The sequence below is a fragment of the Flavobacterium sp. F52 genome (genome assembly GCF_000278705.1).
GTDB lineage: Bacteria > Bacteroidota > Bacteroidia > Flavobacteriales > Flavobacteriaceae > Flavobacterium > Flavobacterium anhuiense.
Map to the genome: position 1 here is coordinate 1 of NZ_AKZQ01000007.1, position 57,671 is coordinate 57,671.

At 34.3% G+C, this 57,671-nt stretch carries 50 protein-coding genes (1 of these 50 running past the window's edge); 32 read left to right on the forward strand and 18 right to left on the reverse strand.

The window, feature by feature from the left end:
• Positions 1-20: 20 nt before the first annotated feature.
• From tpiA to FF52_RS03565, 4 genes are all read right to left on the reverse strand, one after another.
• Positions 21-773, reverse strand: a complete 753-nt coding sequence (gene tpiA / locus FF52_RS03550; RefSeq protein WP_008462994.1) for a triose-phosphate isomerase — start codon at positions 771-773, stop codon at positions 21-23.
• A 95-nt stretch (positions 774-868) separates the two neighbouring features.
• Positions 869-1,366, reverse strand: a complete 498-nt coding sequence (locus FF52_RS03555; protein WP_008462995.1) for a TlpA family protein disulfide reductase — start codon at positions 1,364-1,366, stop codon at positions 869-871.
• Between the two features lie 330 nt (positions 1,367-1,696).
• Positions 1,697-2,797, reverse strand: a complete 1,101-nt coding sequence (locus tag FF52_RS03560) for a BT_3928 family protein (protein WP_008462997.1) — start codon at positions 2,795-2,797, stop codon at positions 1,697-1,699.
• Positions 2,798-2,888: 91 nt separating this feature from the next.
• A complete protein-coding gene (locus tag FF52_RS03565; RefSeq protein ID WP_008462999.1) occupies positions 2,889-3,428 on the reverse strand; it encodes a DUF1599 domain-containing protein in 540 nt (179 codons plus the stop codon).
• 223 nt (positions 3,429-3,651) lie between these two features.
• On the opposite strand from FF52_RS03565, the gene folP reads away from it, so the two are divergent.
• Positions 3,652-4,479, forward strand: a complete 828-nt coding sequence (folP, locus tag FF52_RS03570; protein WP_008463001.1) for a dihydropteroate synthase — start codon at positions 3,652-3,654, stop codon at positions 4,477-4,479.
• 180 nt (positions 4,480-4,659) lie between these two features.
• The gene (locus FF52_RS03575; RefSeq protein ID WP_008463003.1) at positions 4,660-5,292 is read left to right on the forward strand and encodes a hypothetical protein; all 633 of its coding nucleotides are present in this window, start codon (positions 4,660-4,662) and stop codon (positions 5,290-5,292) included.
• A 64-nt stretch (positions 5,293-5,356) separates the two neighbouring features.
• On the opposite strand, the gene FF52_RS23090 is transcribed toward FF52_RS03575, so the two are convergent.
• From FF52_RS23090 to FF52_RS03615, 8 genes are all read right to left on the reverse strand, one after another.
• Positions 5,357-5,824, reverse strand: a complete 468-nt coding sequence (locus FF52_RS23090; protein WP_008463005.1) for a CHRD domain-containing protein — start codon at positions 5,822-5,824, stop codon at positions 5,357-5,359.
• A 173-nt stretch (positions 5,825-5,997) separates the two neighbouring features.
• Positions 5,998-6,471, reverse strand: coding sequence for a 23S rRNA (pseudouridine(1915)-N(3))-methyltransferase RlmH (gene rlmH, locus FF52_RS03585; RefSeq protein ID WP_008463006.1), 474 nt, complete (start codon positions 6,469-6,471; stop codon positions 5,998-6,000).
• Between the two features lie 206 nt (positions 6,472-6,677).
• Positions 6,678-6,983 carry an antibiotic biosynthesis monooxygenase family protein gene (locus FF52_RS03590; protein WP_008463008.1) on the reverse strand — a complete coding sequence of 102 codons (306 nt, stop codon included), beginning with the start codon at positions 6,981-6,983 and terminating at the stop codon, positions 6,678-6,680.
• A 94-nt stretch (positions 6,984-7,077) separates the two neighbouring features.
• Entirely contained in the window at positions 7,078-8,493 is a 1,416-nt protein-coding gene (locus FF52_RS03595; protein ID WP_008463010.1) for an adenosine deaminase, read from the reverse strand.
• A gap of 244 nt (positions 8,494-8,737) precedes the next feature.
• On the reverse strand, positions 8,738-9,022 hold the full coding sequence (locus tag FF52_RS03600; protein ID WP_008463011.1) for a GNAT family N-acetyltransferase: 285 nt from the start codon (positions 9,020-9,022) through the stop codon (positions 8,738-8,740).
• 5 nt (positions 9,023-9,027) lie between these two features.
• Complete coding sequence (locus tag FF52_RS03605) at positions 9,028-9,423, reverse strand: OsmC family protein (protein ID WP_008463013.1); 396 nt, start codon at positions 9,421-9,423, stop codon at positions 9,028-9,030.
• Between the two features lie 2 nt (positions 9,424-9,425).
• A complete protein-coding gene (locus FF52_RS03610) occupies positions 9,426-10,307 on the reverse strand; it encodes a pirin family protein (protein WP_008463015.1) in 882 nt (293 codons plus the stop codon).
• Between the two features lie 317 nt (positions 10,308-10,624).
• Positions 10,625-11,725 carry a DNA alkylation repair protein gene (locus FF52_RS03615; RefSeq protein WP_008463017.1) on the reverse strand — a complete coding sequence of 367 codons (1,101 nt, stop codon included), beginning with the start codon at positions 11,723-11,725 and terminating at the stop codon, positions 10,625-10,627.
• Positions 11,726-11,930: 205 nt separating this feature from the next.
• Between FF52_RS03615 and nadC the strand changes: the two genes are divergently transcribed.
• The 5 genes from nadC (at position 11,931) to priA (ending at position 17,445) form a co-directional block, all read left to right on the forward strand.
• Positions 11,931-12,788: a carboxylating nicotinate-nucleotide diphosphorylase gene (nadC, locus tag FF52_RS03620; protein ID WP_008463018.1), complete on the forward strand. Its 858-nt coding sequence runs from the start codon at positions 11,931-11,933 to the stop codon at positions 12,786-12,788.
• A gap of 72 nt (positions 12,789-12,860) precedes the next feature.
• Entirely contained in the window at positions 12,861-13,784 is a 924-nt protein-coding gene (locus FF52_RS03625; RefSeq protein WP_008463019.1) for a YihY/virulence factor BrkB family protein, read from the forward strand.
• Between the two features lies 1 nt (position 13,785).
• The gene (locus tag FF52_RS03630; RefSeq protein ID WP_008463020.1) at positions 13,786-14,214 is read left to right on the forward strand and encodes a DUF2147 domain-containing protein; all 429 of its coding nucleotides are present in this window, start codon (positions 13,786-13,788) and stop codon (positions 14,212-14,214) included.
• 10 nt (positions 14,215-14,224) lie between these two features.
• Positions 14,225-14,971: a subclass B1 metallo-beta-lactamase gene (bla-B1-FLAV, locus tag FF52_RS03635; protein ID WP_008463021.1), complete on the forward strand. Its 747-nt coding sequence runs from the start codon at positions 14,225-14,227 to the stop codon at positions 14,969-14,971.
• A 23-nt stretch (positions 14,972-14,994) separates the two neighbouring features.
• Positions 14,995-17,445 (forward strand): replication restart helicase PriA, encoded by a 2,451-nt coding sequence (gene priA / locus FF52_RS03640; protein ID WP_008463023.1) that lies wholly within the window; start codon positions 14,995-14,997, stop codon positions 17,443-17,445.
• Positions 17,446-17,452: 7 nt separating this feature from the next.
• On the opposite strand, the gene FF52_RS03645 is transcribed toward priA, so the two are convergent.
• On the reverse strand, positions 17,453-18,151 hold the full coding sequence (locus FF52_RS03645) for a LytR/AlgR family response regulator transcription factor (protein ID WP_008463025.1): 699 nt from the start codon (positions 18,149-18,151) through the stop codon (positions 17,453-17,455).
• Positions 18,152-18,328: 177 nt separating this feature from the next.
• Between FF52_RS03645 and rpsF the strand changes: the two genes are divergently transcribed.
• From rpsF to FF52_RS03690, 9 genes are all read left to right on the forward strand, one after another.
• Entirely contained in the window at positions 18,329-18,670 is a 342-nt protein-coding gene (gene rpsF, locus FF52_RS03650; RefSeq protein WP_008463027.1) for a 30S ribosomal protein S6, read from the forward strand.
• A 5-nt stretch (positions 18,671-18,675) separates the two neighbouring features.
• Positions 18,676-18,972 carry a 30S ribosomal protein S18 gene (gene rpsR, locus FF52_RS03655; protein ID WP_002987043.1) on the forward strand — a complete coding sequence of 99 codons (297 nt, stop codon included), beginning with the start codon at positions 18,676-18,678 and terminating at the stop codon, positions 18,970-18,972.
• Positions 18,973-19,038: 66 nt separating this feature from the next.
• Complete coding sequence (gene rplI, locus FF52_RS03660) at positions 19,039-19,479, forward strand: 50S ribosomal protein L9 (protein ID WP_008463036.1); 441 nt, start codon at positions 19,039-19,041, stop codon at positions 19,477-19,479.
• Between the two features lie 132 nt (positions 19,480-19,611).
• Entirely contained in the window at positions 19,612-20,085 is a 474-nt protein-coding gene (locus FF52_RS03665; protein ID WP_008463038.1) for a DUF6495 family protein, read from the forward strand.
• Between the two features lie 1,166 nt (positions 20,086-21,251).
• Positions 21,252-31,655 (forward strand): T9SS C-terminal target domain-containing protein, encoded by a 10,404-nt coding sequence (locus FF52_RS03670; protein ID WP_008463040.1) that lies wholly within the window; start codon positions 21,252-21,254, stop codon positions 31,653-31,655.
• A gap of 47 nt (positions 31,656-31,702) precedes the next feature.
• Positions 31,703-32,635, forward strand: coding sequence for a type IX secretion system membrane protein PorP/SprF (locus FF52_RS03675; protein WP_008463042.1), 933 nt, complete (start codon positions 31,703-31,705; stop codon positions 32,633-32,635).
• An 11-nt stretch (positions 32,636-32,646) separates the two neighbouring features.
• Positions 32,647-34,584, forward strand: a complete 1,938-nt coding sequence (locus tag FF52_RS03680) for an OmpA family protein (protein WP_008463044.1) — start codon at positions 32,647-32,649, stop codon at positions 34,582-34,584.
• A 243-nt stretch (positions 34,585-34,827) separates the two neighbouring features.
• Positions 34,828-36,831: an NAD-dependent DNA ligase LigA gene (gene ligA / locus FF52_RS03685; protein ID WP_008463047.1), complete on the forward strand. Its 2,004-nt coding sequence runs from the start codon at positions 34,828-34,830 to the stop codon at positions 36,829-36,831.
• Positions 36,821-37,513 (forward strand): hypothetical protein, encoded by a 693-nt coding sequence (locus FF52_RS03690; protein WP_008463048.1) that lies wholly within the window; start codon positions 36,821-36,823, stop codon positions 37,511-37,513. Before ligA ends, FF52_RS03690 begins: the two co-directional genes overlap by 11 nt.
• Here FF52_RS03690 and FF52_RS03695 read toward each other — a convergent pair.
• Both FF52_RS03695 and FF52_RS03700 read right to left on the reverse strand, forming a co-directional pair.
• On the reverse strand, positions 37,500-38,411 hold the full coding sequence (locus tag FF52_RS03695) for a bifunctional metallophosphatase/5'-nucleotidase (protein WP_008463051.1): 912 nt from the start codon (positions 38,409-38,411) through the stop codon (positions 37,500-37,502). The two genes, FF52_RS03690 and FF52_RS03695, sit on opposite strands and share 14 nt — an antisense overlap.
• 133 nt (positions 38,412-38,544) lie before the next feature.
• A complete protein-coding gene (locus FF52_RS03700) occupies positions 38,545-39,324 on the reverse strand; it encodes a 5'-nucleotidase C-terminal domain-containing protein (RefSeq protein ID WP_008463053.1) in 780 nt (259 codons plus the stop codon).
• A 47-nt stretch (positions 39,325-39,371) separates the two neighbouring features.
• On the opposite strand from FF52_RS03700, the gene FF52_RS03705 reads away from it, so the two are divergent.
• The 16 genes from FF52_RS03705 to FF52_RS03780 all read left to right on the forward strand — a co-directional run bounded on the left by FF52_RS03705 (position 39,372) and on the right by FF52_RS03780 (position 54,907).
• Positions 39,372-39,884: a DUF6913 domain-containing protein gene (locus FF52_RS03705; protein WP_008463056.1), complete on the forward strand. Its 513-nt coding sequence runs from the start codon at positions 39,372-39,374 to the stop codon at positions 39,882-39,884.
• 15 nt (positions 39,885-39,899) lie between these two features.
• Positions 39,900-40,781 (forward strand): 4-hydroxy-tetrahydrodipicolinate synthase, encoded by an 882-nt coding sequence (gene dapA / locus FF52_RS03710; RefSeq protein ID WP_008463059.1) that lies wholly within the window; start codon positions 39,900-39,902, stop codon positions 40,779-40,781.
• 137 nt (positions 40,782-40,918) lie between these two features.
• On the forward strand, positions 40,919-41,713 hold the full coding sequence (locus FF52_RS03715) for an outer membrane protein assembly factor BamD (protein WP_008463062.1): 795 nt from the start codon (positions 40,919-40,921) through the stop codon (positions 41,711-41,713).
• Between the two features lie 9 nt (positions 41,714-41,722).
• A complete protein-coding gene (locus FF52_RS03720) occupies positions 41,723-42,040 on the forward strand; it encodes a DNA-directed RNA polymerase subunit omega (protein ID WP_008463064.1) in 318 nt (105 codons plus the stop codon).
• A 7-nt stretch (positions 42,041-42,047) separates the two neighbouring features.
• Positions 42,048-43,268, forward strand: coding sequence for a bifunctional phosphopantothenoylcysteine decarboxylase/phosphopantothenate--cysteine ligase CoaBC (gene coaBC / locus FF52_RS03725; RefSeq protein WP_008463066.1), 1,221 nt, complete (start codon positions 42,048-42,050; stop codon positions 43,266-43,268).
• 64 nt (positions 43,269-43,332) lie between these two features.
• The gene (locus tag FF52_RS03730; protein WP_008463067.1) at positions 43,333-44,217 is read left to right on the forward strand and encodes a DUF4835 family protein; all 885 of its coding nucleotides are present in this window, start codon (positions 43,333-43,335) and stop codon (positions 44,215-44,217) included.
• Positions 44,218-44,279: 62 nt separating this feature from the next.
• Positions 44,280-45,932 carry a DNA repair protein RecN gene (gene recN, locus FF52_RS03735; RefSeq protein WP_008463069.1) on the forward strand — a complete coding sequence of 551 codons (1,653 nt, stop codon included), beginning with the start codon at positions 44,280-44,282 and terminating at the stop codon, positions 45,930-45,932.
• A 9-nt stretch (positions 45,933-45,941) separates the two neighbouring features.
• The gene (locus FF52_RS03740; RefSeq protein ID WP_008463071.1) at positions 45,942-46,463 is read left to right on the forward strand and encodes a tetratricopeptide repeat protein; all 522 of its coding nucleotides are present in this window, start codon (positions 45,942-45,944) and stop codon (positions 46,461-46,463) included.
• A 22-nt stretch (positions 46,464-46,485) separates the two neighbouring features.
• On the forward strand, positions 46,486-47,676 hold the full coding sequence (gene fabV, locus FF52_RS03745) for an enoyl-ACP reductase FabV (protein ID WP_008463073.1): 1,191 nt from the start codon (positions 46,486-46,488) through the stop codon (positions 47,674-47,676).
• 125 nt (positions 47,677-47,801) lie between these two features.
• A complete protein-coding gene (locus tag FF52_RS03750) occupies positions 47,802-48,800 on the forward strand; it encodes a glycosyltransferase (protein ID WP_008463076.1) in 999 nt (332 codons plus the stop codon).
• Positions 48,801-48,802: 2 nt separating this feature from the next.
• Positions 48,803-49,399 (forward strand): dephospho-CoA kinase, encoded by a 597-nt coding sequence (gene coaE / locus FF52_RS03755; protein WP_008463078.1) that lies wholly within the window; start codon positions 48,803-48,805, stop codon positions 49,397-49,399.
• 59 nt (positions 49,400-49,458) lie between these two features.
• The gene (locus FF52_RS03760) at positions 49,459-51,045 is read left to right on the forward strand and encodes a sensor histidine kinase (RefSeq protein WP_008463079.1); all 1,587 of its coding nucleotides are present in this window, start codon (positions 49,459-49,461) and stop codon (positions 51,043-51,045) included.
• 3 nt (positions 51,046-51,048) lie between these two features.
• On the forward strand, positions 51,049-51,765 hold the full coding sequence (locus FF52_RS03765) for a response regulator transcription factor (protein WP_008463080.1): 717 nt from the start codon (positions 51,049-51,051) through the stop codon (positions 51,763-51,765).
• A gap of 527 nt (positions 51,766-52,292) precedes the next feature.
• Positions 52,293-53,684: an RtcB family protein gene (locus FF52_RS03770; protein ID WP_008463081.1), complete on the forward strand. Its 1,392-nt coding sequence runs from the start codon at positions 52,293-52,295 to the stop codon at positions 53,682-53,684.
• 13 nt (positions 53,685-53,697) lie between these two features.
• Positions 53,698-54,387 (forward strand): peptide chain release factor H, encoded by a 690-nt coding sequence (prfH, locus tag FF52_RS03775; RefSeq protein ID WP_008463082.1) that lies wholly within the window; start codon positions 53,698-53,700, stop codon positions 54,385-54,387.
• Positions 54,374-54,907: a hypothetical protein gene (locus FF52_RS03780; RefSeq protein ID WP_008463083.1), complete on the forward strand. Its 534-nt coding sequence runs from the start codon at positions 54,374-54,376 to the stop codon at positions 54,905-54,907. The genes prfH and FF52_RS03780 overlap by 14 nt, the downstream gene beginning before the upstream one ends.
• Positions 54,908-55,096: 189 nt before the next feature.
• Here FF52_RS03780 and FF52_RS03785 read toward each other — a convergent pair whose 3' ends face one another.
• The 3 genes from FF52_RS03785 to FF52_RS03795 form a co-directional block, all read right to left on the reverse strand.
• Complete coding sequence (locus FF52_RS03785) at positions 55,097-55,843, reverse strand: acyl-[acyl-carrier-protein] thioesterase (protein WP_008463084.1); 747 nt, start codon at positions 55,841-55,843, stop codon at positions 55,097-55,099.
• A gap of 50 nt (positions 55,844-55,893) precedes the next feature.
• Positions 55,894-56,814, reverse strand: a complete 921-nt coding sequence (gene miaA, locus FF52_RS03790) for a tRNA (adenosine(37)-N6)-dimethylallyltransferase MiaA (protein ID WP_008463085.1) — start codon at positions 56,812-56,814, stop codon at positions 55,894-55,896.
• 152 nt (positions 56,815-56,966) lie between these two features.
• On the reverse strand, positions 56,967-57,671 hold the 3' portion of the coding sequence (locus FF52_RS03795; RefSeq protein ID WP_008463086.1) for an ion transporter. Its footprint extends 135 nt past the window's final position; only the last 705 of its 840 coding nucleotides appear in the window; the start codon falls outside the window, past its right edge; it ends in the stop codon at positions 56,967-56,969.

The window sequence follows — 57,671 nt, forward strand, 5'->3', positions numbered from 1 at the left end:
CTAAAATCTAAAATCTAAAATTAAATAGCTGTAACAATAGCTAAGAAATCATCAGCTTTTAAAGCTGCACCTCCAATTAAACCACCATCTACGTCTGGTTTAGAGAAGATTTCTTTAGCGTTTTCTGGTTTAACAGAACCACCGTATAAAATAGAAACTTCATCAGCGATATCAGCTCCAAAAGCTTTGCGGATAGTTTCTCTGATGAATTCGTGCATTTCTTGAGCTTGCTCTGGCGAAGCAGTTTCTCCAGTTCCGATAGCCCAAACTGGCTCATAAGCTAAAACAATTTTAGACCAAGATTCTTTTGCAATATGGAAAACGCCATCACGCAATTGATTCTCAACAATGTTGAAGTGATTTCCAGACTGACGGTCTTTTAATTCTTCTCCAAAACAGAAAATAACTGTCATGTCATGTTTTAAAGCTGTATCTACTTTGTTTGCGATTAAAGCATCTGTTTCGTGGAAAATAGCTCTACGCTCTGAGTGGCCTAAGATTACGGTATTAACGCCAATGCTTGTTAACATATCTGCAGAAATTTCTCCTGTGAAAGCACCACCTTCAGCTTGGTGAACGTTTTGAGCAGAAACTCCGATAGTTGTATTTTTTAATTTAGTCGCTGCCGCTTGTAAGTTTACAAAAGTTGGCGCTACAATTACTTGTGCATTTGTTTTCGCTGGAATTTTAGCAATTAATTCGTTCAATAACTCTTCAGTTTGCGCAGCATTTTTATGCATTTTCCAGTTTCCTGCAACAATCGATTTTCTCATTTTGGTAGTTTTATATTATTTTTTTGTTTTTTGTTTGAAATTAAAGCATAGTCCAAATTGATATTGGAATTTTGACATTGCAATGTTATTGAAGCTTATTTCAATGATTGTAAAGTAGAATTGATTTTTTCGAAATCAGTTTCAATCGCTCTGTATAAAACGATTTTCCCTGTTTTGTCCACTACGATATATCTTGGAATCCAATCTAAATCAATCGCTTTTCCGAAAAGGCCTTTCATACCATCATTCATCATATAGTGATCGCCTTTATTTAATTCGTGTTTTTCGATTCCTGCTTTCCATTTATCAGCTGTTTTATCAGCCGAAATAAACAAGTAAGAAACATCAGGATTATTGGCTTGTAATTCTTTTAATTTTGGCATTGCTTTTACGCAGTCACCACACCAAGAAGCCCAAACTTCGATAACCAAAGTTTTTCCTTTATATTTTTTTAAGATGTTTTTGAAAGTAACCTGACTTCCGTCAGTGGCTAATAATTTCTCAGATAAAGCCTCTTTAGAAAAAGCTATTTTCTGTGCCTGTGTGCAAGAAAAAGAAATAAATGCAATTACGGCTAGGACTAATTGTTTCATATTTTATTAAAATTATTTTTTATTAAGGTACTGAATTCACAAAGTTAAACAAACAAATTGAATGCCAATTGCAGATTAACAAAATTTGAAGAGTCGTTTATTTTGTAACAAAATGGTGTTTTTTGGTTGAAAAAAGCGTTTTGAAAACGTAATAGTTGGCTGTGAAATCAAGTATTTTTTTGAAACTCCTTTTTTGGAAATAATTAAAAAGCATTTTTTTTGTTTTCGCAAATGAAAATTGAAGCAGAAAAACGTCAGATTTCATAAAAAGAGCCTTCAATAAAATTAAAATTATTGAAGGCTTTTTAGATTTATATGTTAATTGAAATATTATAACTTCAAATCATCTGTATCATTGTAGTGTACTTTTTGAGCAATAGTTCCATCATGTACCACAACAATGCTCGGATTTGCTCTTTCGACAGTTTTTAAAGCTGTTCCGTCGCAGAAATAGAAATCGATGTCTAAAGCGTAATCTTTTTTGGCTTTTGCAATTTCCTCAGCTCCAGAAGCCGTCATTCCGATTACTTTGTAACCTTTAGCTTTTGCATCTGCCGTAACTTTTGCTAATTTTTTCATTCCTTCCGGATTTGATAAGTTCAAATCGTAAGTTACATAGATAAGTAATTTAGGCTCTTTTAATAATTCTTCCTTATAGTCAGAATCATCTTTTGTCATGGTGAAATCATGAATTGGCGGAACGTATCCTTCTGAAATTACTTTGTCTTTTCTATCAACAAATACGGCACCTTCAGGAATATTCATCAAATCTTTTTCTGTAAATTCTTTATCAACACCATTTACTTTGTAGATAAAAATCATTTCAACAACCGATTTAGGCGCGCCTTCTGGAATTTCCATTCCTTTCTCGATGTTTGTTCCCACTTTATACGGACGGAAATCTTTAATCGGATTGTGATTTATAACCCAAACAGCCATGAATACACAAAGAACAATACTAATCAATACGATGATATTGGTAACTAGTTTAGAAAATAAAGGTTTTACTAATTTTTTATTGATGAATAAAATCAAGATAAAGAACAGTAAAACAACATCTTTTGTAAACGACTGCCAAGGCGTTAAATGTAAAGCATCTCCAAAACAGCCACAGTCTTTTACTACATCAAAATAAGCAGAGTAGAAGGTAAGGAAAGTAAAGAAGACAATTAAAAGCAATAATGCCCAAATCGTTAATTTTGATTTATAACCCACCAAAAGCATCACGCCTAAAACTACTTCTAAAATTACTAAGAAAATAGCTAATCCTAAAGCTAATGGCTCTAGAAATGGCATATTGAAAACCGGTTCACTAAAATATTCAGCAAGTTTATAAGAGAAACCAACAGGATCATTCAGTTTTATTAATCCGGAAATAATAAATAGCACGCCGACAAATAATCGGGAGAATTGGGTAATGATGTTTTTCATGGCAAATATTTAGGGTTTAAATTCTAAATTTTTAAATCCCAAACTCCAATATTAAAGTTGGAATTTGGGATTTTATTTTCTGGAATTTGATTTATTTTATAGGGTTTAAGATTAAAGCAAAAACAGAATAATTAATCATATCCTGATAATTAGCATCGATTCCTTCAGAAACAATTGTTTTTCCTTTATTATCTTCAATCTGTTTAACACGAAGCAATTTCTGCAGAATTAAATCGGTTAAAGAACTTACACGCATATCGCGCCAAGCTTCGCCATAATCATGATTTTTGGCTTCCATTAAATCTTTGGTAAGCTTTACTTTAGCATCATATAATTCAGTTGCTTTTTCAACATCAAGATCCGGCTGATCTACAACACCCAATTCTAACTGAATCAAAGCCATAATAGAATAATTGATGATTCCGATAAATTCTCCTTTTTCATCTTCATCCACTTTGCGGACTTCATTTTCTTGCAAACTTCTAATTCGCTGTGCTTTTATAAAAATTTGATCTGTCAATGATGGCAATCTTAAGATCCTCCAAGCACTGCCGTAATCTTTCATTTTATTGATAAACAAGGTGCGGCAAACCGCTATAACATTATCAAACTCTTGAGAAGTATTCTTCATTTATATGCTGTATATTTGCTAAAATTTCTTCAAAAATAAGGATAATTTTTTTAGAGTTTCAAGTTTAAGGCTCGCTTTGTTTCAAGTTTTTTCTAAACAAAGTGTTAATAGGGATAACTTGAAACGGAAAAATGTTTCAAGTTTCAGGTTTCAAGTTTTACGTTCCAGAACTTGTGCAATCTGAATCAACTTGAAACTTTAAACAAATAAAAACTTGAAACAAATGTTTATTAACTGCAAAGGCGAACTTATAGATTTATCGGTTCCTAAAGTAATGGGAATCCTAAATGTTACGCCAAACTCCTTCTTTGACGGAGGAAAATATAAAAACGAAGACGAGATTATTTCGCAAGTCGGTAAAATGCTTTCTGAAGGCGCAACATTTATCGATATTGGCGCTTATTCGAGCAAGCCAAGTGCCGAATTTGTCTCAGAACAAGAAGAAATTGACCGCATTGTTCCAGCTATAGAATTGATTTTAAAACATTTTCCACAAACGTCACTATCTATTGATACTTTTAGAGCTGAGGTTGCGAAAGCGAGCATAGAAAGTGGTGCAGCAATTATAAACGATATTGCGGCAGGAGAATTGGACGATAAAATGTTTGATGTTATCGCTAAATATAACGTCCCGTACATCATGATGCATATGCGAGGAAATCCGCAGACGATGCAAAGTTTGACACAATATGATGATATTATTAAAGAAATGCTTTTCTATTTTTCTGAGAAAGTGCAACAAGCAAGAAGTTTAGGAATTAACGATTTGATTTTAGATCCAGGTTTTGGTTTTGCCAAAACAACCGATCAAAATTATGAAGTAATGCAGAAAATGGAACTTTTTAATTTGTTGGAATTACCTGTCTTGGCAGGGATTTCAAGAAAATCAATGATTTACAAAACACTTGATATTACGCCACAAGAAGCTTTAAACGGAACAACGTTTCTAAATACAATCGCTTTGACAAAAGGAGCAAAAATTCTTCGTGTGCACGATGTGAAAGAAGCGGTGGAATGTGTTACTTTGTTTAATAAAATGAGTTTCGAATAATATTTAACGATCGTTTTGTCATTCCGAGGAACGAGGAATCACACTCGAAACTCGACAAACATTGGCGAATTTCTGAGAGGAAATACTAGTGTGATTGCTTTGCCAGTTCGCTATCGCTCGTGTCCTCGTTCCTCGGAATGACAAACTTTGTGCTAATTCTCTGTTAAAAAAATAAATACAATGAAATACTTCACTTTAATTATCGCTTTACTTCTTTTCTCCTGCGGAAAAAAAGAAGACGTCTTACTCCCAAAATCAAATGTCTCAATTGTAAAAGATGTGCAAGATCATTCGCCAATTTACATCTTTTTTAAAGTTGAAGGAAAGGACACAATCGCCGATTTAAATCGAAAAAGTGCCATAATTTCGACTAACTGGATTTTTAATATCGATAAACGTCTTCCTTTGAAATTGGTGATTCCTCACGTAATAAAAATGCAGGATAAAAAGCGAAACGAGAAAATGCATCAGAATGAAGAATCTGAAAACTATTATTCTTACGCAGATTCTGTTGGAAAGAATTTAGCTTTTCTGCCTTTTACAAAAGTGTTTTATAAAACGGAAAGACCCAAAATAGGAAATTTTGTAGTTTACTTTAAAAAGGGAAAACAACAGGTTTTTATGGGAAATAAAGAGATAAAAATTTCAGAGATATTAAAGCAATTCTATAGCATAAAGTTTGAGAAAGTGCCAGATTTGGTGTTTTTATTTGATAAGGATATGAGTTATGGAGAATACATTCAATACAAAATCCTATTGCAAAAAGAGGTAACGTATAATCTCGATAGACTACCAGTAGAATTTATTTTTTAATACGTTAACATAAAAAAACTAAAAAGCCTTTCTAATTCAAGAAAGGCTTTTTAGTTTTAAAAGTTTAATAACCACCGCCTCCGCCTCCGCCGTCTCCGCCAGAAGTGCCAGTTTTTGTCAGAGTACCGCTGATTTCTCCATTAGGATAAGCAGTAGTGTGTAAATTAACGTAATAATGATTGGCCATCAGCTCGGTAATTTGCGCGTCAGTAATAGAACCAGATACAGATATTGGAGAGGTTGATACGCTTGCATCAGGAAACGGAATAACAATTGTGCCGTCTGCCGCATGTATATGACCATGTATTGGTGTTAATCCTGAAAAATTTACTTTAAGATCAAACGTCTTGTTGGTTTGATTTAATTTTAGTGTTGCACTGCCTGAAGCTGAAGAAGTTGCGCCTGTAACTGGGGTCAAATTAGCAGTAAATGTCACAATTACTGGTGTTGTGTAATTGTCGTCGTCATTAGAACAAGAAGTTCCAATTAAAAGCAATAGTAGGATTGCCGAAAGGCGAAATAAAGATTTCATAATTATATGCTTTTTAGGTTAGAAGAATATTAAAAAACTATAATTATTAAATTTTATTAAGATTTAATAAATCACTATAAATTTACGATTTTATTTTCAGAAAAAGCTGTTTTATTGTGGTAAAACGCTGTTTTTTAGCTGTTTGTGTTTTGGTGATTTAGGAAGTAAATAGTTTATTGGTGATGATAAGGTTCGTTTCGTAAAATCGTAAAGCCGCGGTACAATTGTTCGATAAAAAACAGACGAACCATTTGATGCGAAAATGTCATTAGCGAAAGCGAAACTTTTCCTTGCGCTTTTTTATAAACCGTTTCAGAAAATCCGTAAGGTCCGCCAATCACAAAAACCAGTGTTTTTATACCGGAATTCATTTTCTTTTGCAGTTCTTCAGAAAATCCAACGCTTGAAAAAGTTTTCCCATTTTCATCCAATAAAATCAATTGATCGGTTGCAGAAAGTTTTGAGAGAATTAATTCGCCTTCTTTTTCCTTTTGCTGGCTTTCAGATAAGTTTTTTACGTTTTTGATGTCGGGAATAATCTCTAAATCAAATTTGATATAAAACGACAAACGTTTGGTATAATCGTCAATCAAAGTTTGAAGCGATTTATTGTCTGTTTTGCCTATTGCGATAAGTTTGATGTTCATTGGTTATTTTTTTTAGCCACGAATTAAACGAATTAGTACGAATTTAATTTAAACACATAGAGACATAGTTTTCTTTGTCTGCAAAAGGCGTTTCACTTATTGCAATGCACATAGCTATGTGTTAAAGCTTGCTTTTTCTCTAATCTTAAAACCGAAACAATTATATCTATGTTTCTATGTGTTTAATTTTTTTACCGCAAAGCAGTTTACGATTTTTTATTTTCAAAAATAGTCTCGAAATGTTCTACAATTGGAAACGGTTCGTAATAATGGTGCAAAATCTTTTTCCATTCCAAATATGCTTCAGAAGTTCTGAAACCTACCGTATGATCTTCAAGTGTATTCCAATCCACTAATAAAAGGTATTTGTTTTCAACTTCAAGACATTTTTCCAAACGATGCCCTAAATAACCATTGATTGAGGAAATGTATTGACTTGCTTTTGCAAAATCAGCTTCAAATTGATTGGCTAATTTTGGTTTTATATATAGAAATGCTGCTTCTAGAATCATATTTAAATGAATTTTATCTGCTTGATTTGCTAAATCTGCGGGAAAAAATTATACTCACGCAGATTTAGCAGATTTGGCTGATTTTATTTTTTTACTAGTTTTTAGAAAACTTCGCTTCAAAAGTTTTAAAACGATTATCTAAATCTTTAATCAATTGTTTTTTAACCGATTCATCTTGAATGAAACTGTAATTGATACTGTTATAAACGTACTTTTTGATCGTTTGATAATTCACATCAGGATATCTTTTTGCCAGTAAAACATATTGCTCTGTCATATTGCTTCTTAAAATTCCCGCATCGTCTGTACTGATTACAATTGGCACATTAAACTCTTTATAAAGCGTAAACGGATGTCTATTTTCTTTTACTTTCAAAATGAATTCGTTACTCACTAAATTGATTTCAATTGGAATATTTTTTTGAGCCATATATTTCAATAAATCATACGAATTGGCTTCGTAAGCAATATCAACTCCGTGACCAATTCTGTTAGCGCCTGCCACATAAATCGCATCGTTGATGTGCCACGTTAATTCTTCTGGCTGAACCAAACCTAAAGTTAATTCACCGGCATGAAGCGTATATTTTACGTCTGGAAATTTAGAATGGCAATATTTGAACATCACCATATGTAACCAGTAATCTTTCATAGAGTTTTCGCCATGTTCTGGAGAAACGATGTTTACACCTGCAGTTAGTTTGCTTTCGCTTGACGAAATGAAAGCAATAACCAGATTTTTAAATAAATCTACAGGTTCCATAAAACGAAGTACAAAGTTTTGATAACGCATCGTGAACTTTTCATCATCAATTTTTAAGTCTTTGTGAAGTTTCGCTAAGAAATTGGTATTGAAATCATCGGCATATTTTTTGGCATCTTTTTTCTGAAGCGATTTGTACAATTCATCCAAAAGTTTTAAAACCGCTTTTTCATCTTTTTGAGTTGAAGCCTGGCGTAATTTGGCGTTAAAATCATTTAAATCAGAAACGTTCATATCACATGGAATAGTCGATAATTGTGTTTCTATATAACTTACGTTTTCGGCAATGGCACGTTTTTTTAATTCGAGCATTCCCTCTGCAAAATGACCTTGAATGGTTGGTTCAAACTTCATAAAAGAATCAAAAAATTGATCATCAGAAGGTACAGAGCCATTATAATCTTTAACAGACCAAGTCTGCATAATTTGCTGTTCGTAGTGCTCTAATTTTCCTTTATTTTTAAGAGATGAAAAGTTTTCCCAGTTTCCGTTTGAAGGTTTGGTTTTAGAAACGGCCATAGTTTCCAGATTCAAATAAAAGTCTTCTGCAATAGCTCTTTCCAAAAGAGGTTCTGCATAAACTGATCCTGAAAAATGATGGTGTAAATCGCCTCCTTTAGGCATTTGTTGAAAGAAAGCTGTTAAGAGAGCTTCATTATTCCTGATTTTTTCTAAATAACTCTCAGCCGATTGAGAAAAGCCGATTTGTGCTATAAAAATACAGAAAAGCGTAATTATTCTTGTCATACTCTAAGATTAAATTACGCGCAAATATACGAGTTTTCGGAGAAATTTGAAAATTTGTTTTCTGTTGCGGTGAGTTTTACCGCAAAGAGCGCTAAGATTTATCGCAAAGTTCGCAAGGTTTTATTCCAAGCTTAACTTAATATAAACGCCAAAGTTCGCAAAGCTTTGTCTAAAAAGCTTTGCGAACTTTGCGTTATTCTTTGTGTGCTTTGCGGTAAAAAAAAAACTTAGAACCTTTAGCATCTCACGAAAAAAGCACATCACGTATTTCTTCCACTTTATCAAAAACACTTTTTGCAAAAGGACAAAGCGGGATAATTTTTAAGTTGTTTGCTCTAGCATAATCAACAGAAGCCATAACTAGTTTTTTGCCGACACCTTTTCCGTTAAAATCTGGACTTACTTCGGTATGATCGATGATGAATTTTGAGTCTCCTGCCCAAGTATACGTCATTTTTCCTGCTTCTTTTCCGTCTTCTACGGCTTCAAAATAGCCTCTTTTTATATCGTTTATTTGTTGAATTTCCATGATAATTATATTAGTGTGGTTTTGATTTCGATTGAATGTGTCAATGTTTTATGAATTGGACAACTGTTTGCAATCGTTTCCAGTCTTTGTCTTTGCGTTTCGTCAACTTCACCGATTACTTCAATTCTTCTGGTAAATGAGGTGCAATTTCGCTCAGAATCTCTTTCGAAATCAATTTTGATATTGATTTCTTCAACATTCCATTGTTTGCGATTAATGTACATTCTTAAAGTAATTAAGGTACAAGAAGCTAATGATGACGCTAAAAGTTCAGTAGGATTTAGACCTAAATTTTTTCCGCCTAAAGATTGTGGTTCATCTGAAATTAAAACATTTCCGCTGGCAGATGTGATTTCCGTTCGATACAGGCGCGTATCTATTTTTGCTGAAAGTGTATCCATAATTATTTAATTCTTGGTTCTGGTAATGGAACAAATTCGGTTTCGCCAGGAACTTTTGGGAAAGTTTGGTTTGCCCAATCCATTTTTGCTTTTTCGATGAGGTTTTTATCAGAAGAAACAAAGTTCCAAAAGATAAAATGTTCTTCAGGAAATGGCTGTCCGCCAAAAAGATAAACCGTAGAATTTTCAGCAATTTCGAACTCGCAAAGCGAAGCTTCAGTTGTAATTAAAATCTGTTTTGGATCGTAAACATGTTCGCCATTTTTAATGCTTCCTTCCAAAATATACAAACCGCTTTCACCAAATAAATGATGTCCGATATTGATTTTTTTAGCTTCTTTACTTTTAATTTCAATAAAGCATAACGGACTGTAAACAGGAACTGGCGATTTTTTGCCAAAAGCTTCACCAGCAATTAATTTATATGAAACACCGTCTTCTTCCCAAGCTGGAATATCATCTGCTTCCACATGCGTGAAATTCGGATCCATTTGTTCCAATTCTTTCGGAAGCGCTACCCAAATCTGCAATCCGTGAAGCATTTTGTCTGAATGTCTTAAATATTCTGGAGTTCTTTCAGAATGAACGATGCCTTTTCCAGCCGTCATCCAGTTTACGGCTCCAGGTTTTATTTCCAATTCTGTTCCTAAACTGTCGCGGTGCATAATGCTTCCTTCGAATAAAAAAGTAAGCGTTGAAAGTCCGATATGCGGATGCGGAGGAACATCCATATTTTCATGGTCACTTAAATGTGCTGGCCCCATATGATCGATAAATACAAATGGCCCAACGGCTCTTTTTTCACGGAAAGGCAATAAACGGCCTACCAAAAAGTTGCCAATATTGGCAGCACGTTCTTCGATTATTAAACTGATATTTGACATTGTTTTATTTGATTTGAAAACAAAATTACAGTAGTTGTGTTTGTCTGTAACTTAATTTAGATTAAGAAACTTGTTTTTGGATTTTTTTTTGAATTATAAAAATAAGAAAAAACGTTGGTTAAGTTTTAGGATATGATTAAATTTAAGTTTAGAAGTCCCAGAGGGACAAAACATTTATAGCAAATAAAATATAACATCACCAAAAGCCCCATCGAGGCGAAATAAATGTCGCTCCGCTGGGGCTTTTTTGCGGTAACTATGATGTTTTCTATAAATATTTTGCTCCGCTGGAGCATGAAAATTAAATTTTTTTTTGTCTAACCAATCAACTGAAATTCCAAAACCTCACTTTCAGTTCCATTAATAATAATCGACAATTGATGCGCTCCAGTATGAAAAACTCTAGTTGTGATTAACTTAAAAGATTGGTTTCTTTCAATTTTGGTTAATTGATTTGGATGATACACCTTTTCACTAATTTTAAAGACTTTTTTTGCTAAATGTCCTTTTGCTTTTTTATAATGAACGGCATATTCTAAACGAACCGTTTTTGGCTCTTCGTTTTTATTATTTAAATGAAATTGAAACCGAAGATAATCACCAATTTTTACAACAGGAGTTTTGATTTCGAAAGAAGAAAGTTCAATATTAGTGCTTTCTAAACCATAATGGCTTAAAATTTCAGGATGACCTTGTTTTAATAAAGTTCGCGAGCCATGCTTGATAATTGCATCTGTTTCTTTGCTGTGGCCTTTCCATTTCGAAGCAATTGCGAGCACAATCTGCGGATTATCTTTAGCAATATCGTTTAAATTATTGGCAACGCTTCTACGGACATATTCTGAAGGATCATTTTTTAAATTCTCCAAAATCGGCAGAATAGAAGAAGGATCTTTCTTTAAAAACGGAATAGCCATTGCCCATGGTAATCTCGGGCGAGAACCTTCGCTTGCTAGACGGCGAACGTGATGATTTTTATGCAATGACCATTTTATCATTTCGTCAATCATTTTCTCTTTATACTTTAAAATGAAAGGGCGAACGGCAAATTCACAGCTTATAAATTGGGTTACAGAAACAAAAGCTTTTTTCGAAGTTTCAAAATCGTCTAAACCGTACATCTCAATATAATCGGCAAAGAAGACGAAAGCCAGATTTCCTTCTGTAAAACTATTTTTCTTTAAACTTTCTATGATTTTATCAATCAATGAAACAGCTTCGGGAAAATTTTGAGGCATAAATTGATGTAACACTACTGTTGTATGTTTCATTCTTTCTTTCCATTCCTTTTGAGCAAAATCGCCTTCATAAATCGCTTCAATAAATTTTTGTTTATTGAATGCTGGATATACTTCGGCAACAGCCTGAGTAAATTTTTCGTAAAAAGTAACGGAGTAAATGTCTTTAATTAAACCCATGATTTTTGTTTGATTGAACTTCAAAGATATTTAATTGAACGCTTATTAAGAGATTAAGTGTTGTTAAGAATTGTAACTTTATTTTTCAGAATATCTTAAGGGTTAAAAAAGAGATATTTAATGTTTTGCATAATTTTTCATGTTATTGGAATTTTCAAATCCATAAAATATATCCTAATTTAGCATTATTATTAAAAACAGAAAAATGATAAGCAAAGTTCAATTTCAAGCAGAATTAAAACTCTTAATAGAAAATGCCATAAGAGAAGATGTCGGACCGGGCGATTATAGTTCGCTTGCGTGTATTCCTGATACAGCTCATGGTCAGGCAAAGCTATTGGTAAAAGATCAGGGAATTATTGCTGGAGTTGAACTTGCCAAAATGATATTCGAATATGTAGATCCGAAACTTAAAGTAAAAACATTTATTGAAGACGGTACGCGTGTAGAATATGGTGAAATTGTTTTTGAAGTTTCTGGCAGCTCGCAATCTATTTTAAAAGCTGAAAGAGTGGTTTTGAATACTATGCAGAGAATGTCTGCAATTGCTACAAAAACCAACCATTTAATGAGCCTTTTGGAAGGAACAAATGCAAAGATTTTGGATACGCGCAAAACAACTCCAAATTTTAGAGTGGCAGAAAAATGGGCTGTAAAAATTGGCGGAGGCGAGAATCATCGATATGCGTTATATGACATGATCATGCTGAAAGACAATCATATTGATTTTGCTGGCGGAATTACACGCGCTATTGCAAAAACTAAAGAATATTTGAAAGAGAATAATCTTGACTTGAAAATTATTGTTGAAGCTCGTGATTTGGATGAAATCAGAGAAATTTTATTGAGCGATGGAGTTCACAGAATCCTGATAGATAACTTTAACTATGAAGATACAAAAACGGCAGTCAATTTGATTGGTTCAAAATGCCAGACAGAATCTTCTGGAAATATCAGCGAAAAAACAGTTCGCGAATATGCTTTATGCGGTGTGAATTATATTTCGTCAGGTGCTTTAACGCATTCTGTCTATAATATGGATTTGAGCCTAAAAGCTTTTTAAAATTTTGATTGTAATTATCTATTTTAAAATCTAAGAAATCTAACATCTAAGAAGTCTAAAAATCTATAAAATATGTCGAAAGAGATAGAAGATCGGATTGAGAAGCTGCCTGTAATACGCAATCTGGCCCGACTTTTTAAAAGAATAAAATTCCCTTGGTTAGAGGGATTTTCTTTGTATGATTTGCTCGAAATGTACTCTTTGGGAATTCTTGAAGGGGCTTTTTCATATCATGCAAGTGCTGTTTCTTTTAGCTTTTTCATGGCATTATTTCCTTTTGCTTTATTTATTTTAAACTTAATTCCGTTTATTCCGATAGATAATTTTCAGGAAGATTTTCTACAGTTTGTGCAGCAGAGTGTACCTCCAAATACATTTGATGCAATTAGTAAAATTATCAGCGATATTTTAAACAATAGTCACTCGGGATTATTATCGTCTGGGTTTTTGCTTTCGATTTTTTTGATGGCAAATGGAATTAATGGGATTTTGAGTGGTTTTGAATCTTCAAAACATGTTTTTGATAAACGCGGATTTTTTAAGCAGTATCTCGTTGCCTTAGCGATTTCTCTTGTAATGACGGTTATTCTGTTTGTGACAGTAGCTACAATTGTAGTTTTTGAGGTTTTCATTCAAAAAACCATTATTCAAGATGTGCTGAGTGATCGTATTCCGCTGATTATTTTAGGACGATATTTATTCGTTATCTTAATGATTTTGATAACATCTTCAATATTATTGCGTTATGGAACAAAGCAGTATAATAAAGTACCTTTTATTAGTATTGGTTCTGTTTTTACCACGGTCTTAATTGTTATATCTTCATTCTTTTTTGGGATTTGGGTTATAAAATTTTCAAAATACAACGAACTTTATGGTTCAATTGGGACATTATTAATTCTAATGTTTTATATTTGGATAAACTGTATGATTCTGCTTTTAGGGTTCGAATTGAATGCTTCTATCAGAAAATTAAAACAAAAAAAAGAAAAATAATATGAAAAATTTGATGCTAACTATCGGAGTGTTCTTCTTTGCCCTAACCATGCAAAGTCAAAGTGTAATTGGAAAATGGAAGACAATTGACGATGAAACTGGCGAAGCAAAATCGATTGTTGAGATTTACGAGAAATCAGGAAAAATATATGGCAAGGTAGTGGATATACTTCGTGAAGGCCACAAGAAAGATGTTTGTGTAAAATGTGATGGTGCCGAAAAAAACAAACCCATTTTAGGAATGGTTATTATAAACGGACTTAAAAAGGATGGTTCTGAATATAACGGAGGGACAATTTTGGATCCTACAAGTGGTAAAAAATACAAATGTTATGTTACTTTAGAATCTGCCGATAAATTGAAACTACGAGGTTATGTTGGGATTTCTTTAATGGGTAGAACACAATATTGGACTAGAGTAAAAAGCTAATTAAAATCTAATGCGAAAATTAACTTCGATAATTTTATTCTTAGTCGCAGTTTCAAATAATTTTGGACAATCTAAGAATTCGCCATTACCAATAAGTCATCTAACAGGTGACTTTTATGTTTATAAAACATTTCATGATTACAACGGAACACTGATTTCTGCCAATGCCATGTATCTAGTTACAGATAAAGGTGTTGTGCTTTTTGATGCGCCTTGGGATAAAACGCAGTTTCAACCTTTGCTCGACAGTATAAAAGCAAAACATAATAAAGACGTTATAATGCTTTTTGGTACGCATTCTCATGATGATCGTGCAGGAGGATTTGATTTTTATAGAAAAAATGGAATTAAAACCTATTCAGGTAAATTAACCGACGATATTCTGAAAAGCAAAAATGAACCAAGAGCGGAGTTTGTAATTCCAAATGATACTACTTTTACTGTCGGACAATATAAGTTTGAAGTCTATTATCCAGGAAAAGGACATGCGCCAGATAATATCGTAGTGTGGTTTGGAAAAGATAAAATTCTTTATGGTGGATGTTTTATAAAAAGCGCTGAAGCGAAAGATTTAGGCTATTTAGGAGATGCTGATGTCAAAGAATGGGAGAAATCAATCAAGAAAGTTCAATTAAAGTTTAAAAATCCAAAGTATGTTATTCCGGGACATGATGGCGGAACAACCAATAAATCAATAGATCATACTTTAAAATTGGTTAAGGAGTATTTGGCTCAAAATTCTACCGAAAAAAAGTAACTTTGCATTCATATCTATAGTACATGTTTTTTATCGAAGTTATTTTACCACTTTCCTTAGCAAAAACCTTTACATATCGTGTTTCTGAGGCTGAATTCCATTTTATAAAAAAAGGAATGCGGGTTGCGGTACCTTTTGGTAAAAGTAAAATATATACGGCGCTCGTTTTGGATGTTCATGAAAATGCACCAACATTGTATGAGGCTAAAGAAATTCATCAGATTTTGGATGAAAAACCAATTGCGACCGAAATCCAGATTAAACACTGGCTTTGGGTTGCAAATTATTATATGTGCGGTATTGGAGACGTGTATCGCGGAGCTTTTCCAAGCGGATTACTGTTAGAAAGTGAAACCATTATTTCGCATAAACCTGATGTTGTTGTAAATGATAGCGAACTTTCTGATGATGAGTTTTTGATTTATGAAGCTTTGCATCATCAGAGTTCACTGAAGATTCAGGAAATTGTTTCAATTTTAAATAAAAAGAATATACTTCCAATTTTGCAGAAATTGATTGCGAAGGATATTATTTTTTTGGATGAAGAAATAAAAGAAACCTACAAGCCAAAATTGGTTCGGTATGTAAAATTACATTCTAAATACGAATCGGATAATGGTTTGGAAGAATTGCTGACGGTGCTGAAAAATGCTAATAAGCAAAAAGAAATCGTTTTGGCTTATTTTCAAATCAGTGCCTCAGAAAAAAAGCCAATTACAGTAAAGAAGCTTACTGAAATTTCAAATGCAGGCTCAGCAGCTGTAAAATCTTTGATTGAAAAAGAAATATTTGAAGAATATTATTTGCAGCATGACCGTGTTGCATTTGATGGAGAAAAAACGGAAAAGGAATTGCAGTTGAGCCAAGCGCAAGAAAAAGCTTTTTCTGAGATCAAAAACAGCTTTTTAGAGAAAGAAGTTTGCTTGCTGCATGGTGTAACTTCGAGCGGCAAGACTGAGATTTATATTAAGTTAATAGAAGAATATCTGCATACAGGAAAACAGGTTTTGTATCTCTTGCCTGAAATTGCACTTACCACACAACTCGTTTCGAGACTACGTCTTCATTTTGGCGATAAAGTAGCTGTTTTTCATTCAAAATACAGCAATAATGAAAGAGTTGAGGTTTGGAGGCAAACGCTTGAGAATTCGCCTAAAGCACAAATTGTAATAGGAGCGAGATCGGCTTTATTCTTGCCATTTAATGATTTAGGGTTATTAATTGTTGACGAAGAGCATGAGCAGACTTTCAAACAGACTGATCCTGCGCCCAGATATCATGCGAGAGATGCGGCTATAGTTTTGGCTAATTTTCATAAAGCTAAAGTTTTATTAGGCTCAGCAACGCCTAGCATCGAAACTTATTTTAACACTCAAAATGACAAATACGGATTGGTAACTCTTTCCGAACGTTATAAAAATGTTCGTTTGCCTGAAGTCGTTTTGGTAGATATAAAAGACAAGCATTTCAGAAAAAGAATGACAGGGCATTTTAGCGATCTTTTAATTGAAGAAATTGCAGAATCATTGTCATTGGGCGAACAAGTTATTTTATTTCAAAATAGAAGAGGATATTCGCCTATAATTGAATGTTTGACTTGTGGGCATGTTCCGCATTGCCAGCAGTGCGATGTTAGTTTGACGTATCATAAACACAAAAATCAGCTTCGTTGCCATTACTGCGGTTATTCGATTGCAAAACCTACAAATTGCCACAGCTGTTCAAGTATTGATTTGACTACAAAAGGATTTGGGACAGAGCAAATTGAACAGGAATTGTCTTCACTTTTTCCAAAAGCTAAAACAGCCAGGATGGATCAAGATACTACTCGAGGCAAGTTCGGTTTCGAAAAAATAATAGATACATTTAAAAATCGTGAAATTGATATTTTAGTCGGTACACAAATGCTAGCCAAAGGACTTGATTTTGATAATGTTGGTTTGGTTGGAATAATGAACGCCGATAATATGCTTCACCATCCCGATTTTAGGGCTTTTGAGCGTAGTTTCCAGATGATGACTCAGGTTGCAGGAAGAGCAGGAAGATCTGAAAAACAAGGGAAGGTTGTCATCCAGACTTATAACCCTAATCATAATACAATTCAGCAGGTTACAAACCATAATTATATAGGTATGTATAAAGAGCAATTGTATGACAGACAAATCTATAGATATCCACCTTATTTCAGAATTATAAAACTTACGCTAAAACACAAAGATTTCGACAAACTGAAAGAGGGGGCAATGTGGCTGTATCAGGTTTTGAGCCAGAATTTAGGAATGCCGGTTTTAGGGCCAGAAGAACCTGCTATAAGCAGAATACGAAATGAATATATCAGAACTATTTTGATTAAGATTCCGCAAAATCTTCACTTAGGAAACACAAAAAAAACTATTCAGAAAATGCTGAATAGTTTTGAAGCTGTGGCCCAATACAGGGCTATAAAAGTTGTGATTAATGTAGATTTCTATTAAATAGCAGTTAAGAAGAAGTTGAGAGTGCTTTTACTAAATCTTCTTTTTTGTTGCGGCTTAATGGTATTTTGGTAATTCCTATTTCGGCAAATTTGCTGTTAAAACGCTCAACCTTATCTATATTAATAATATATGATTTGTGAACACGGATAAATTTGTCTTTCGATAAATCATTTTCAAAAGATTTCATGGTAGAAAGAACCAGATTGCTGTCATCCTCGGTTACTACTCTCACGTAATCTCCAAAAGCTTCAATCCATTTTATTTTTGAAGTGAAGATTTTAAGTTTTTTTAGATTACTTTTGATAAATATATGCTCGCCTTCTTCTTCTTTGATGTCTTTTTTGAGCAGATGCATATCGATTGCTCTTTTTACAGAGGCGTTAAAGCGATCTACTGCAATTGGTTTTTGAAGATAGTCGGTAGCGTCATAGTCGAAAGCTTTTAAAGCGTATTCGGCTTTAGATGTGATAAATATAATCTGCGGTTTTGATTTTAGTCCGTCAAGGAAATCAAAGCCGTTAATAACTGGCATTTCTATATCAAGAAATATTAAATCGATATTATTTAATGAGATACAACTTTTTGCTTCAATTGCATTAGAAAAATCCCCGATTAAATGCAAGCCTGGGTGATTATTAACCAATTTGGCAATAATTGTCCTTTGTATAGAACTATCATCTACAACAACACAGTTTAGTTTCATAACATTTAAATTTAGAATAAATTCAGGATAGCAGTAGTAAATGTATTATTTTTTTGTAAAAAAAACTAAAGTTGAGGCATCTTTTTTGCATTACGACGAATAAAAGAAAAAAAATGTTGCATATATAAATTAAATGCTTACTTTTGCACCCAATTTTAACAAATAAATTTTTTATTTATGAATCATTATGAAACTGTTTTCATTTTAAATCCCGTTTTATCTGAGGTTCAGGTGAAGGAAACAGTAACGAAATTTGAAGAATTTCTTACTAGTAGAGGAGCTGAAATGGTATCGAAAGAGGATTGGGGTCTTAAAAAAATGGCTTACGAAATCCAAAACAAAAAAAGTGGTTTTTATCACTTATTCGAATTCAAAGTTCCAGGAGAAGTTCTACTTGCTTTTGAAACTGAATTTAGACGTGACGAAAGAGTTATGCGTTTCTTAACTGTAAGTTTAGATAAACATGCTATTGCGTGGGCGGAAAGAAGAAGAGCAAAATTAAAATCTACTAAAGCGTAATTATTATGTCTACAATTGAGCAATCTGCAAAAGGAAAAAAAGACGGAGATATCAGATATTTAACGCCTTTAAACATTGAAACTAACAAAACTAAAAAGTATTGCCGTTTCAAAAAATCTGGAATCAAATATATCGATTATAAAGATGCTGATTTCTTATTGAAATTCGTTAATGAGCAAGGAAAAATTCTTCCTCGTCGTTTAACTGGAACTTCATTAAAATACCAAAGAAAAGTTTCTGTAGCTGTAAAAAGAGCTCGTCACTTAGCTTTAATGCCATACGTGGCCGATTTATTAAAATAGTATAAAAATCTAGTCGCTGGTTTCTGTTAGAACAGAACCTAACTTCTAAAATATAAGGACAACAACATGGAAATTATTTTAAAACAAGACGTACAGAACTTAGGATTTAAAGATGATGTAGTATCTGTAAAACCTGGTTACGGACGTAACTTTTTAATTCCTCAAGGTTTTGCTACTTTAGCAACACCTTCTGCTAAAAAAGTTTTAGCTGAAAACCTAAAACAAAGAGCACACAAAGAAGCTAAAATTGTTGCTGATGCAAAAGCGTTAGCAGAAACAATTAAAGCTCTTGAAATTAAAATTTCTGCAAAAGCTGGTGGAGAGAAACTTTTTGGTTCTATCACAAACATCGACATTGCTGAAGCTTTAGAAAAATCTGGAAACGTTATCGACAGAAAATTCATCACTAGTGGTATCGTAAAACGTATTGGAAAATACAATGCAAGTATCCGTTTACACAGAGATGTAATTGTTGAGTTACCATACGAAATTGTTGCTGAAAAGTAATAGTTTTAAAACCTATATTAAAATCCCGATGTAAATCGGGATTTTTTTTGTTTAAAAAAAAACTGACACTAACAATTAGATTTATGGCTGAGGCTTAGAGCTTGCAGCGTAAAGTTTAAAACTTAAAGGGAAATGAAATACGCGAGATTAACAAAAGAGCAGTTTGATGAATTACATGCTGAATTTGCAAGTTTTTTGGCTACACAAGCAATAGATAGAAAGGAGTGGGAAGAACTTAAAGTTAATAAACCAGAAGTTGCAGAACAGGAACTTGATGTTTTTTCAGATTTGATCTGGGAAGGCGTATTGACTAGAGCAGAATATTTGGAGCACTTTTCTAAGAATCATATCTTTTTATTTCATTGTTTTGATACCTACATTCAATCTATTGTTTTAAAATCATTTTCTCCTGAAGTTGATTTTTTAACTAAAGACGGACTTCAATGGTTGAGTGATAATATGTTTACTGACAATATTGAAATGAAGGTAGGGAAGAAGGTGTTTACAGAGGAACGAAATTCTTCAATTTTTGAATTGATTAAACAAGGTGCTTTTTTAAGTGACGGTCAATTATTTAATCAAATTAATACCATTATCGAATCTTAATTCTAGTTTTTTTGAAAACGTCTAAATGGCAATCAATTCACAAATAATTGTTTGCCATTTTTTATTTTTTAACTTTTGTTTAATGTTTTTGTTAATTTTGACCCCGTATTTCTACGTGATTATTTCTAATCTTTCAATATATTGAAAAAAGAACTTTTTTTTTGGGGTAAATTACTTAAATGAACTCTTTAACAGACAATTTCGCCTTTAAAATCTGTTAAATATGTAGGATTTTACTTTATTTATATCGATTTAACATATTTTGTTTATTATTTTATCTAGTGAATAAACAGCATAGAAATTATGTTAAATGTAGCGATTTTTCTAATGTTTTGCGTCGTCCAGAGTTTTCGAATTAAAGATTTAAGAATAAATTATAAGAATTTTAGGCTTGTTTTATGTTTTTGTTTTTCCTAATTTTAGATAACAAAAGTTAAACAAAGTTTTTCTTTTGGTTTCTAAACATACAGGTAAAATTATTTTACTAATTGTTGAGATTGAAATTAGAACAATTAAATAATAACTTAATAAGTCTGCTTATGGAATTGACAATTACTTTCTTTATCAAATTTACTTTAGTTGTTTACCTTATTTTAGCTTTATTTTTTACTCTATTAAGCTTACTTCGTCTCAACGATAATTTTAATCGTTATAATATATTTAGTTTTTTGTCAAAACGTTTACCTTTTGGTTTGCTGTCTTATAATTACCCCATTGGGTGTGCTAATTGTAAGGAGTAATAATTTTATTGGATATAATGAAGATTCTAATCTAGCCTTGTAGCTTGATATTTTTAGGAATGACTAATCAACCTTCTCTAAAAAATGAATTGACTATATAGAATTCCCCAGTTCTACTTCGACTAAGAAATTTTCGTAATGAAAATTTGACCTACAACAAATCACTCCTCTGGGAAAACTGACAACAATCATTTTTCCTGAAAATGCAGAACTTATTTTGTCTCAGAGAGATCGAATTTGTTCTCCGGTATATTTTGGTATGCCGAACTCAGCATATTTTTTTTACTAAAACAGAGTTTGACAGCTTTTTTACAAGTTGCTGTATTTTGTTTTAACTGTTTGATTTTTAATTGATTGTTTAATTGCTTAAGTGCTTGCACTTATTGCAAGAGGTGTTTTATTGTCCATTTTCTAATCTTCCAAATTATGAAAAAAAAATTTACTTTTTGTAATCTCTTTCAAAAGAGATTATTGGGACTTTTAACTTTATTCTTTATATGTACTCATGCATTCTCTCAGACTATTTGTAGACCTGTGTCTCAGACAAATAGTACGGGAGGAGGACTTTTATGTATAGGAGTAGATGTTAATAGTCCAGCCAATGCTTATGATAGTGCTGGCTTATCAACTTATGCAACTCTAACAAATGGTGTTGGATTGCTAGGATGTTTCGCCGAAGAAACAATGACTTTGAACCAAACGGCACGAGCCGGTGACCAAATTGCTATTTACTTTGGTACGGGTAATGGTTTGCTTGATTTAAGTTTACTGTCAAATGCTTCGCTTCAAGCGAAAAATTCTGGAACAAATGTAGGTTCAAGTGTGGCTTTAAACAGTCCGCTTTTGAATTTAAACTTACTAAATGGCAATACTGTTGCTGTTGCAAAGTTTCCGATAACAGGCGATACCAACCAAATTCAAGTACAGGTTGGAGGTTTAGTAAGTCTCTTGGTAAATTTAAGAATTTATGATGTTAGATTAGAATTTGCACAGCCAACTGTAACAGGTGGTTTATCACAGACAGTTTGCGCTGGAGCTCCAACAACTCTTACCGCAACACCTGCGGCAGGCACTACATTAGCATGGTATAGCTCTGAATCTTCTACAACAGCTTTGGCGGTAGGAAATACGTATACAACTCCTGCCTTAACAGCAAATACGACATATTATATAGGAATAACTAGAGCAGCAGGGTGCGAAGGTAATGTTCGTGTACCTGTTGTTTTAAATGTTTCTAATCCGGTTGCACCTGCAATTAGTAACACAGGACTTACCGTTTGTTCTACAGGATCTACACAGCAGACTACTTTGTCAGTTGTAAATGCTGTTCCAGGAACAACTTATTCTTGGTATGCTACTTCAAGTGGAGGGACTGCATTAGCAACAGGTACGACTTATTCGCCAACTGTTCCTTTAGGAACTACTCCATTTTTTGTGGAAGGTTCAATAGGAAGCTGCATTAGTCCAACTCGTACTCAGGTTAATGTTGTTTCTACAGCTGTTCCAGCTACACCAACAGTTTTGACACAAAGTGTAACAATACAATCTGGTCAGAATGCAACTTTAAACGCAACAACTTCAGAAGTTGGGGCACAATTAAATTGGTATGAAACGGCTACTGGCGGAACTGCTGTTGCGACCAATACAGCCACTTTTACGACGCCAATTTTAACGACTACTAAAACCTATTATGTTGAAGCGCAAAGTCCAAATGGAAATTGTGTCAGTGCAACTAGAGTACCGGTTACTGTAACGGTTCAGCCAGCTTCACTTATGGGCTGTCTTGAAGCAGGAAGTCAGCAGATTACTCAAAACGGTTTGTGTTTATTATGTAGTTCTACAAATCCAAATTTTTCTGTAGATGGAAATACGGCAACTGCAACCCGATTAACTGTACCAGTTGGGTTAGTAAACGGGTATATTCAGCAGACATTACAATTTAATAATCCTGGAAAAGCAGGAGACATTGTTGATGTTGAATTAGAATTGCCAAGCGGTTTAGCTGATGTACAATTATTAAGCGCAGTTAGTTTAGCAACATATAATGGACTAACTTATAATAACGATCGAGTTGCTATAAATAATCCTCTTATTACTTTACAATTATTAAGTGGCAATAGATTTAGAGCAAGTGTTACGGCAGGAGCCAATTTTGATCGAGTAGAAATTCGATTAGGAGGATTGGCAACAGTTTTGACAAGTGTAGATATTTATCAGGCAGCATATAGATATAAGGCACCTACGATTACTGGAGATACAACTATTTGCAGTGGATCAAGTACAACGTTGACAGCTGCTCTTGCAGTAGGAGAAACTGTAAATTGGTATAGTGCTGCTACAGGAGGGACTTCGCTAGCTTCTACAGCTGCATTTACAACTCCTGCTTTAACTACACCAACGACTTATTATGTTGAGGTTACAAGAAATGGTTGTGTGAATAGCGAAAGAAATCCAATTCAAGTATTAATAGATAATCCTGTATTGCCTACTGTTACTGCTTCACCTACAACTATTTGTAGCGGTCAGACTACGACTTTAACTGTTCAGGCACCTGTTGCAGGTACTACATATAATTGGTACGATGCTGCTACAGGCGGTACTTTACTATTTACAGGTAATGCTTTTACGACTCCTGTATTAACTGTAAATACATCTTATTTTGTAGAAGCTGCTATCGGTGCATGTACAACTCCAACACGCACAACAGTAAATTTGACTGTTAGTCCAATACCTGCAACACCGACTTTTACAGCATCTAATGTAATTATTCAGTCTGGTCAGAGTGCTACATTGACGATTGCGAATCCAGATTCTGGAGTACGATATAATTGGTATGATGCGGCAACAAATGGAAATCTAGTAGCTAGTAATGTTACTTCCTTTACGACTCCAATATTAACAAGTAATCAAACTTATTATGTAGAGGCTTCTGATTTAACAACTGATTGCCCTAATACAGCAAGAGGAGTGGTTACGGTTACGGTAATAGCTAATGCTAGTACTTGTTTGCAGGCTAATTCTCAAGTATCATCAAATGATGGTATATTATGTGTATTATGTGCGCCTACAGACCCAAATAATGCCGTTGATGGTGATATTACTACTTTCTCACAGCTTAGTGTACCAGTTGGTGTGGGGGCTTACTTACAGCAACAATTGATTTTTCCAAATCCAGGTTTGGCAGGAGATATCATCGATGTTGATTTAGAAGTTCCAGGAGGGCTTTTAGATATAGGGGCATTATCTAATGTTACTCTTGCCACTTATAATGGTGCCACTTATAATAATGACAGAACAGCGGTAAATGGTGGTTTATTAAACATTCAATTATTATCTGGAAATAAATTTAAAGCTAGTTTCACAGCAACAGCGGCGTTTGACCGTATAGAAGTGCGATTGGGAGGTACTGCAACTTTATTAAGTAATTTATATATTTATCAAGCGGCTTATAGATATCCAAATGCTACAATTACTGGAGCTGCAGCACCAATTTGTGCTGGTCAGACAGCTAATTTATCTGCAACTTCAGGGGGAGGAGAAACTTTTGTATGGTATGATGCTCCAACAGGAGGAAATATTGTAACAGTATCTCCAACAGCAGCTCTATCAGCTACCACTACTTATTATTTAGAGGCAACTCGCGGAACTTGTATAAATAGCTTACGTCAAGCTGTGACAGTTAATGTTTTGCCAATACCGACTGCAGCAGATATTGTAATTACAAGTCCAGTTGAAGCGACTTGTACAGGAGAGGCGGTTTTAACCCCATCTTCTGCTATTGCAGGCGTTCAGTTCAAATATTATACAGATCAAAATAAAACTACAGAAATAGTAGACGGAAGTGTCATTGGCGGAGTAACATTCGTAAAAGATGCTCTTACAGGCGCTCTTTCATTAAGCGGTTTAACTGCTGCTGGAGCTCCTTATAATTATTATATCTCTGCATTAAATGGTGGTACTTGTGAAAACGTGAATGGAGATTTAAAACAAGTAACGGTTAATTTCCCTTCAACAACTCCTTTAACTGTTATTAGTACTCCATTGCAAGCTTGTGGAAGTGCTAATTTGGTAAATGCAATCACTAATTTTGATTCGACAGGAGCCACTACTTATACTTTTTACGATCCTTCAAATAATGTTATAACTGCCGATGCGGCTGCAAATATAACAGTAAGCGGAGTTTACTCTATAGAAGCACAAAGTGCAACAAGCACTTGTCCTTCAGCTAAACAATCTGTAACGGTAACAATTAATGCTCAACCAAGTTTGACAGTAACTACTCCGCAAGAATCTGTAAACGTTGGAACGGATGTTCCATTAAATGCAGTTTCTACGGGGACAATTACATGGTTTGATCCGCAAGGAAATCCAATTGCTGGACCTCCATTTACAACTGGCCCATTAAATATTCCGGGAATTTATACTTATACAGCTGTTGCAAGTGACGGAATTTGTACTACAACTGCAACTAAAATAATCAATGTAATTGACCTTACAAGCTGTCAAAACTTAACAGAACGAGTTTATGCTTCTGCACAATCTCAAGGTTCTATAATCACTGGAGGTGTTTCAAACGGTGCGAATGCAGTTGACGGAAATCCTCAGACATTCTCAACAATTACTACAGGTTTAGGACTTTTGGGAGTTGGTACAACATGGCAGAATTTAACTTGGTCTTCTCCTATTGCTAAAGGTACTCCAGTAACAGTAAAATTAGGTTCTGAATATAGTTTATTGGCTGTTGGCCAGAATTTATCAGTAGTTGGAACTATTGGAGGAACTCCTATCGGCGCAATGCAGCCTGTTTCTGGGTCATTGTTAAATCTGATTTCAGGAGATAATACATATGAATTTACTTTTGTTCCTTCAGATGCATCTGGACCACAAGATTATGATGGTATTCGTATTCAATCAGCCTCACTTTTAAGTGTTGCTCAAAATACAAAAGTATTTGATGCTCATTATAATAAACCTGTTACAGCAGTAACTTGTACTTCAGGAGATATTCAGGATATTTTTTATGGTGCAACAGATTTAGGAATCGGAGCAGCAACTGCATTGGTAGGAGTAAGTGATGCTTGGAATATTGCTGACAATGATGTGACTACTTTTGCAACAATGTATAGCGGAGCAGGAGTCTTAGCGGCTGCAGATTTAACAGCGCAATTTAAAACACCTTCTGTTCTTAGTGATACTTTAAGAATTGTGATTTCTAAACCGGGAACTCTTTTAAGTGTTAATGCACTTACAGGGTTTTCAATTCAGCGCTATTTAGGAAATGTGGCAGTTGGTGCTCCAATTCAAAATACAAGTACATTGTTGAGTGTAAAATTATTGCCTGGGAATTCTTTGGCAATGGTATTAGTATCTTCTCCAACAGAAATTTACGATAGAGTTAGAATTCGTTTAGGAGGTGTTGCAGGTGTACTAGATTTCTTAAGAGTTCATACTGTAGAAAGAACAGCCAATACAACTGTCATTGGAGCAGATCCGCAGAATAAAATAACGGTCTGTCCAGGATCTGATATTACGCTTCAAATACCCGAAGTGGCTTGCTCTACTTATCGATGGTACGATGCAGAAATAGGAGGAAATTTGGTTGCAAGCGGACCGACTTTTACGGTGCCAGATAATTTAACTGCAGGAATCTACAGATATTATGTGCAGCCGGTACGCTATGGTTGTGAAAATTACGCAAGAGGAGAAGTTACTGTTGAAGTGAAAGCTTCTGCTCCATTAAATGCTTTAACAGATATTACTTTGAATGGAGGAACAGCAACATCAATTTGTTCTGCTTCTGGAACTGTAACTTTAGCGACAAGCTTAAGCGGAACGCCAGTTTTAACAAATCCTGTTTACCACTGGTATCGTTTTGATGGAACGACCAGCCAGTTAATCCCAGGTGAAACGACTGCACAATTGGTAGTAAACGGATTGGCTCCTGGAACTTATACTTATTTTGTTGGAGTGAGTTCAGATGAATTGTGTGAAACTGCAGCTGCGGACAGAAAACAAATTACATTCACTATTTTGCCTCCTTCAACAGTAAACGATATTACAGTTGACGATGTAACAGTTTGTAATGGTGTTCCGGCATCTTTAACTCCGTCAGCACCAACATTAACTAGTCCAGTATTCACTTGGTACTTAGAAGCTAATAAAACACAGCCAATTACAAATGGAGCTGTAATAGCAGGAGTTACTTATGCTATAGATGCTGCAGGTGTATTAACCGCTACAGGTTTAACAAAAGCGGTAAGTCCGATAACGTATTATGTAGCTGTTGCTAGCACTAATACCTGCGAAAATTTAGCAGGAACATTGCAAGATGCGGTAATTATTATTAGTGATCCAAATACGCCAACAACTACAAATAGTACTCAGAATTTCTGTTTGTCTTCTGCGTCTACAGTTGCAAATATTCAAGTAAATGAAAGCAATGTGATTTGGTACGATGCAGCAGTAGGAGGAAACGTAATTGCTTCAACTACTCCATTAGTAAGCAGAATTTATTATGGAGCAGCAACTGATGCGGTTACTGGCTGTGAAAGCTCTGTAAGATTGGAAGTAACAGTAAATGTAAACGATCCAGGAACTCCGACTTTAGTAACTGCAGGAGTGCAAAATTTCTGTCAGGAAGATCAGCCAACATTTGCAAGCGTTCAGTTTAATGAAGCAAACATCGTTTGGTATACGGCATTAACAGGCGGAACATTGATTCCATCTACTACAGCTCTGACAACAGGCCAGTATTTTGCGGCAATCTCAGATCCGACAACAGGCTGCGAGAGCGCCACAAGATTGACAGTCGATGTGATTGTAAACGATCCGGGAACACCGACACTGGTGACTGCGGGAACACAAAACTTCTGTCTGGCAAATGCACCGACATTTGCAAGCGTTCAGTTTAATGAAACTAATATCGTTTGGTATACAGCAATAACAGGCGGAACAGTTATAGCTCCAGCAACAGCTTTGACAACAGGCCAGTATTTTGCGGCAATCTCAGATCCGACAACAGGCTGCGAGAGCGCCACAAGATTGACGGTCGATGTTATTGTAAATGATCCGGGGACACCAACATTGGTGACTGCGGGAACACAAAACTTCTGTCTGGCAAATGCACCGACATTTGCAAGCATTCAGTTTAATGAAACTAGTATCGTTTGGTATACAGCAATAACAGGCGGAACAGTACTTGCTCCAACAACAGCTTTGACAACAGGCCAGTATTTTGCGTCAATCTCAGATCCGACAACAGGCTGCGAGAGCGCTACGAGATTAACAGTTGATGTGATTGTAAGCGATCCGGGTACGCCAACATTGGTGACTGCAGGAACTCAAAACTTCTGTCTGGCAAATGCACCGACATTTGCAAGCGTTCAGTTTAATGAATCGAACATCGTTTGGTATACAGCTATAACAGGCGGAACAGTGATTGCGCCAGCAACAGCTTTAACAACAGGCCAGTATTTTGCGTCAATCTCAGATCCGACAACAGGCTGCGAGAGCGCCACAAGATTGACGGTTGATGTGATTGTAAACGATCCGGGAACACCGACACTGGTGACTGCAGGAACACAAAGTTTCTGTAAAGAAGATCTTCCAACATTTGCGAGCGTTCAGTTTAATGAATCGAACATAGTTTGGTATACGGCATTAACAGGCGGAACATTGATTCCATCTGCTACAGCTCTGACAACAGGCCAGTATTTTGCTGCAATCTCAGATCCGACAACAGGCTGTGAGAGCGCTATAAGATTGACGGTCGATGTGATTGTAAATGATCCGGGTACGCCAACATTGGTGACAGCGGGAACGCAAAACTTCTGTCTGGCAAATGCGCCGACATTTGCAAGCGTTCAGTTTAATGAATCGAACATCGTTTGGTATACGGCATTAACAGGCGGAACATTGATTCCATCTACTACAGCTCTGACAACAGGCCAGTATTTTGCAGCGATTAGCGATCAGACAACAGGCTGCGAGAGCGCTACAAGATTGACGGTCGATGTGATTGTAAATGATCCTGGAACACCAACATTGGTGACTGCTGGAACTCAAAACTTCTGTCTGGCAAATGCACCGACATTTGCAAGCGTTCAGTTTAATGAATCGAACATCGTTTGGTATACAGCAATAACAGGGGGAACAGTGATTGCGCCAACAACAGCTTTGACAACAGGCCAATATTTTGCGGCAATCTCAGATCCGACAACAGGCTGCGAGAGCGTTTCAAGATTGACGGTTGATGTGATTGTAAGCGATCCGGGTACGCCAACACTGGTGACAGCGGGAACTCAAAACTTCTGTCTGGCAAATGCACCGACATTTGCGGGCGTTCAGTTTAATGAATCGAACATCGTTTGGTATACAGCTATAACAGGCGGAACAGTAATTGCGCCGACAACAGCCTTAACAACAGGCCAGTATTTTGCAGTCATCTCAGATCCAACAACAGGCTGCGAGAGCGCTACAAGATTGACAGTTGATGTGATTGTAAATGATCCAGGAACGCCGACATTGGTGACAGCGGGAACGCAAAACTTCTGTCTGGCAAATGCTCCGACATTTGCAAGCATTCAGACAAACGAGACTAATATTGTCTGGTATACAGCAATAACAGGCGGAACAGTTATAGCTCCAACAACAGCTTTGACAACAGGCCAGTATTTTGCGGCAATCTCAGATCCGACAACAGGCTGCGAGAGCGCTGTAAGATTGACGGTTGGTGTGATTGTAAGCGATCCGGGTACGCCAACACTGGTGACTGCTGGAACTCAAAACTTCTGTGTGGCAAATGCTCCGACATTTGCGAGCGTTCAGTTTAATGAAACTAATATCGTTTGGTATACAGCTTCAACAGGCGGAACAGTAATTGCTCCAACAACAGCCTTGACAACAGGACAGTATTTTGCGTCAATCTCAGATCCGACAACAGGCTGTGAAAGTGCTTCAAGATTAACTGTTAACATAACTGTGTCAGATCCTGCAACACCAACAACAAACGCTTCGGCACAAACTTTTTGTACAGGAGCAAATCCGACAGTGGCTAATATTCAAGTGAATGAAAGCAATGTAGTTTGGTATACAACTCAAACGGGAGGAACAACTTTAGCTTCTACAGCTGCGCTAACTACGCAAACTTATTTTGGAGCAATTAAGGATCCGGTAACAGGATGCGAAAGCAGTATAAGATTACAAGTAGCTGTAACGGTTGGTAATACAATAAACCCAACAACAAACAATACAGCGCAGACTTTTTGTTCTGCAAACTCTCCGACAATTGCAAATATTCAAGTAAACGAAAGCAATGTAACATGGTATACAGCTGCAACTGGAGGAACAGCAATTCCTGCAGGAACGGCTCTTACTTCTGGAATATATTTTGGAAATATTGTTGATCCAGCAGGTTGCGAAAGCTCAACTCGTCTTCTGGTAACAGTAACAGTAGCCGATCCAAGTCCAACACCGACGACAGCTAATACAACTCAAAACTTCTGTACTTTAAATTCGCCAACTGTGGCAAATATTCAAGTAAACGAAGCAAATGTTGTTTGGTATAGCACAGCAACAGGAGGAACAGCAATTCCGCCAACAACAGCGCTTGTTACAGGCACCTATTATGGAGCAGTTTCAAGTGCTATAGGTTGCGAAAATCCAGTAAGATTGGCTGTTACGGTAAATGTAAATTCACCAAGTGTAATTACAACACCAAGAACAACACAGACATTCTGTTTATCTGCTTTGCCAACATTAGCTAATATTTTGGTAAACGAACCAAATGTGGTTTGGTATGCGTCTGCAACTGGTGGAACTCCATTAGCAAATACCACTCCGCTTACGGCAACTACTTATTATGCAGGGGCGTTAGCTAATACATTTAATGGTTGTGATAACGGACCAAGATTAGGAATTACCATTGCATTTGAAAATGATGCTGCAGTTCAGCTTACTTCTACAGACGATACTCCATGTGTATTCAAAAGTGTAACTTATTCAATTGCAAATGGAAAATCTAATTATGTATGGACTATTAACGGAGGTACTATTATTTCAGGAGGTGGTACAAACGATGGATCTGTAACCGTTTCTTGGTCAGACATCGGACCAGGAACAGTAACAGTAGCTTATGTTAACAATTGTGACGAAAGAACAATGAAGACTTTAAATGTTACTGTAGCAAGCTGTTCAGATTTAACGATTACTCATACAGTTGATAATCCAACTCCAAATTTTGGTGATCAGGTAACCTTTACTATCACAGTGAATAATGTAGGAGAAGGCGATTTCATAAATACTATTGTAAGTGATTTACTTCCTAGCGGTTTGCAATTAGTTAGTTCATCTGCAACATCAGGAACATATGATCCAGCGACGCAGCTTTGGACAATACCAACGCTAAATGCAGGTCAGAGTGTAGTATTAACAATTGTTGCAGAAGTATTGCCAAACGGTAATTATACAAGTGTAGCAACTGTGGAAACTTCAACTCCTTTAGATGTTGATGCTTCAAACAATTCAGCTTCAGTTACATTAGAACCAATTTGTTTAACGGTTTACAATGAGTTTACTCCAAATAATGATGGTAAAAATGACTTGTTCAGAATAGACTGTATTGAGTCTTATCCAAACAACGAGCTGCGAGTATTTAACAGATACGGAGCGTTAGTGTATAGTAAAGCACATTATGAAAATGATTGGAACGGAACAGCTAATGTATCCGGTGTAGTTAATAGAGGAGATATGCTGCCAACAGGTACTTATTTTTATGTGATAACCATTGGAGATGGAACGGTTAAAAAAGGCTGGTTGTCTATCATGAGATAACCCACTTCTATTAATCATCTAATTAATTAAACTAAATAAGTATCGTTATGAAACTATATATAAAATCATTAGAAACATATTTCATTTTAATATGTTCTTTTATTACGGTTTGCGCTTCGGCACAACAAGATCCCGAATATACGCAGTATATGTATAATACTATGGCGGTAAATCCAGCGTATGCTGGATCTACCGGAACCATAGAGGCAGCACTTTTATATCGTTCGCAATGGGTAGGAATGCCAGGCGCTCCAGAAACACAATCTTTTTCTGTTCATTCTCCACTTAGAAATGAAAAACTAGGAGTAGGTTTAAGCGTTGTAAATGATAAAATTGGCCCTTCAAATGAGCTGTATCTGGATGGAAATTTCTCTTATTCAATACCTCTTGGCTACGAACAAAGATTGGCGTTTGGTGTAAAAGCGGGTACAAGGATGTTAAACATCGATTGGTCTAAAGGGAGATATTACGATGATGATGATGTTTTGTTAAATCAGAACATTAACAATCAGATGAAATTAGCAGTAGGAGCAGGGGTTTACTATTATACAGAAAAATGGTATGTAGGATTCTCTATTCCGAGTTTTATTCAGAATGATTACTATGACGATGTTCGTGAATCTATTGATTATGATCGTATGCATTACTATTTAATGGGAGGTTATGTTTTTGATTTGAATCCAAATTTGAAATTTAAACCAGCATTTTTAGTGAAAGCAGTAAGCGGGGCTCCCATCACTGCAGATATATCGGCAAATTTCATGATTCAAGAAAAGTTTGTTATAGGAGGAGCGTATCGAACAGATGATTCGATAGCTATACTGGCAGGTTTTCAAATTTCACCAAGTTTCTTTCTTGGATATTCTTTTGATTACACTGTAAGCGAATTGAACAAATACAACGATGGTTCTCACGAATTCATCTTGCGTTATCAATTTGTTCAAAAACAAAGTAAAATTAAATCTCCTCGATTCTTCTAAAAACAAAACTTATGAGAAAACTATATATCCTATGTTTAATTTTGAGCGTTACTTTTAGTTTCGCTCAAAAAACTAACTTAAAGAAAGCTGATGCTTTGTTTAGAAGCTTTTCTTATCTGGATGCTTCCAAAGCTTACGAAGAATGCTTGCAAAACATAAAAGATCCATCAGCGCAGACTTTGAAGAATGCGGCAGATTCTTATTATTTTATTTCTGATTCTAGAAATGCACTAAAATGGTATAAAAAATTATATGAAGTGCAGGGAAATAATCTGACTGATATTTACTATTTGCGTTACATTCAATCTATGAAAGCAGTTATGGATTATGATGAGGCAGATAAAATCACAAAAGAATACCTGAATAAAAAAGGAGATAAAGCAGAAATTAACCGATATGTTGCCCAAAAGAAGTACATGGACAGCGTTGCGAAGGCAAAACCTCTTTATACCATTAAAAATTTAGATATTAATACGAGTAAATCAGATTTTGGAGCTACATTTTTCAAAGATAACATCGTATTTACATCGGCTCGCGATACGACGAAGTTTAGTGAGAAATTGTATACTTGGAACAATCAGCCTTTTCTAAATCTGTATATCGCAGAAAGAAATCCGGCAGATGGAAGTTTATTCAACGAAACGGTTTTTCTTCCAAATGTAATGACTAAATATCACGAAGCAACTGCAAGTTTTGACAGTCAGGGAAAAACGATTTATTATTCGACCAATATTGTAAAGAAAAACAAATTGGTTGTTGATGAAGCGAGGGTAAATAATTTCCAGATTGTCAAAGGATCCATCGTCAATAATAAATTAGAAAATCCAGAAAAAGTGTTTTTTGATAGTGACGATTATTCTGTTGGACATCCGTCATTAAGCGAAGATGGAAAATTGCTTTTCTTTGCTTCAGATATGCCAGGCGGACATGGAGAAACCGATTTGTACATGGTAAAAATTGCGGCAGACGGCACAATGAGTTCGCCTCAGAATCTCGGCCCTAATATTAATACTATTGGGAATGAGGTATTTCCATTCTTTCAAAACGGAGTTTTATATTTTTCTTCTGACGGACACTACGGCTGGGGAGATTTGGATGTTTACGAAAGTAAGCTTCAGGCAGATGGAACTTTTTCAGTGCCAAAAAACCTTGGAGCGCCTATCAATAGCAACAAAGACGATTTTTCTTTTATCATTGACAAAACAGATGCTTACGGCTATTTCTCTTCAAATAGAGCAGGAGGCAAAGGAGACGATGATATTTATTCTTTTGTAAAAGGAAAACCAGTTTGCAAACAAAGTATTTCTGGAATGGCAATAGATCGTAAAACGAAAAAACCTTTAGCAGATGTCACTATAATGGCGTACAACTCTTTTAGTGAAGTTTTAGGCGAAACCAAAACAAATTTTGATGGAAAATATGCTATTGAAGTTCCTTGTAACAAAGTAGTCAAAATGATTGCTGCAAAACCAAATTACAGTAGTGACGATAAAACTGTGGAAACCACCGATCAGAATGGAGGCGAAATAAAAGATGTCAATTTTGAGCTGAGCAATTACGATGATTTGGTTGTTAAAAAACAAGGAGTAGAAAAAGTAGATGTAAATCCGATTTATTTTGATTACGACAAGTATGACATTACGCCAAAAGCAGTAGAAGAATTATCTAAGGTTGTGTTCATCATGCAGAAATTCCCAAACATCAGAATCAAAATTGAATCTCATACCGATTCGCGTGGAAAAGATTCGTACAACTTGAAACTTTCAGACAATAGAGCAAAATCAACTCGAGATTATATCCTTTCGCAAGGCATAGATGCTTCTAGAATTGAAAGTGCCATTGGGTATGGAGAAACCCGATTAATTAATAAATGCAAAAATGGTGTAAAATGTTCTGAGGAAGAACATCTCTTAAATAGACGTTCAGACTTTATCATTATTCAAAAATAATTTTATATTTTAGCTGTAAAATATTGATTTTCAGTTAAAAATATAAAACGTCGAAACCATTTGGAAGTTGGTTTTTTTTAATTCTTTTTTAAGAATAATGGACAAGGAGAAAATCAGACTGCATGAATTTGCAGTCTGATTTTTGATTTCTAAAACTTTTATTTTTTCTGCATTGTAACAAAAATAAATTCTAATTTTGATATTCAGTTTTTCATCACAATAATCTGCAATATTTTACAATTTATGAGCATTCAAGAGACTATTCAAGCATTACGAAATGAACTTAATCAACACAACTATAATTACTATGTGTTAGACAATGCTACAATTTCAGATTATGATTTTGATATTAAATTAAAAGAACTTCAAGATTTAGAAGATAAACATCCAGAGTTTTTTGATGAAAACTCGCCAACACAAAGAGTAGGTGGAGCTGTTACCAAAAATTTCAAAACAGTTGCACATCAGTATAGAATGTATTCTTTGGATAATTCTTATTCTAAAGAAGATCTCTTGGATTGGGAAAATCGTATTCAAAGAGTTTTAGGGAATGTTGACTTGCAATACACTTGTGAGCTAAAATATGATGGAGCTTCGATAAGCATTACTTACGAAAACGGAAAATTAGTTCAAGCCTTGACACGTGGAGATGGTTTTCAGGGAGATGAGGTCACTACTAATATAAAAACTATAAAATCAGTTCCTTTACATTTGAAAGGAAATTATCCAGATAAATTTGATATTCGAGGCGAAATAATTTTGCCATTTGCTGGTTTTGAAAAGATGAATCAGGAATTAATCGAAATTGGCGAAACACCTTATTCAAATCCAAGGAACACAGCTTCAGGAAGTTTAAAATTGCAAGACAGCGCTGAGGTTGCCAAACGTCCGCTGGAGTGTCTTCTTTATTTTGTGACAGGGAATAATTTGCCATTCAAGACTCAATATGAAGGATTGGAATTGGCTAGAAGCTGGGGCTTTAAAGTGCCTATGGAAGCAAAACTAGTCAACAGTATGGATGAGGTTTTTGACTTTATTGATTATTGGGATACGCACCGCCATAATTTACCTTATGAAACTGATGGAGTTGTGATAAAGGTCAATAGTATCCAACATCAGGAAGAATTAGGGTATACAGCAAAATCACCACGTTGGGCAATTGCTTACAAATTCAAATCAGAACAAGTTTCAACTGTATTAAAATCAATTTCGTATCAAGTCGGAAGAACTGGAGCTATAACACCAGTGGCGAATTTGGAGCCTGTACAGCTTGCAGGTACCATTGTAAAAAGAGCTTCTCTTCATAATGCCGATCAAATTGAAAAATTAGACATCAGAATAAACGATACTGTTTTTGTTGAAAAAGGAGGAGAAATCATTCCAAAAATCATTGCAGTAGATTTAGAAAAACGTCCTGAAAATTCAGAACCAACGCATTATATTGCGTATTGTCCAGAATGCCACACCGAATTGGTTCGAAATGTTGGTGAAGCCAATCATTATTGCCCTAATTTCTACGGATGTCCTCCGCAAATTATCGGTAGAATCCAGCATTATATTTCAAGAAAAGCAATGGATATTGAAGGACTTGGAGGTGAAACTGTCGCTTTATTATTTAAAAATGGTTTGGTACACAATTATGCAGATTTATATGAATTGAAAGTTGAGGATATTCTGCATTTGGAAAGAATGGCTCAGAAATCTGCAGAAAATTTGGTAAATGGAGTTCAGAAATCAAAAGAAATTCCGTTTGAGAGCGTCTTGTTTGCGCTTGGAATCCGTTTTGTGGGAGAAACTGTAGCTAAAAAACTTGCCAAACATTATAAGAATATCGATGCTTTAGCACAAGCTTCTTTAATGGATTTAGTTTTAGTTGATGAAATTGGAGAAAGAATCGCCAAAAGTGTTGTCGAATTCTTCGAAAATGAAGAAAACCGAAAAATTATTGAGCGTTTAAAAAGTTATGGAATCCAATTTGAAATTGAAGAAAAAATAAACCCAAATGCTACTGATAAATTTGTTGGAAAAACTTTTGTGGTTTCTGGCGTTTTCAGTCAATTTTCTAGAGACGAATTAAAGAAAACCATAGAAGATAACGGAGGGAAAGTAGGAAGCTCAATTTCTGCAAAAACAGATTTTGTAGTGGCAGGAGATAATATGGGACCAGCAAAACTGGAAAAAGCAACAAAGCTAAACATCCCTATATTATCAGAAGAAGATTTTATAAACAAACTGAATGAAGCTTAATAAACCGTCATTAATTTTGTTCTTTTTTGCCTTGTTGTGTACAATTATTTTTGATTGGACTCAGCAAGAAGTTTTTGCGACATACTCAAAAGCGATTGTTCTTCCTGCTATTTTTATTTATTATTTAATTAGCAGTGAGTTCGAAATAAAAAAAACAGAAGGTGTCATTTTTCTCTTTTGTTTTGTTGGACAAGTTTATGATTTGATGGATGTAGAAAGTTCCGAACTAGGAGGAGTGCTTTGCTTTCTGGCGGTATATGGCTTAATTGTTACCTTATTTATTAGGGAACATGAACGGATAAAACTAACTAAACGAGATATTTTGCCAATTTCTATTGTAGTTGTTTTTATAGTGTATTTATTGATTTCTGTTTTGAGTCTGCAGCTTGACAGTATGAGAAAATTTATTTGGATTTACACTGTATACGGAATCGTTTTGAGTGTATTAAGCTATTTCTGCTTCGTAAGCTACATCACAAAAGGAACGCATATCGCTTTATTGATGTCTCTGATGGCAATAAGCTATATCTTTTCTGATATCTTTTACATTTTTAATGAATATTTCTCGTATTCGGTCGTTCTAGTCCTAATACGAGATACAACTCAAATTCTAGCTTATTTCTTTATGGTAGAATACTTTTTAGAAAAAGCTAGAATTCAAAAAAAGACTACACTACAATAGTGGCGCTTTGGTTGGTGTGAGCTTTATCTTTGTCAAAATAGAAATCGATGCGGCCTAAATTGATTCCGTAGCATCCTACTTGATTTACCAATACATCTTTTCCAGCCTTGTTCTTTACAACTGTAGGTTTGTCTAAGAAGGTATGAGTATGTCCTCCAATAATCAGATCTATATCTTGAGTTTGTGCGGCAAATGTCAAATCACTAATTTTCGTTGGTTCATCTTTGTATTTGTAACCTAAATGCGAAAGACAAATTACCAAATCACATTTCTGTTCTTGTTTTAAAAGTTTTGTCATATCCTGAGCAACTTCAACAGGATTGTTATAAACCGTTTCCAGATATAGTTTTTTGTCTACTAAACCTTGAAGCTCAATTCCAACGCCGAAAACACCAACTTTAATTCCGTTTTTATTGAAGATTTTGTACGGTTTAACATGTCCGTCCATAACGGTATTTTTGAAATCATAATTAGAATTGATAAAATCGAAACTCGCATGCGGAAGCTGAGCATACAATCCGTCAAGACCATTGTCAAAATCGTGGTTTCCAATTGTTGAAGCATCATATTTCATCATGCTCATCAATTTAAATTCCAATTCACCTCCATAATAATTGAAATAGGGTGTTCCTTGAAAAATATCACCTGCGTCTAACAAAAGCACATTTGGATTTTCTCTACGAATAGTTTCAATCAAGGCAGCACGACGAGAAACGCCTCCTTTATTAGGATTACGCGGATCATCAGCAGGAAAAGGATCAATGTGGCTGTGCACATCATTTGTATGTAGAATTGTTAGATGCTTAATGTCGTTACTTTCAAAACTGCTCAAAGACAATCCTAAACTTAGTAGGGCAGTACTTGCTGCTGTTTTTTCGATAAACTCTCTTCTTTTCATTTTGTATGTTTTTTTGCCAGAGGCGCTATGTCGTTTTAATTTTTTTTAGCCACCAATTTCACGAATTAACACGAATTGGTTTTTCAATCATTTAAAAATTTGTGCAAATTTGTGTAATTCGCGGCAAACTCTTTTATTCTTCTGTTATTCTGATATTTTTTGGAGCAACAACTGTGTCTACTTCTTTAAAATAATCAATCAAAACATCTCTAAGTTTGTAGTTTAAGTCAAACTTTTGAGTGCTTTTTGCAAAGAAAGTCATGCTGTCGCCTCCATTTGCCAAATAGTCATTTGTAGCAACATAATACGTTTTGTTTAGATCAAGCGGTTTACCTTGAACCATGATATCTTTTGCCTTGTTGTCTTTTGTAATAGTAAACGTCATTCCAGACAAAGGCTGAGGTTTTTTCTCCTTAATAATATAAGAAGCAATATCTAAGATTTGATCACCTTTTAAAGCCATCACAACCAAACTGTTTTCAAACGGCATAATTTCAAAAGCTGTTCTAGTGGTAACATTTCCTTTAGGAAGAATAGCGCGAATACCGCCATGATTTAAAAGACATACATCAATATTTTTCTTTTCGCGTGCATTAAAAACGATGTTTCCTCTTTGCACACAAACATCTGCCATTAAGCTTCCAATGCCAGTTTGCCACTTTCCCGTGCTTTTGTCAAGAGTCTCAGGACAATACGCCAATACATTGTCCAAATCCTTATTAATGTGATCGCGATAAGGTTTAATAAAATTTTCAATTTCAGCTGTTTCGCCAGCTTTTTCACTAACAGGAAGCTGTTTTCCCTCAATTTTAGTTAAATTGTAGTTTTTTGTACTACACGAAGAGATTGAAAAAAGTGTTAAGAATATAACAAAAAGTTTTAAAAATCCGTTATACTTTTTTAGTTTTACCATTTTAAATGCAACTTAAATAATTAATTTTGTAATCTGGTAAAAGTACTATGTTTTTGAATTATATAAAGGAGTTTTTTGTAAAAAAATCATTAAATGTTAATTTAAATAATGAAAAAAGCGAAGTATTTACTAAAAACGTTCAAACAATTGGTTTATTGATAGATGAGAGCACTTTTGAATATTCAGAAGCCATAATAAAAGAGTTAGCGCTCCACGGAATTGCTTTAGAAAATATAAAAGTTCTTGCCTACAAAGAAAAATTTAAGGAAAAAGAAGCCTATTCGCGTCCAACTTTTGGTAAAAAACACATCAATTGGAACGGAGAAATTACAGAAGGTTTCTTAAATGAATTTATAAATTCAGAATTTGATCTTTTGCTGAGTTATTATGACGTTGAAAATATTTTTTTAATGTTGGTAACCAGCAAGTCAAAAGCTAAATTTAAAGTGGGATTTTCTGCTGTAAATCAAAATCTGAACCGATTGACAATTAGTACAGAATTAGGGAACTATAAACTATTCATTTCAGAATTATTTCGGTATTTAAAAAATATAAAATAAATTTTAATTAATAATATGCAATCATTAATAGGTACGGGTGTTGCGCTTGTAACGCCATTTAAAAAAGATTTTTCTGTTGACATCGAAGCTTTACAGCGTATTGTAAACTTTTCTATAGATGGTGGAGTGGAGTATCTTGTTGTGATGGGAACAACAGCTGAAAATGCGACCCTTACAGCAGAAGAGAAAGAATTGGTTATAAAGACTGTAATCGATGTGAATAAGGGAAGATTGCCTCTAGTTTTAGGAGTTGGGGGTAATAATACTATGCAGATTGTAGAAGAGTTAAAAACAAGAGATTTTTCTGCTTTTGAAGCGATATTATCTGTTTCTCCATATTATAATAAACCTACTCAGGAAGGAATTTATCAGCACTTTAAAGCAATTGCTGAAGCTTCTCCAATTCCTGTAATCCTATATAATGTTCCAGGTAGAACGGCAAGCAACATGCTTCCTTCGACAGTGGTGCGTTTGGCTAACGATTTTAAAAATGTTGTAGCAATTAAAGAAGCAGCAGGAGATATGGCTCAGGCAATGCAGATTATTAAAAATGCTCCGAAAGATTTCTTGGTGATTTCTGGAGATGATATGCTGGCGCTTCCAATCGTTTTAGCGGGTGGAGCAGGAGTTATTTCTGTAATCGGACAAGGTTTTCCTAAAGAATTTTCGGAAATGATTCGATTAGGATTGAATAAAAAAGCAGCAGACGCTTTCAAAACACATTACTTTTTATCAGACAGTATCGATATGATTTTTGAGCAGGGGAATCCAGCTGGAATCAAACAAATTTTCCAAGCACTTGGAATTGCTGAGAATACTGTTCGTCTTCCATTGGTATCTGTTGATGATTCTCTAGCAACAAGACTTAATGAGTTTGTAAAAAACAGCATTAAATAATTGTTAAAGTGTTAGTATTTTAAGATACTAAAAAATTATTTTGCAGTAGCTAAATTAATAACTAAATTTGCCACCGAAACTTCGGTGCAATTTCACTTTGGCATAATTGTCTGAGAGATTGTAATAACAGTAAGAAAATGAAAAAAATACTATCGCTATTAATTGTTGTAACTCTTTTTTATTCTTGTGGAGAATATCAAAAAGCGTTGAAAAATGAAGATGTTGCAGCAAAATTTGAAATGGCAACAAAAATGTATGATGCTGGTAAATACACAAAAGCGATTCGTCTTTTTGAGCAATTAGCCACTTCTTACCGAGGAAAACCTCAGGCAGAAAAGCTTTTTTACATGTTTTCACAATCATATTATAAAACAAAACAATATTATCTAGCTGGTTATCAGTTTGAAGCATTTGTTTCGGGTTATCCAAGAAGTGAAAAAGTACAGGAAGCAGCGTTTTTAGGAGCATATAGCTACTCTAAATTATCGCCAGTTTACAGCTTAGATCAGGCAGATACAGTAAAAGCATTGGAGAAATTACAGGCTTTTATTGATAATTATCCAAACTCAGAATACATTCCTCAAGCAAACGAGGCTGTGCAAAAACTGAACGGAAAATTAGAGAAAAAAGCATATGAAAATGCTAAAGGATACAATACAATTTCAGATTATAAATCGGCAATAATAGCTTTTGATAACTTTATAGCTGATTTTCCTGGAACGCCTTTAAAAGAAGATGCATTGTTTTATAAATACGATTCAGCATATCAATTGGCCATTAACAGTGTTCCTTCAAAAATGGAAGAGCGTCTGCATGTTGCACAAACCGCTTATGCTAATCTGTTGAAGTTTAAAAGCGATACAAAATACAAAGAAAAGGCAGACGAAATGAATGCCAGAGTTGAAACAGATTTACAAAAATTTACTAAATAAAATAAAGTCATGGATTTAAAAAAGACGAATGCTCCTGTAAACACAATAACTTACAACAAAACAGTTATTGAAGAGCCAACAGGAAATGTGTATGAGGCAATTACCATTATGGCTAAAAGAGCAAATCAAATTAATTCAGAGATTAAAAAAGAATTGACTGAAAAGTTAGAAGAGTTTGCTACTTATAATGATAGTCTAGAAGAAGTTTTTGAAAATAAAGAACAAATTGAAGTTTCTAAATTTTACGAAAAATTACCAAAACCACACGCTTTAGCTGTTCAAGAATGGTTAGACGGTAAAACTTACCACAGAAGTTCAAACAAATAATAGTACAATGTCAGTTTTAAACGGGAAAAAGATTTTACTGGGTGTTTCCGGTGGAATTGCAGCCTATAAAACAGCCACTTTAGTACGACTTTTTATAAAAGCAGGTGCACATGTCCAAGTGATCATGACACCTGCTTCTAAGGATTTTGTAACCCCACTTACATTATCTACTTTATCAAAAAATCCAGTACATTCAAGTTTCTTTAATCAAGATGATGAAGATGAGGTTTGGAACAATCATGTAGAATTGGCTCTTTGGGCAGATTTTATGCTGGTTGCGCCTGCTACTGCAAATACTTTGTCTAAAATGGCGACGGGAAATTGCGATAATCTTTTAATTGCTACCTATTTATCGGCAAAATGTCCAGTTTATTTTGCACCTGCAATGGATTTGGATATGTACAAGCATCCTTCAACTTTATCGAGCTTTACTGCATTAAAACAGTATGGAAACATTATGATTCCTGCTGAAAGCGGAGAATTGGCTAGCGGTTTGTCTGGTGAAGGCCGAATGGCTGAACCTGAGAATATTGTTGCTTTTTTAGAAGCTGATTTAGAGAGCAAGTTGCCGCTAAAAGGCAAAAAAATACTAGTTACTGCTGGTCCAACATACGAAGCGATAGATCCTGTGCGTTTTATTGGAAATCATTCTTCTGGTAAAATGGGATTTGATATTGCCAATGAAGCGGCGAGCTTAGGAGCAGAAGTATTTTTGATTGCAGGTCCGACTCATTTAAAAGCTAAAAATAGTCTAATAAAAGTGGTTGATGTTGTTTCAGCTCAAGAAATGTATGATGCTTGTCATTTGTATTTTAATGAAGTTGACGCGGCAATTGCAGCCGCAGCTGTTGCAGACTACAGACCTAAATTTGTTGCAGATCAGAAAATTAAGAAAACCACAGAAGAATTTTCAATAGAGCTGGAAAAAACAAAAGACATACTGTCTTCTTTGGGTGCCATCAAAAAAAATCAGTTTTTAATCGGATTTGCTTTAGAAACCGAAAATGAAATTGAAAATGCTAAGTTGAAAATTCAGAAAAAAAACTTAGATTTGATTGTTCTAAATTCCTTACAAGATAAAGGTGCCGGTTTTAAGAAAGATACCAATAAAGTAACGTTTATTGATAAGAATTTTGAAATGGAACCAATGGAATTGAAATCAAAAGAATCTGTAGCGGCTGATATTTTGAATAAGGTTATTCAGCATTTTTCAAAATCATCAATTTAAAATATACGCCGGAAACATAATTTGGAAGCAATTTATGTTTGTAAAATTAAATATTTAGACGATTATGAATAAATTAGTTACGCTATTAGTGTTTTTAAGCTTTGGTTTTGTACAAGCTCAACAGCTAAATTGTACAGTAACTATCAATACAGAACGTCTGACAAATCCAAATAATCAGGTCTTTAAAACACTTCAGACTGCTTTGTCTGAATTTGTAAATAAAACAGACTGGACGGGATCAGTTTTAAAACAAAACGAGAGAATAAACTGTTCTATGTATATTACTTTGTCATCAAATAGTTCAGATCAGTTTACAGGAACCATTCAGGTTCAATCTTCTAGGTTGATTTTTAATTCTACATATTCCTCTCCTGTTTTAAATTATAACGATAAAGATTTTAACTTTAGATATACAGAATACGAGCCATTGCTGTTTAATCCAAATACTTACGATTCAAATTTGGTTTCTGTAATCTCTTTTTATTGTTATATGATTTTAGGTATGGATGCTGACACTTTTCAAATGGGTGCAGGAAATCCATATCTTCAAACCGCTCAGAATATTGCAAATGTAGCACAACAAGGCGGATTTAAAGGGTGGAATCAATCAGACGGACTACAAAATCGTTATTATTTGATTAATGATATGATCGCGCCAACTTATAGCGATCTACGTCAAACAACTTATGCTTATCATACAGGATTGGATGCAATGACATTGGATCAAAAAGCTGCAAAAGAAAAAATAAAAAATGCTTTGCTGTTAATAGGAAAACTAAATTCAGTAAAACCAAATGCTTTTATAACTCGAGTTTTCTTTGACGCAAAATCAGATGAAATTGTTTCTATTTTTTCTGGTGGACCAAGTATTCCAATTACAGATTTAACGGATGTTTTGAATAAAGTTTCACCGTTAAACTCTACCAAATGGTCACAGATTAAATACTAATCTCGTTTCTTTTTACAATCTTTTATTTATCATTATAACTTTTATTTTTACCAAATCGCCCTATGATTACATCACTGTCAATTAAAAATTATGCTCTTATTGAAAAGCTAGCCATAGATTTTTCTAAAGGTTTTTCTATAATTACAGGTGAGACAGGTGCAGGAAAATCGATTATTTTGGGAGCTATCGGTCTTGTTTTGGGAAAAAGAGCAGATCTTACTTCATTAAAAAATAAAGAAGAAAAATGTGTTATTGAAGCACAGTTTGAAATCGGAAAATACAATTTAAAAGATTTTTTTGAGGCTAATGATTTAGATTATGAAGATGAGACAATCATAAGAAGAGAAATTCTTCCTTCTGGTAAATCTCGTGCTTTTATAAATGATAGTCCTGTAAATCTTCAGGAATTGCAAGATTTAAGTTTGTATTTAATTGATATTCATTCGCAACAGCAAACTCAGGAACTTTCTGATGAGAGCGTTCAGTTTAAGATTATAGATGCTATTGCGAATAATTCAGAAATTATCGCTGAATATCAAAAACTGCTGAAATCTTATAAATCAGATAAATCTAAGTTAAACGCATTGCTTAAAAAACAAAGTGATGCAAGCAAGGAACAAGAATACCATACATTTTTATTAAATGAATTGGTTGCAGCACAGTTAAAATCTGGAGAACAAGAAGAATTAGAGGCTGACTACGAAAAACTGAATAATGTTGAGATCATTAAAGAATCTCTTGATAAATCTTTAGCCATTGCCAATGAAGAACAATTTGGTGTTTTTCATAATTTGAATGAAATCAAAAATGCATTGCAAAAAGTGGCTCCTTTTTCGCCAGAATATCAAAATCTATTCGAAAGAATTACAAGTTTGACTATTGAGTTTGATGATATTTCTAAAGAATTGGAAAACTGTTCAGAGAAATTATTAAATGATCCTGCACAGTTAGAATTGATAAATCAAAAATTACAGCTGATTTATAATTTGCAGAAAAAGCATCAGGTGAGTTCTGTAGATGATCTTCTTCAAATCCAATCAGATTTGGGTAATTCTTTATTGGAATTGGATAATATGGATGAAGAGATTGCTTCTTTGTCTAAAATTATCGAAGAGAAAGCAGCTGAATTAGATAATTATGCATCGAAAATACATGAAAACAGAGTAAATGCAATCCCGAATCTATCAGCACAATTGGTTGCTATTTTAGAAACATTAGGAATGCCGAATGCTCGTTTTAATATGGAATTGCAACCTTCTGAAACTTATTTCCAAAATGGAAAAGACGAATTGCAATTTTTATTCTCTGCCAATAAAGGAACTGATTTTGGTTTGCTGAAAAAAGTAGCTTCAGGAGGGGAGATGTCTCGTATAATGCTGGCTGTGAAAGCAATTTTGGCTAAATATTCAAAATTGCCGACATTGATTTTTGACGAAATTGACACGGGAGTTTCTGGAGAAATTGCAATTAGAATGGGAGAGATTATGAAAGAAATGAGTACAACGATGCAGATATTTGCTATTACTCATTTGCCTCAAATTGCAGCAAAAGGAGATTCTCATTTCAAGGTTTCTAAATCGACTATTGGCGATGATACACAGTCTGAGTTAAAGCTTTTAGCTCAAGAAGATCGAATTATAGAGATTGCTCAAATGTTGTCAGGAGCTAATATTTCCGACTCGGCTTTAAATCACGCAAAGGAATTATTGAATTAAAACAGAGAAATGGAAAGTTTGAGTTTTTACGAAAATCAGTTTATAAAAGCAGATTCGTTAATTTCTGAAGGAAATTCGGCAGATGCAAAAGAACTGTTGGAAGAAATTTTATCGCAATATCCTGATTTTGGCAAAGCCCATAATCATCTGGGATGGATTTATTATAACAAGCTAAGTGATTACGAAAGAGGAATCTATCACTATAAATTGGCTATGAAATTTGATCCTAAATATCCTGCTCCATACTTAAATTATACGTATTTGCTGATTGATATTGGCCGTTATGCCGAGGCAAAAGAGCATATTAATTTTACATTGGCTACATTAGAAAATGCTGATAACTCTTCTTATAACAGTGAATTAGGAAGAATGGCGGAATACGAAAACCAATATATTGTGGCTTATGGGTATTATAAAGAAGCTGTGAAAAACGCATTAAACCCAAATTTTATTGACAATATGAAGGCCAATATGAAAAGGGTTAAAGATAAAATGTCTATTTTTGAAAAATTAAAACTGAAATTGAAATAATACAAAAAAAAATAATTGCAAGATGATTATAGAACCTAGAATGAGAGGATTTATTTGTTTGACTGCCCACCCAACTGGAGCTGAACAAAATGTAAAAAATCAAATCGAATACGTAAAATCTAAAGGAGAAATTGCTGGAGCTAAAAAAGTTTTAGTAATTGGTGCTTCCACAGGTTTCGGATTAGCTTCAAGAATTACTAGTGCTTTTGGTTCTGGTGCATCAACAATTGGAGTGTTTTTCGAAAAACCGCCAGTTGAAGGAAAAACTGCTTCTCCAGGATGGTATAATTCTGCAGCATTTGAAAAAGAGGCTCATAAAGCAGGTTTATATGCAAAAAGTATTAATGGAGATGCCTTCTCAAACGAAATTAAGAGAGAAACTCTAGATTTAATTAAAGCAGATTTAGGTCAGGTAGATCTTGTGATTTATAGTTTAGCTTCTCCAGTGCGTACAAATCCAAATACAGGCGTTACGCACCGTTCAGTTTTAAAACCAATTGGACAGACGTTTACAAATAAAACAGTTGATTTCCACACAGGAAAAGTTTCAGATGTTTCTATTGCTCCTGCAAATGAGGAAGATATTGAAAATACAGTTGCTGTTATGGGTGGAGAAGACTGGGCAATGTGGATTGAAGCTTTAAAAGCTGAAAATTTATTAGCTGAAGGAGCTACAACAGTTGCTTATTCTTATATTGGTCCAGCATTGACTGAAGCAGTTTACCGTAAAGGAACAATTGGTCGTGCTAAAGATCATTTAGAGGCTACTGCATTTACTATCGGTGATTCTTTAAAATCTATTGGAGGAAAAGCGTATGTTTCTGTAAATAAAGCTTTGGTTACACAAGCAAGTTCTGCAATTCCAGTAATTCCGTTATATATTTCTCTTTTATATAAAATCATGAAAGAAGAAGGGATTCACGAAGGTTGTATCGAGCAAATTCAGCGTTTATTCCAAGATAGATTATACACTGGTTCTGAAGTTCCTGTTGATGAAAAAGGAAGAATCAGAATTGATGATTGGGAAATGCGTGAAGATGTTCAGGAAAAAGTGGCTAAACTTTGGTTAGAAGCTACAACTGAAACATTGCCAGAAATTGGTGATTTAGCAGGATACAGAAATGATTTCTTAAACTTATTCGGATTTGAAGTTCCTGGTGTTGATTATAACGTAGATACTAACGAAGTTGTTGAGATAGAAAGCATCAAATAATACTAATTTACTTAGTAAAACGAAAAACCATCAGCCAAAAGTTGATGGTTTTTTTATGAATATACCATATCTTTGTTAAAATTTTACAACACTAAAATATACCCTTTAATAACGCACATTCTGCTATGATTTTTTCTTTAATTATACCCGTGTATAATCGTCCAGATGAAGTTGATGAGCTTTTGGAAAGTCTCTCAAAATCTGATTATAATGAAGCTTTTGAAATTGTTCTTGTCGAAGATGGATCTTCAATTCCATGTCGTGATGTGGTGATGAATTATCAAGGAAAATTAAATATTTCATATTATTTTAAAGAAAACTCAGGTCCTGGAGATTCTAGAAATTTTGGAATGCAGAGAGCTAGAGGAGATTATTTCATCATTTTTGATTCAGATTGTATCATTCCCTCGCAATATTTGACAGAAGTTCGCAAAGAATTAGATGCAAATTATGTGGACTGTTTTGGCGGACCAGATAAAGCACTAGACAGTTTTTCAGACATTCAAAAAGCAATCAATTTTGCTATGACTTCTTTTTTGACAACAGGTGGAATTAGAGGCGGTTCTGAGAAAATCAATAAATTTCAGCCACGCAGTTTTAATATGGGTATTTCTAGAAAAGCTTTTGAGGCTTCGAAAGGTTTTGGAAACATACATCCTGGAGAAGATCCAGATTTATCAATTCGTTTATGGAATTTAGGTTTTGAAACAAGACTTTTTAAAGAAGCTTACGTGTATCATAAAAGAAGAATTGATTGGGAGAAGTTCTCTATTCAAGTAAATAAGTTTGGTATTGCAAGGCCAATTTTAAATAGCTGGTATCCAGAACATAATAAGTTTACTTTTTTCTTTCCAACATTTTTTATACTCGGATTATTATTAGCTTTTTTATTGTTAATTTTTAATATCGATATTTTATTACAATTATATTTCGTATATTTCGTTATAATTTTTCTTACAGCGAGTGTGCAAAACAAAAGCATCAAAATTGGATACTTGTCTGTAATAGCTGTTTGGAAACAGTTTTATGGTTACGGAACAGGATTTTTGAAATCATATGTGAAAGTTATTTTGTTAAAGAAAAAGCCACAAGAAGCTTTTCCGCGTATGTTTTTTAAATTATAAGAATGACAAAAGTTATTGGTCTTACAGGAGGAATTGGCAGCGGTAAAACAACTGTTGCAAACTATTTTGAAGAAATGGGCGTTCCTGTTTATATCGCCGATGACGGTGCTAAAAGAGTAATGCAGTCAAAAAATATTCTCGATGAAGTAAAATCTGCTTTTGGTGGCAATATTTTTGATGGTGATATTTTGAATCGTGCCAAATTAGCACAGATAGTTTTTAATGATAAGGAACAATTGGCAAAATTGAATTCCATTGTGCATCCAGCAGTGAAACTTGATTTTGAAGCTTGGCTAGAAAAATATAAAAATTATGATTATGTGATTTATGAAGCCGCAATTTTATTTGAAAGTGGCCGATATAAAGAATGCGACGTAATTATAACCGTTACAGCTCCAGAAGAAGTGAGAATTGAACGAGTGATAAAACGAGATAAAACGACCCGCGAACAAGTTTTAAGCAGAATGAAAATGCAGTGGGATGATGAAAAACGAATTTCTAAGAGCAATTTCGTGATTAATAACAATAATCTTAAAAATGCTAAAGAAGAAGTTGTTAAAATTCTTAAAATTTTAAATATAAAACAAAAACAGTCTTAAATGTTAATATTTGGTTAATGTATTATTTAGTATATTGTTAAAATATTAATTTTGTTTCGATGAATAAATTATTTTTTAGAATACTTGTTTTATTGATGAGTCTGTCCTTGATAGGGATAATTCTGGTTCAAGTATTTTGGTTCAATTCTTCGTTCAAAAATAATGAAGAGCAATTTAAATACCACGTTACTCAAGTAATTGGAAATGTTGCAGATAAGCTGGAACAACAAGAAGAGTACAGTTTCTACGACAAATACAACCGTATTAAAGACAGTACGGGTAAAATTCCAAAAAAAGAAGATTTACTAGAAGTACTTTATGTACAGAGAAACACAAAAACAAATAAAACAATTGTTTATTCTAATACCTTGACATCTGAGGATTATGATATCAATGGTTCGGTATTTAACAAAAAATTCAGCAGTGAACGTTTTAAAAATTTTAGTTCAAAAAGAGTAACTGAAGTTTATAATAACAATAACGGAATTGATAATAATAGTTTAGGACAAAGTATTATTCCTGATCTGAAAATTGAAAAATCAGGAAGCTTAGACATATTAAATAAAGTTCAGCAACAGATTCAATATAAAGATATTGCTTCTTTGACTCCAATTGAAGGGAGAATCACAAAAGATAAGCTTTTTAAATTATTGAAGAAAGAGCTCGAAGAATATGGTGTAAAAACCAAGTTTGAATTCGGAATATACAGTAGCGGTAATCCAACAAAGATAAAATCTGACGGATTTCATTATGATAAGGAAGCTACATACAATATTCCAATTTATACAGATAATGAAGGAAACAGCAGATATGAACTTTCTGTTACGTTTCCTCATAAAAAGAAGTTCTTATTATCCGAATTGTTAAGTATTACTATTTTATCGATAGTTTTTACTTTAATCATAATTGTGGCCTACACGAGTGCATTAAATCAGCTATTGCGTCAGAAACATATTTCTGAAATTAAAACAGATTTTATTAACAACATGACGCATGAGTTTAAAACTCCGATCGCTACAATAAATTTAGCACTAGATGCGATAAGAAGTCCTAAGGTTATTGAAGATAAAGAAAAGGTTTATCGATATCTTCAAATGATTCGAGACGAAAATAAAAGAATGCATGCTCAAGTCGAAAATGTATTGCGTATTTCTAAACTAGAAAAAAGGGAGCTTGACATTACAAAAGAGCCTACTGTAGTTACAGATATTATTGACGATGCAATCGAGCATGTTAATTTAATTTTAGAAGACAGACAAGGAACTGTAGAAAAGCATTATAATGCAGCCAGAACAACAGTTTTGATAAATGAAGTTCATTTTACAAACGTATTGGTTAATATTTTAGAAAATGCAATCAAATATTCTCCAGATGCGCCTAAGATTGAAATTTTTACAGAAAATGTGAAGGACATGATTCTGATAAAAGTAAAAGATCATGGTTTGGGAATGAGTAAGATAGCTCAGAAACGAGTTTTTGAGAAGTTTTATAGAGAGCATACCGGTGACCTTCATAATGTAAAAGGTCATGGTTTAGGATTGGCATATGTAAAAAGAATAGTGGAGGATCACAATGGTCAAGTATATGTAGAAAGCGAAAAAGGAAAAGGTAGCACCTTTATAATAAAAATACCATTAATAAATTAAAATATGGAAAATACTAACAAAAGAATACTTTTAGTAGAAGATGACCTAAATTTTGGGGCGGTTCTTAAAGATTATCTAATGTTAAATGACTTTGAAGTTACTTTAGCTAAAAACGGTATGGAAGGTTTCGAGAAATTCAAGAAGGACGTATATGATTTATGTATTCTTGATGTAATGATGCCTTATAAAGATGGTTACACTTTAGCCAAAGAAATTAGAGAGAAGAACAGTGAGGTGCCAATTATATTCTTGACAGCAAAATCTATGAAAGAGGATGTCTTAAAAGGATACAAAGCTGGGGCTGACGACTATTTAAATAAACCTTTTGATTCTGAAGTTCTTTTAATGAAAATTAAAGCAATCATTCAAAGAAAATCAGCTGATACAAAAGCAGAGCAAGTACAATTTGAATTTAATATTGGTAAATTCCATTTAAATTCAAAATTGAGATTCCTTACTTTCCAAGATGAGGAACCGATTAAATTATCTCCAAAAGAAAACGAATTGCTTAAAATGTTAATTCTTCATGAAAATGACTTAATGCCAAGAGAATTAGCTTTAACTAAAATCTGGAGAGATGATAACTACTTTACTTCAAGAAGTATGGACGTTTACATCGCTAAATTGAGAAAATACTTAAAAGCAGATGAAGATGTTGAAATCTTAAACATTCACGGAGAAGGTTTCAGATTAGTAGTAAAAAGCAAAGTTTCTGAATAATTAAAGTTCATTTATATAAAATATAAGCTCTGAGAAATCAGAGCTTTTTTATTGCTCCAAAATGAAATGTTTTTATTAATCTAATTGTTTGATTGTTAAAGTTATATGCTAGTTTTGCTTGTTGTGTTATTTCTGGTTTTAAAATTATTTAAAGAATTTTCTTTAAAATAAATTTGGAAATTCAAAAAACAATTCTGAATATTTGCACACGAAAAAAATAATAACCCTTTAAAACGAAGAAAAATGTTTGTACTTACATCGACATCACAAAGCTTCACGCCAAACGAATTTGGTGCAGCGATTCTTCGTGGCTTATTTCAATCTTAGAAAAATACATTTTTAGATATATAAAAAAGCCCGAAGACAATAAGTTTCGGGCTTTTTTTTATTCTAGACACTTCAAAATTTTCCCGAAAAACATTTAGTATTTATCTAAAAAGATAAATGATTCCGCATGTTTATTTCATTTTTGATTTCTTCCAGATTTCATCTGATTTATTCTGCACAATAAAATAATTAAACAATTTATGGGAAATAAATTATCTGGAAAAGACCTGATTAAATTGGGTTTTCCAAAAAACAATTCAATAAACATCGCCTTAGGGCAGATAAACAGATATAGAAAAAGAGAAAAAAAAGAATCTATTCTAACAGAAGCAAAAGAGGTTTTGTTGCATCCTGAAAAATTTGAAGGACATGGAACTTGGGGAAAAGTAGCTGAAGGGCTAATTAAACCTGTCCAAGTAAGGATGCATCAGCTTAAAAACACCAGAGCTCCTTTTAAAATTTTTGGTGAAAATGAAATTGATGAACAGGCAAAATTTCAATTGTATGATTCATTGAAACTGCCAATTTCTGTTGCAGGAGCATTAATGCCAGATGCGCATTCGGGTTACGGATTGCCAATTGGTGGCGTATTAGCGACTGATAATGCCGTGATTCCATACGGAGTTGGAGTTGATATTGGCTGTCGAATGAGCCTTTCGATTTTTGATTTGCCCGGTTCTCATTTTAAAGGAAAAGAACATCAATTGGAAGCCATTTTAAAAGACAATACAAAGTTTGGAATGTATGAAACGCACGCTTCTCGTGTAGATCATGAGGTGTTTTACAATAGTGGATTTCAAGACATTCCGTTATTGAAGAATCTTCTTCCAAAAGCTTATAAACAATTAGGAACATCAGGCGGAGGAAACCATTTTGTAGAATTTGGAATTGCTAAAATTGAAAATCCTGAAAATGAATGGAAGCTTGAAAAAGGCGAATATTTTGCTGTTCTTTCGCATAGCGGTTCTCGCGGATTGGGCGCTAACATTGCGAAACATTATACGTATTTAGCAACAAAACAATGTCCGTTGCCAAAAAACGTACAGCATTTGGCTTGGCTGGATCTGAATACGCACGATGGTCAGGAATATTGGCTGGCGATGAATTTGGCCGGAGAATATGCAAAAGCCTGTCATGATGATATTCACAGACGAATTGCAAAAGCAATTGGAAAAAGAGTAGTTGTAACAATTGAAAACCATCACAATTTTGCCTGGAAAGAAATCGTGAATGGTCAAGAATGTATTGTGCATAGAAAAGGAGCAACTCCTGCTTGTGAAGGGCAATTGGGAATTATTCCAGGTTCGATGACTGCCCCAGGTTTTATTGTAAAAGGCAAAGGAAATCCTGAAAGTCTGAATTCAGCGTCACATGGTGCAGGACGTTTGTTTTCGAGAGCAAAATGTAAAAGCACTTTTACACAAAGTCAGATCAATAAAGAGTTGAAGAAACACGAAGTGACTTTAATCGGTGGGAATATTGACGAAGCTCCAATGGCATACAAAGACATCACGAAAGTAATGACGAATCAAACTGATCTAGTTGAAGTTTTGGGGACTTTTACGCCGAAAATTGTTAGAATGGATCGTTAAGGAGAAATTTAAAATGGAAAGAATTATTCAGATAACGGCGGGTCGCGGACCTGCAGAATGCACTTGGGTAGTTGCCCAAGTGCTTAAAAAAGTTTTGGAAGAAGCGCAGGATCAGAATTTAGATGTGGTTTTACTTCAGAGAGAGAAAGGAGAAGAAAATGGAACTATTGAAACTGCCTCAATTTCTGTAAAAGGAAAAAATGCCGATGAGTTTGTGAAATCTTGGGTTGGAACGATTCAATGGATTGGTCAGAGTCAGTTTAGGAAAATGCATAAAAGAAAAAACTGGTTTATTGGAATTTTTGAAATTGAACCAGAGAAGAATGCTATAGTTTCAGAAAATGATATTCAATATCAAGCCATGAGAAGTTCTGGAGCGGGAGGTCAGCATGTGAATAAAGTGAGTTCGGCAATTCGGGCGACTCATATTCCGACAGGAATTGCTGTTGTAGCAATGGACAGCCGTTCGCAACACCAAAACAAAAAACTAGCAACAGAAAGATTATTAAAAAAAATAGAAGACGAGAAATTAATTCAGCTTAAAAATCATGTTGGAAAACAATGGGAAAATCAGCTCCATGTAGAGCGTGGAAATCCCGTGAGAGTTTTTACAGGAAGTGATTTTAAAAAGAACAAAGTGGAGAAAAGCTACAAAGGAACTCGTCAGAAATTAAAAAACGATTTACGAAATGAAAACAACTGATAAATACCTTTTTCAGGCCTTGGATAATTATCCGTTTTGGTTGGAAGGAACAATAGAATCTTTGGATTATGCTTTTTCTTATGATGATAAAAATACAATGGTTTTGTGTTTGTACGGAAGAATTCAGGCAGAGCAGTTAATGAATTATGAAGAAGCGAAATCTTATTTTCAGCAAGCTTTAGCGATTAATATTCATGCTCTTGAAGTATATCCGTATTATTTGAAAACGTTGATTTTAAATGAGGATTACGAAGAAGCACAAAAATTAATTGATTTTGCTCTGACTGTTAAAGGAATAAACAAATCAGAAATTTATGTCAAGAAAGCCATTCTTTTAGAAGCGCAAAATGAGTTTAAAAAAGCATTAGAAGAAATAAAAAATGCGAAACTTCATTTGTTGCAATTTAATTATGAGTCTGATATTATAGATGTTGAAAAGAGGATTGAAAATAAAATTGATTTGCTGAAAAAGAAGAAGGTGAAGAAATCTAAGAAAGGTTCTAAAAAGAAATCGAAATGATTATGATAAAAAAACGATGCAAAATTTGCATCGTTTTTTTAATATACATCAAGTTTGTCATTTCGACGAAGGAGAAATCTTCGCGAGAAGCTCGACAAAGATTTGATTTTCGTTGCGGATTTACTTGTGGAGATTTCTCCTTCGTCGAAATGACAATATTGTGGATAGTATTGTGAGATTAAAGAAAAGTTATTTCCAATGCAATTCCAAAGCAAAACACGTTTTTTCACCTTTTGTAATGCTGAAAGTTGCGGTTGTATGATCATCATCTTCACTTTCGTGAATTACAACATTATCATTGAGGGAAAGCTCTTTCATAAAATTCATTTCAAAGCTTTTAACTTCTTGTTTCATGATCCGTTTTGGATCAACATGATCAAGGCACCATTCCAAGTATTTTACGTTATTTACGTGATTTACAATATCTAAATCTGATAAATAGACTGTTTTTTCGAAAACGGCTTCTTTTTCGTGATTGATATTGATTTTTGAAAATCCTTCTTCTGTTGCTCTTTTTTCTGGAAATAATTCGAAATGTTCAAAAGGCAATGCTAAAGCTTCTGGACGACGCGCTTTGGTATTGAAAACGGCCCAATAGGTTTCACTTCCCACAATCTTTTTTCCGTTTACATACATTTCCAAGGCACGGACAGAACGTGAATTTTCTAAACTGTTAATCCATGTTTTTACGGTTACAACATCTTGCCATTTTGGTAATGCTGTAATTTCAACGCGCATGCGGCTTAAAACCCAAGCTTGATCAAATTCCTGCATATCAGAAAAACTGATTCCGCCAACTTCAGAATGTGCTGCAGCGGTTAATTGTAAAAGATTACACAAATCTGTATATTTTAAGTAGCCGTTTGGCGTACATTGCGTGAAATTGATTTCCCAGTCTTTGCTTAAAACTGATGTAAAATTGGGAGATATTGGCATTTTTTATTTTTTTTAGAGAATAGAGTAAAGAGGATAGATAAAAGACTTTCTTACTTTGTAAGATTTTCTATGTAATGTATGATTTCTTTTCTATTTGTTGCGTAATCAAACCATTTGGTGTTTTCGTTTCGTTTGAACCACGTTAATTGTCTTTTAGAAAATCTTCTGCTGTTCTTTTTGATTTCTTCTATTGCAAAAGGCAAAGTGAATTCTCCTTCAAAATAACTAAATAATTCTCTATAACCGACCGTTTGAAGTGCATTTAACGCTTTATTAGGATAAAGTGTTTCGGCTTCTTTTAGCAGTCCTTCGTTCATCATGATGTCAACACGCTGGTTGATTCTGCTGTAAATGATTTCTCTGTCGGCGTCTAAGCCAATTAAAATAGGAGTGAAGTCTCTATTGTTTTTCTTTTGATTTAAAAAGGAAGAATATGGTTTTTGAGCTCCGATACAAACTTCTACAAAACGCATCATTCGTTGCGGGTTTTGTAGAGTCTGTGGATTTTCAGCTGCTATCTTTTGAAAATATTCAGGATCTAAATTTTTCAGTTGTTCTTGAAGATATTCAATTCCAAGTTTTTCATAGTTTGAATTTACTTCAGCACGAACTTTTGGATCAATTTCGGGAAATTCGTCGAAACCTTTTAAAATGGCATCAACATATAATCCTGAACCGCCAATGAGAATTACGAAATCATTGGTTTGAAATAATTCTTCGATTTTGGCTAAAGCTTCTTTTTCATAATCGCCAACGGTATAATTTTCAAAAATAGATTTGTTTTGAATAAAATGATGTTTGGCTGAATTTAATTCTTCTTGGCTTGGAACTGCAGTTCCTATTGTCATTTCCTTGAAAAACTGACGGCTGTCACAAGAAACGATTTCGCATTTAAAATGTTGTGCCAAAGCAATGCTCAAGGCTGTTTTGCCTATGGCTGTTGGTCCGACAATGGTAATTAGGTATTTCATATTTTTTAGCCCAGATGGAAATGGAAACCCCGGACTTATATTTGTTGAATTTTTTTGGTATAAAAGAGCGACCAGCAGAAGCTCCTTTTATGCCTTAAAAAATTACAAATATAAGGAGGAGTTGGAATGTACAGCTGGATTAGCTTCTAAAATTAATTATTTGGCAGTTCGGTTCCGCATTCATAACAATATTTAGCGTTGTCAAAATGGACTTGGGACTGGCATTTCTTGCATGTTTTTTTACCGCTTACTGAATTGTTTTTTAGACTGCTTTTGGCAAATTCCGCAGTTACGATTCCAGTTGGGACAGCAATGATGCCATAACCTAAAATCATTACAAGTGCCGCAATAAACTGTCCTAGTGGAGTTTGTGGCGAAATGTCTCCGTAGCCTACTGTTGTTAAGGTTACAATTGTCCAGTAAATTGCCATTGGAATGCTGGTAAATCCTGATTCTTTGCCTTCGACTAGATACATAATAGTACCAATGATTACGGTACTAACGAGAACAAAATAAATGAAAACCAGAATTTTTTCTTTACTGGCTTCTATAGCTTCTTTTAATTGCAGTGACTGATGGTTGATTTGCGGAATATGCAAAATTTTGAATAATCGAAGGAAACGTAAGGCCCTTACGATCGATAAAATGCTTGCGCCAGGGAAAAAGATGGACAAATACATGGGCAAAACGGCGAGTAAATCGATAATTCCGTAAAAGCTAAAAATGTATTTGACTGGTTTTTGAATGGAGATAATTCTTAGTATATATTCAATGCTGAAAAATACTGTAATTACCCATTCGCAGATCAATAATTGTTCATGATATTTTGAGCTTACGCCTTCAACAGTATCCAACAT

What these genes read in the sequence shown, in the direction of transcription:
- bla-B1-FLAV (WP_008463021.1), top strand. Translation starts at nt 14,225, where the DNA reads ATGCGAAAATTAACTTCGATAATTTTATTCTTAGTCGCAGTTTCAAAT.
- FF52_RS03720 (WP_008463064.1), top strand. Translation starts at nt 41,723, where the DNA reads ATGGATTTAAAAAAGACGAATGCTCCTGTAAACACAATAACTTACAAC.
- rpsF (WP_008463027.1), top strand. Translation starts at nt 18,329, where the DNA reads ATGAATCATTATGAAACTGTTTTCATTTTAAATCCCGTTTTATCTGAG.
- rlmH (WP_008463006.1), bottom strand. Translation starts at nt 6,471, where the DNA reads ATGAACATCAAACTTATCGCAATAGGCAAAACAGACAATAAATCGCTT.
- fabV (WP_008463073.1), top strand. Translation starts at nt 46,486, where the DNA reads ATGATTATAGAACCTAGAATGAGAGGATTTATTTGTTTGACTGCCCAC.
- FF52_RS03670 (WP_008463040.1), top strand. Translation starts at nt 21,252, where the DNA reads ATGAAAAAAAAATTTACTTTTTGTAATCTCTTTCAAAAGAGATTATTG.
- FF52_RS03785 (WP_008463084.1), bottom strand. Translation starts at nt 55,843, where the DNA reads ATGCCAATATCTCCCAATTTTACATCAGTTTTAAGCAAAGACTGGGAA.
- FF52_RS03705 (WP_008463056.1), top strand. Translation starts at nt 39,372, where the DNA reads ATGTTTTTGAATTATATAAAGGAGTTTTTTGTAAAAAAATCATTAAAT.
- FF52_RS03695 (WP_008463051.1), bottom strand. Translation starts at nt 38,411, where the DNA reads ATGAAAAGAAGAGAGTTTATCGAAAAAACAGCAGCAAGTACTGCCCTA.
- FF52_RS03555 (WP_008462995.1), bottom strand. Translation starts at nt 1,366, where the DNA reads ATGAAACAATTAGTCCTAGCCGTAATTGCATTTATTTCTTTTTCTTGC.
- FF52_RS03565 (WP_008462999.1), bottom strand. Translation starts at nt 3,428, where the DNA reads ATGAAGAATACTTCTCAAGAGTTTGATAATGTTATAGCGGTTTGCCGC.
- ligA (WP_008463047.1), top strand. Translation starts at nt 34,828, where the DNA reads ATGAGCATTCAAGAGACTATTCAAGCATTACGAAATGAACTTAATCAA.
- FF52_RS03730 (WP_008463067.1), top strand. Translation starts at nt 43,333, where the DNA reads ATGAATAAATTAGTTACGCTATTAGTGTTTTTAAGCTTTGGTTTTGTA.
- recN (WP_008463069.1), top strand. Translation starts at nt 44,280, where the DNA reads ATGATTACATCACTGTCAATTAAAAATTATGCTCTTATTGAAAAGCTA.
- FF52_RS03750 (WP_008463076.1), top strand. Translation starts at nt 47,802, where the DNA reads ATGATTTTTTCTTTAATTATACCCGTGTATAATCGTCCAGATGAAGTT.
- FF52_RS03765 (WP_008463080.1), top strand. Translation starts at nt 51,049, where the DNA reads ATGGAAAATACTAACAAAAGAATACTTTTAGTAGAAGATGACCTAAAT.
- FF52_RS03665 (WP_008463038.1), top strand. Translation starts at nt 19,612, where the DNA reads ATGAAATACGCGAGATTAACAAAAGAGCAGTTTGATGAATTACATGCT.
- FF52_RS03590 (WP_008463008.1), bottom strand. Translation starts at nt 6,983, where the DNA reads ATGATTCTAGAAGCAGCATTTCTATATATAAAACCAAAATTAGCCAAT.
- FF52_RS03645 (WP_008463025.1), bottom strand. Translation starts at nt 18,151, where the DNA reads ATGAAACTAAACTGTGTTGTTGTAGATGATAGTTCTATACAAAGGACA.
- folP (WP_008463001.1), top strand. Translation starts at nt 3,652, where the DNA reads ATGTTTATTAACTGCAAAGGCGAACTTATAGATTTATCGGTTCCTAAA.
- miaA (WP_008463085.1), bottom strand. Translation starts at nt 56,814, where the DNA reads ATGAAATACCTAATTACCATTGTCGGACCAACAGCCATAGGCAAAACA.
- FF52_RS03560 (WP_008462997.1), bottom strand. Translation starts at nt 2,797, where the DNA reads ATGAAAAACATCATTACCCAATTCTCCCGATTATTTGTCGGCGTGCTA.
- FF52_RS03615 (WP_008463017.1), bottom strand. Translation starts at nt 11,725, where the DNA reads ATGGGTTTAATTAAAGACATTTACTCCGTTACTTTTTACGAAAAATTT.
- coaBC (WP_008463066.1), top strand. Translation starts at nt 42,048, where the DNA reads ATGTCAGTTTTAAACGGGAAAAAGATTTTACTGGGTGTTTCCGGTGGA.
- rpsR (WP_002987043.1), top strand. Translation starts at nt 18,676, where the DNA reads ATGTCTACAATTGAGCAATCTGCAAAAGGAAAAAAAGACGGAGATATC.
- FF52_RS03680 (WP_008463044.1), top strand. Translation starts at nt 32,647, where the DNA reads ATGAGAAAACTATATATCCTATGTTTAATTTTGAGCGTTACTTTTAGT.
- rplI (WP_008463036.1), top strand. Translation starts at nt 19,039, where the DNA reads ATGGAAATTATTTTAAAACAAGACGTACAGAACTTAGGATTTAAAGAT.
- FF52_RS03595 (WP_008463010.1), bottom strand. Translation starts at nt 8,493, where the DNA reads ATGACAAGAATAATTACGCTTTTCTGTATTTTTATAGCACAAATCGGC.
- FF52_RS03780 (WP_008463083.1), top strand. Translation starts at nt 54,374, where the DNA reads ATGAAAACAACTGATAAATACCTTTTTCAGGCCTTGGATAATTATCCG.
- FF52_RS03600 (WP_008463011.1), bottom strand. Translation starts at nt 9,022, where the DNA reads ATGGAAATTCAACAAATAAACGATATAAAAAGAGGCTATTTTGAAGCC.
- FF52_RS03675 (WP_008463042.1), top strand. Translation starts at nt 31,703, where the DNA reads ATGAAACTATATATAAAATCATTAGAAACATATTTCATTTTAATATGT.
- FF52_RS03575 (WP_008463003.1), top strand. Translation starts at nt 4,660, where the DNA reads ATGAAATACTTCACTTTAATTATCGCTTTACTTCTTTTCTCCTGCGGA.
- nadC (WP_008463018.1), top strand. Translation starts at nt 11,931, where the DNA reads ATGATAAGCAAAGTTCAATTTCAAGCAGAATTAAAACTCTTAATAGAA.
- FF52_RS03630 (WP_008463020.1), top strand. Translation starts at nt 13,786, where the DNA reads ATGAAAAATTTGATGCTAACTATCGGAGTGTTCTTCTTTGCCCTAACC.
- tpiA (WP_008462994.1), bottom strand. Translation starts at nt 773, where the DNA reads ATGAGAAAATCGATTGTTGCAGGAAACTGGAAAATGCATAAAAATGCT.
- FF52_RS03715 (WP_008463062.1), top strand. Translation starts at nt 40,919, where the DNA reads ATGAAAAAAATACTATCGCTATTAATTGTTGTAACTCTTTTTTATTCT.
- prfH (WP_008463082.1), top strand. Translation starts at nt 53,698, where the DNA reads ATGGAAAGAATTATTCAGATAACGGCGGGTCGCGGACCTGCAGAATGC.
- FF52_RS03760 (WP_008463079.1), top strand. Translation starts at nt 49,459, where the DNA reads ATGAATAAATTATTTTTTAGAATACTTGTTTTATTGATGAGTCTGTCC.
- FF52_RS03610 (WP_008463015.1), bottom strand. Translation starts at nt 10,307, where the DNA reads ATGTCAAATATCAGTTTAATAATCGAAGAACGTGCTGCCAATATTGGC.
- FF52_RS03770 (WP_008463081.1), top strand. Translation starts at nt 52,293, where the DNA reads ATGGGAAATAAATTATCTGGAAAAGACCTGATTAAATTGGGTTTTCCA.
- FF52_RS03700 (WP_008463053.1), bottom strand. Translation starts at nt 39,324, where the DNA reads ATGGTAAAACTAAAAAAGTATAACGGATTTTTAAAACTTTTTGTTATA.
- FF52_RS03740 (WP_008463071.1), top strand. Translation starts at nt 45,942, where the DNA reads ATGGAAAGTTTGAGTTTTTACGAAAATCAGTTTATAAAAGCAGATTCG.
- coaE (WP_008463078.1), top strand. Translation starts at nt 48,803, where the DNA reads ATGACAAAAGTTATTGGTCTTACAGGAGGAATTGGCAGCGGTAAAACA.
- FF52_RS03605 (WP_008463013.1), bottom strand. Translation starts at nt 9,423, where the DNA reads ATGGATACACTTTCAGCAAAAATAGATACGCGCCTGTATCGAACGGAA.
- priA (WP_008463023.1), top strand. Translation starts at nt 14,995, where the DNA reads ATGTTTTTTATCGAAGTTATTTTACCACTTTCCTTAGCAAAAACCTTT.
- FF52_RS23090 (WP_008463005.1), bottom strand. Translation starts at nt 5,824, where the DNA reads ATGAAATCTTTATTTCGCCTTTCGGCAATCCTACTATTGCTTTTAATT.
- FF52_RS03625 (WP_008463019.1), top strand. Translation starts at nt 12,861, where the DNA reads ATGTCGAAAGAGATAGAAGATCGGATTGAGAAGCTGCCTGTAATACGC.
- dapA (WP_008463059.1), top strand. Translation starts at nt 39,900, where the DNA reads ATGCAATCATTAATAGGTACGGGTGTTGCGCTTGTAACGCCATTTAAA.
- FF52_RS03690 (WP_008463048.1), top strand. Translation starts at nt 36,821, where the DNA reads ATGAAGCTTAATAAACCGTCATTAATTTTGTTCTTTTTTGCCTTGTTG.